We start from the raw sequence: 57671 nt of genomic DNA on the forward strand, positions 1-57671 counted from the left end.
CATGATTCCTAAGACATCACCAAATTTTTGAGAGCTTTTTTGTGTTAAAATAAGCAAAATAGCCCCCAGAAAGCATATAGGCATACCTACCCCTGTAGCAGAAGAAGACAATTTTTGACTTTTCTGTTACAAAAAACGATACGGAACTCTTTCTTTTAATAGCTTTTTGCTCGATTCCTAATTAGTTATCCGTATCTGTCCTCACAAGACTATAAGAGACAATGGTACATTGTTATAGTTCACTTGCTTTGGACTTTTCAATATGTAAGTTCTTTCTGTCGTCAGAGGTGTTCAACACTTCCCATTTTCTCTTTTGTTTGCCTATGGCAAACATTCTGCGAATGAGCTTAAACTTGACGGCATTCAATGCCTTACGCTTAGTATCAGAATCTTTTCTGCCTCCTAACTTTCGATTATAAAACATTTGCATTTCCACATCGTACTCAACAGCTCTCAATGCCGCCATAGACAGGTCAGCTTTCACTTGACCGTTACAGTGTGCGGAAGGTCGGGCACGCCATTTCACACTGGTACCAGAAGTGTGACTGCATGGAGCTACGCCAACATATCTCGCATATTGCCGAGCTGTGTCAAAAGCGGTAAAGTTTCGTGTGATGGCAATTATGTTTGTTGCATTGACAAAACCAATTCCTGGTATCGTCAACAGATTCTGAAAAGTGTCAAAGACATCTTCCTCCTTGGACATTAATTCACACTCTTCCTGATCTATCTTCTCAATGTCATGATTGAGCTTTTTAATGTAGCTCTCATACATGGCAGAATCCTCTTTCGTTTCAAACATCTGCATTCGGTTCATAAAGTTTGTCCGTTGCTCCACAAGGAACTTACGCTCATTGACAAGTTGCTTCAATTGTTGCATAGCCTTGCTTGGCAACTTGTATGGCTTGGCACATTCCGTGCCATCATAACGATAGAGGAAGTCAGCTATCTTTGCAGAGTCATTCTTGTCTCGCTTATCTATTGTCCCCATAGGATGATGTTTTACTATACGTGTACTAAGCATACAGAAAGAGTAATTCTTGGACGTGAGGAATTTTTCCAAGTCCAAGGAGTAGCAACCTGTAAATTCCATGCCAAACAGGGCTTGGGAAAGTACCACACGGCTCTTTTTGAGCCATGAGCACATATCGCCAAATCCCTTGCGAGTGTTGTTGAACACCTCATGAGGGAACATTTTGATGTTGGTGTCCTCACGAAATATAGATACATCTATGACATTTTTAGAGATGTCAATGCCTACAAATGATTTATTTTTCATATCTTTGCACCGCTTTACGAAAGGAACTCTCTATGTCAGGATAAGCCAAATCTTTTAAAAGCTGGGACGGACAGCTAATTCCCTAAAAGGCACTGAGTCTGACATTTCGGGCAGAGGAGACTATATCAAGGGAAAGGGCTTTGCCTAAGATTAAAAAGTTCACTACCTCTGTCTGGAGTTCCTTCCTTTTGAGGATTCCTCGCAAAGGTAGTGCCAAAAGCAACCAAGAGACTCTATCATGGTATAGTGATGGTCTTAAAACACTGTTAGTTCACTCCTGGTTGCTTGTTTTTCCCATTTCGATAATTGTCCGTCTCCACATACGGAGTACCTCGTTTTATAACGGCAAACATACGGAGTATCATCTTAAACTTGATTGCATTAAACACTATTCCACTGCATTTCTCCTTTCTCTTGCGTTCCCAGTAATCTCTGATGTTCGGAATGTGCTGCATGCAAACCAAACAGGCAATGGACAAATCTGCCTTTGCCTGTTTAAAACCTTTCTTAGAGACTGACGAGCCTTTTCTCACAGATGTACCAGATTCTTTCTTGAAAGGAGCGACACCAATATAGCAAGCGTATTTACGTGGGTTATCTATTGCCATGAAGTTTTCGGTCAAGACAATGGTTTCAAGTGCGACAACACGCCCAATACCAGGTATTGATGTCAGCAGGGAAAAGTTCTTGCTGATGTCCGCATCTTCTTTTATGTACATGTCAATTTCATTGTCTATGCCTTTAAGTGCATCATTGAGCGTTTTAAGTTGCCCATTCTTACGTTCCACAGACAAATCTGTGTCATACGCACATATATCATGAAGCTGCTGCTTGTAAAGGACAGACTGCTTGACTTGTCTGCTTGCGTTCCGCCAAAAGCCTCTTCAACTTAAAATATACAGGAGGAGGAAGTTTTGATGGGTTGCGAAGAATCTTTCTGTGGTTCTGCTCACAGTAAATGGCTATGCGGAAAGAATCAAGCTCGTCAGTCTTGATGCGGTCGAGCGAACGCAGTCCATCATCCAAGTCTGGCTCAAAGCGATGCATCTTGCGAGGTTCCACCATCCTATAAATATAATGTTTCTCTTCCAACCACAGTCTAAAGTCTTGGGTGTAAAGTCCTGTATATTCCATACAGAACAAGACTATATCAAACCCCTTGCTTACCTTTGCCACCCATGAACCAATTTTCTTGAAACCTGCATTGTTGTTGCTCACCTTTATATGGGCTTTCTTCCAATCAATGCTTTCTCCGTCATAATAAGCAAGGTCGAGAGTCTGCTTTGAGACATCCACGCCTATGTAAAGTTCTTTATCCATAATTTTGACATTTAATAGTTAAATGGAATCAAGAAAGTTGGCTGGATTATATAAGGACTATGACATGAGAAAGGGCATACCTTGAAAGAAAGATAGTTCACCTTAACACCCATTAACCAAATATCCTAACTTGATTCCTGGGTGCAAAGGTAAAAGACAAGATAGCCTGCCGCCAAAAGACTCTTTGAACGTCGGTAAGGTTGGTAAATATTGTTGACTGGTGCCTTAAAGAAGAGAAGAAACAGTCCGAAAATCAGACTTGCCACTCCTATGCACAGCAAAAAATCTTGGTAAAACAAGTTGGGTGACATCATATTGGTAGGTTTGGTTTATAACTTATCTTGCAGAGATCTTTTGATAATCTTTTGCTAATCTTTTGCAAAGTTACGCAAATTATCCGAAAAGCTTTGTCATAATTCAAAAAAGATGTTTCAAAAATGCAAAATTCTGATTATCAGTTATAACAAACCGTTATTTTGGGCTTTTGACTATCATTTTTTGATGTGATGGCATGGATAAAAAGGTATTTTTTTAAGATTTTACAAATCACAAAGAATTGTTTCTTTCATATTACAAGCCTTTTTTGTTAATGTTGATTATCTTTGCATTACATTAAAAGTGCTCTAATAAGGACTTGACTCATACGATGGATGTCATAAAGTTTACAAGGTTTTTTAGTTAAGTAAGTATTATGTGATTCTTTAGGTGACAGATAATAGTATAAGTATGTTTTCAAGGTATGCAGAACTCAATCGAGATGATTGGGTTCTGTTTTTTAATACTACATCTGCTTTTTATGGTCAGTGCACGTCATCTGTTAATATTCTCATCGGGTATTAAAGTCATAGATAAACTTTTTGAGGAAAAACTTGCAAAGATGTTATTTTTTTTATAACTTTGTATTTACTTTTATGATATGAGAAGCTACACCTTATTTATATAACCTCAAATAGCGCTGCAAGTACGAAGAGTTGGATGAAGAGACAAATGTTTCATAAGGTGTGTTGAAATATCCTCAATACATGAGCCACCACAAAGATATACGCACATCAGAGAACGTAGGATCTCACTATATATTGATAACCAAACAATATGCATCTCAATTCCAAGGTGGAATCTATGGTTTGAGCTAAAAGAGCATCAAATTGCTCCATAATCGAAAACCAAAAATTCCCCCAAAAGGAGTGAGTTTCTCATATTTTATTTGTACTTTTGCCATGTCATTCAGAATTTTGTTTGTTTTTATTTTGCAACACTAAGATAAGTGAAATTTCTGACATGGCAAAATCCTGAGCAACTTTTTGTTGCTCAGGTGCTTATAAAAAAATATTAAATTATCGTGTTGCGGAAATAAGGTTCAAGAAATGATGAGAAGAATATGGAATCATATAACATTGGCATTTTTGCAGCTTGCCTTATCCGCTACCATCGGCTTCACATCCTGCTCACAAGGCAAAGCTGAGAAAAACTTACGCTCTGCCTACTATTGGAGCACTACATGGCAATTGGACAGCAACAAGATGAACTTCATCCAAAAGCACCACATTAATCGTATCTACGTGAGATACTTCGATGTGGTAAAGGATGCAGACGGAGAAATCATGCCCAATGCTACCCTGTATTTCAACACTTTTGAAGAAAATAGAAACGGGAAAACACATGAATCTCTGATACCGGAAGGCATCGAAATAATACCCGTTGTTTATATCGTCAACGATTGTTTGAAAACAAACGAGAAAATGGGTAAATACCTAGCCGACAAAATCCTTCTTCGCATCCTTCAGATGAATGAAGCCAACGATGTAAAGCGAGTAAAGGAGATTCAGATAGACTGCGACTGGACGGCATCAACCCAAAAAGTTTACTTCGATTTCCTCGAAAAACTAAGAGTGAAAGCCAAAGCCAAGAATATAAAGCTGTCTGCTACCATACGGTTACACCAGCTCTCGATGACTCCACCCCCTGTGGATAGAGGCATCCTGATGATGTATAATACGGGCGATGTAAAACAGCTATGTTGCCAAAAGCCGATACTCGACGCGAAGGATGTAGTTCCTTACATCCAGCACTTGGGCAGTTATCAGTTGCCACTCTCTGCCGCCTATCCGCTCTTCAGCTGGCGCATCCTCTTCAGAGAAGGAAAGTTCATAGGCATCATGCATGCAGATGATGACTTCCCTGTTTTGCCAGGCGATAGCATCGTGGTAAGAAAGCCCGAAATGACCGACATTATGGAAGCCATCAAGAGTATCAACCACCAAAACAGCAATATCAACAAAGAAGTCATCCTCTTCGACCTCAACACAGATAACATCAAACGATTTAACTCAGAAGATTATGAAAAGATTTTTAATCATAGGAGTAATGGCTGCAGCATTTAGCACTCACTCCAATGCCTGCGTTTCCGAATATTCGGATCACAACTACTATATGTTCAGCGTATTCAATCGCGACCAGACTTCGCCGGCGTATCTTTACGACATCGCCAGCTACTGGCAGAAGTATGCCGGCAATACATCCTCCGTCAACTTATCCTTCTACAGATGGAACAAGGAGGATATTCTGAAAGTAGCCAAACACAAGAAAGATGCAGGAATGCTTTCTTACTTGGGAAGCTTGAATGCCTACCTGGATGCCTGCGAGAAGTTGAATCCCAATGCCTGGAACTACGCCTCGAAGCAAGAACGGCTACTGATTCAGCAATCGCTGACCCGGCTCAACAATGCCTCCAAAATTTATAAAGGCACCCAACTCAAGAGCCAATACGCCTTGCTCCGTATGCGTACTAATATGATGAAGGGATTCCACCAGCAGAACATCACCTATTGGAATGCCATCGCCTCCCGACTTCCGAAATCACCATGGCGGGAGGCGATGCGCAACATTTATGCCCGAGCCTTGTGGAAAACAGGGAAACATCACCAAGCACTCGAAATCTATGCCGAGCAGGGAGATATGGCAAGCATCAGAGTGCTCGCCCGAAACTATCGCAATCTTGCAGGCATCCAGAGCATTTATTTCAAGAATCCGAACTCGGCAATGCTCACCTATCTGGTGCAGGATTTCGTAAACAACTGTCAGCAGACGATAGACAGCCGCAACCAGAACCCAATAAACAAGGAATGGATTGAGGAAATTGGCGCCAAGGTTATCTATCAGAAAGAGGCCCTCAGTTTCATCACTTTCGCCAATAAGGTCATCGCCGAAAACAAGACGCAGAATCCTTGCCTGTGGCGTTCTGCCACCGCCATGCTCCATTACCTCTATGGATATCAGCAGGAAGCATGGAAAGAGATTAGTGAAGCAGTAGCCCTGGATGGCACACAGAGAATGAAAGACAATGCAAGAGCCATCCGACTTTTGGTTTCTACCCGAAATGTACAGGTGGATAGCGATTACACACAATATCTTGTCGGCGAATTCAAATGGCTCAACGAGATGGCAAAAGGAGAAAGCACAAGAACAAAGGGAGAAAACCCGAAAAATGATGATTTTACCAATCCCGACATTCACTATGTAGAGGTGAAGGAACGTGTGGCTTACCGCGCCCTGTACAATCGGTTCAAGACAATGGCAGACAAGGCAAAAAAGGAAGACCGGCAGGAAGCTGGCAGGAATTACGAAAGCATGGCCACTGCGATGTATGGCATGATGGATGCCTACATGCGAACCTTCTACAAGGATCAACAGGATGAAGAATACATCAGCCGTTATCTTTATTCATCAGAATACGCCTTTCGTCTCGACTCGCTCTCTGCGCAGCAGCTTGCCGATTACTATCGCTTCATCACATCTTCTCATCAGGATGCCTTCGAGCAATACGTATGCCAGTCGCTCTATCGCAGTGCCGATTTCTTCAAGGATATGATAGGCACCAAGTATCTTGCCGAGGGTAACTTTGGCGAAGCAGCCTGCTGGCAGAAAGATGTATCCCTGAAGTTCATCAACAACCAGGCCATCAGTTTCTACGCCGAAAAGCGAAGCTACTCCGTACCTTACTGGTTCAACCACCAGAAGGTGAATGATTCCGACATGTGGAGCATCCAGGGAAGTTATGCCCACCTAAAGGAGAACCCGAAGTGGAAATTCTGCCAGGAAATGAACCAGCTCATCGGCCAATACAATGTGGCTCGTGAAGGTGAATCCAGAGAGAAACTTGCCTACGAACTTGCCACTCGTTACTATCAGGCATCCTGCTATGGCGACTGCTGGTATCTTACCCATTATGGCAAGAGTGTAGCCGATAGTGCCCGCACAGGCGAAGCCGATTTCGCAGCTATCGCTCAAGACTATCTCAAGATAAGCAAGCAAAGCAGCAATCTCACGCTTCGCTATCATTCGCTCTATGCCCTCTCATCCATTGGTATTGACCCATGGTTTAAGATTACCTATGATGCCAACTGGAAAGAGCAGAAACTTCTACAGCCACAATCCGCTCAATATCAGGCTATGATGGAATGGAGCAAGTTCTGTCATCAGCATCCGGAAATTGTGGATCAATACACCACCCGATGCGATGTATTGAAACAATTCGAAAAAAATCTCTAATTTCTTACCATTTTCCCAGCGTTGGGAAAATGGTAACTTTTTCACTGCAATCGAGTTTGAGCTAAAAGAGCATCAAATTGCTCCATAATAGAAAAAATTCCTCCAAAAGGAGTGAGTTTCTCAGATTTTATTTGTATTTTTGCCATGTCATTCAGAGTTTCATTTTATATTTTTTGCAACACTAAGATAAGTGAAATTTCTGGCATGACAAAATTCTGAGCAACTTACTGTTGCTCAGGTGCTTATAAAAAATATTAAATTATAGTGTTGCGGAAATAAGGTATAAGAGGTGTACTCAAGTTTCGCAAGTGGTTTATGTACGGGCTAAGAGCTTCTGTCCCTTCAGGGCGTGTGGGGCGAAACTTCAGGAGGTGTACAATTAAATATGAGGAGAGAAAGTAATGTTTCATTTAAGTAAGAAAAACAAGGCTGTCATCGCAATCCTGTCGCTTCTGTTGGTTGTCATGAGCTGCGGCTGGTATGTATGGTCTTGCTACCACATGACTCAGGAAAGATGGATGCGTGCCAAGGCTACTGTTGATGTTTGCTGTCATTATGAGCTTAGAGCTGGCAATAAGATACTGCTCGACTTAGGTAATGACACCACAAAACTGGATGCCTTCTTCGTCAATCAATACGACTTGCTACCTTCCTGCAAGGGACTTTTACTTGCCGAGGACAATGCGGCTATAAGATATAAACGTTATCAGGGAATGACACCTCAGCAAGTATATCATGCACAAATAGACTCGTTGCAAACCATTTACAAGAATGCCAAATGGACACTTCATGAAATAGATTATTACACACATTCGCACAATGTACGCGACGAAGGCTATGGCATGATTGCAGATTACGCAGAACAGCAGAAAGTTCGGTTCGAAAAGGCTAAAAAACTACTGGATTCTCTGCATCATACAGTCGACACTACCTCGCTTCGAATCGTAAGACAGTTGTCTTACAAAGTTTTATACATCAGTCAGTTGTCAACTCGTCAGTTGTCAAGTCAGTCATGCCAATTGGAGAAGCACGATATGCAGAAAGGCATGAACTACTTTCGCCTGTCATCGCAAGCCCTGCCCGACTCTGCCTGTGCCATTAATCAGCGAAGTGCCTTCTATGGAATAAAGATGGACGTCGTGCCTTTCTGCCAGTCCTTTGTGAAGGTAATGCAGGCAGACTCTGCAGGTATCTATACAGGCGAGCGAGACTCTCTGTTCCATCCTCATGGTCATGGTACATGGATGGGAAATGACGGGTCGCACTATGAAGGACAATGGAAACATGGACATCGTGATGGATTCGGATTTGGCATTGAGTCTGGCAAACAACTCTGCGTAGGAGAATGGAAAAACGACCGTTATCGTGGCGAGCGTCTTGTCTATACCTATGATAGAATATACGGCATAGATATATCTAAATATCAGCATATTATAGGTAAGAAGAAATACCCCATCCAATGGAGTAAGTTGCGTATTACCCACTTGGGCAACATCAGTCGCAAAACAGTCAGTGGAAGTATAAGCTATCCCATCAGCTTCATCTATATCAAGTGTACGGAAGGAGCCTCCCTGCTCAATCCCTATTACCGTAAAGACTATCGGGCAGCAAAGGCGCATGGTTTCAGGGTTGGAAGCTATCATTTCTTCTCGCCTCGTAAGCCCGGACTGGCACAGGCCCGCAAGTTTATGAAGCATGCTCTGGTAAGAAGGGGTGATTTTCCACCCGTACTCGACCTGGAACCGACACCACGGCAGATTAAGCAGATGGGCGGACCAGACACTATGTTTGCACAAGTAAGGGCATGGCTGAGATATGTGGAACGCCAAACAGGCACAAGGCCGATACTTTATATCAGTCAGATGTTTGTGAACCGTTACTTGAAATATGCGCCCGATCTGAAGCGGAACTATCGCGTATGGATAGCCCGTTATGGCGAGTATAAGCCAGATATCAGGCTGGTTTTGTGGCAGTTATGTCCAGACGGAAGAGTAAGTGGTATCCGTGGACATGTAGATATCAATGTTTTTAATGGCTATCGTGACGCTTATCAGAAATTTCTTCAGAATGAGGTTGTTAAATAATTGTGTTAAAGTTAGTTATTAAAAATAACAACGAATGCATTTTTTTACTATATTTGCGCAAATTAGGCGAAAGTATAGAGAATGAGACAACTTAAGATACAGAAAAGCATCACCAACCGCAACAGCGAGGCTCTCGACAAGTACCTCGTTGAGATTGGTCGTGCACCTATGGTTTCCATTGAGGAAGAGATTGAACTTGCTCAGGCCATCAAGAAAGGTGGTCGTGCCGGTGAGCGTGCCAAGAATAAGTTGGTAGAAGCCAACTTGCGCTTTGTGGTATCTGTCGCCAAGCAGTATCAGCATCAAGGACTCACGCTTACCGACCTCATCGACGAGGGCAACATCGGTCTTATTAAGGCTGCAGAGCGTTTTGATGAGACTCGTGGCTTTAAGTTTATCTCTTATGCCGTATGGTGGATTCGACAGAGTATCCTTCAGGCCATTGCTGAGCAGAGCCGTATCGTCAGACTCCCCCTCAACCAGGTAGGTTCACTCAATAAGGTGAACCACGAAATCAACAAGTTTGAGCAGGAGAATCTCCGTCGTCCCAGTGTGGAGGAAATAGCTGACCGCACAGGTGTGGATGAGGAGAAGATATCACAGAGTATGGCTGCAAGTGGACATCACGTGAGTATCGATGCTCCATTTGGAGACGACGATGATAATGCCATGGTCGATGTGATGTCGAGTGGCGATGACAGTCGTACAGACAAGCAGGTAGATCACGAGAGTATGGCAATGGAACTGAAACAGGTTCTCGGTCAGGTACTCAAGGAGCGTGAGCGACAGATAGTATGTGCTTGTTTCGGTATTGGAGAGCCAGAGAAAGGTCTGGAGGAAATCGGCGACAAGATGGGGCTTACCCGTGAGCGTGTGCGCCAGATTCGCGAAAAGAGTATCTCGAAACTCAGAGAGTCTGGATATGTTAAAATCTTGATGAAATACCTTGGCTAACAGGGTGTCGTTTTATAAATATTTGCTCATAGCCTTCCTCTTGGCATCGCCTTTGGGGTGTAAGGCTAAAGTGAAAGCACCGAATGTTGCGTTTCGTGATTCGGTGCTTAACTTGGTGTTTACCTATGCCAAACGTACCGACACCACAGGATTGCATGGTTCACAATCGTATTCTTACACCAAGATGCAGATGCACACTAACAAACGCAACGCCACCTTGATGCTCGTACCTTCGATGTATGCCATCGCCCATGGCACAGGACGCCACTTTATCAGCGAATACTATACTAAGATTACGATGCAGAACGACAAGTTCACCGACCAGCGTCTGCTCCATGTCAGCACTGTTCCACATCGCCGTAACATCATGTCATATATTCTTCCTTATGTAACTCCCAATGTCTTTGGCGAGAACCTTTTTCACAACAATATCCTCTCCCCTTTCCATCGAGCCAACCGCAGGTTCTACACCTATCGGGTCACCGCTTTGCCGTTCGACAAGGCCCAGGTATACGCCTACCCCAAAATTAAGAACACGCAGATGGTGGAAACCAAGGCTGTGGTAAACAGCAAGACAGGAAAAATATATCTGGTCGACTTTGAGGGCGAGTACGATATGACCCGCTTCTTTATATCCATCGTCATGGGCAACGAAGGCTACCGCTCTCTTCTGCCCGACAGATGCAACTTGAAAGCCAATTTCAGGTTTATGGGCAACAACATCACCGGTATGCTCAGTTCTTACTATAATCTGCCCAAGGTGCTTTCTGACACACTCAACAACGCTGCTGACACCACCCTTATGTCGCAAGTGCGCCCTGTTCTCCTCAACGAACAGGAGCAACTCATCTATGAGCAATATTTCAAGGAGAAGAGCCGTCGCGACTCGCTCAGCCTGGCCGACAGAACCAAGAAAAAGCGCAACTTTGCCAAGGATGTGCTATGGGACATCGTTGGCGACAACATGGTGAACAGAATACAGCAGGACTTTGGCAAGGAAAGCCAAGGATATGTACGTCTGAGTCCTATCCTCAACCCTCTATACATGGGCTATACCAAGCGCAAGGGACTCATCTACAAGTTTGACATCAGAAGCTCTTATTCCTTCAACGACAACATACAGCTTGGTGTGCGGTTCAGGGCGGGTTATAGTTTTAAGCTGCATCAACTGTACTTCAATATTCCGGCTACCTTCAACTATAATGCCAAGCACGACGGCTATCTCGAGATGGTATACGGACAGGGCAATCGCATCAATACCAACGTGATAGCCCGCAACATACTGGACATCAAGAGGGATGACGACGAAGAGATAACAGTAAATAAGGACAATTACACCGAGTTTACCGACAGCTATTTCCGTCTCACAAACCACTGGATGTTTAGTCCCAAGTGGGGATTTGAAGCAGGAATAGTGGCCCACCATCGCAGGGCGATTCATCCAGAATTCTACGAATCGTATGGCTATCCTTCCAAATATCGCTCCGTGGCCCCTGCTTTTGGATTGATATGGCGACCATGGGGGCCTAAAGGAGTGTCTGTCACGGCCGATTATGAGCGTAGCATCAAGGGGTTCATGGGCTCAAACATACCTTATGAGCGTATTGAGGCCGATGCCAAGGGCATCTTCTACGCCAGCCGTCGAAAGTTGTACTCTGCGCGTCTTGGAGCAGGATTCTATACCATGCGAGGTTCTCACTGGTACTTTATCGACTACTCCAATTTCAATGACAACTACATTCCAGGAGGATGGAATGACGACTGGAGCGGTTCGTTCGAACTGTTGCCCTCAGAGTGGTACAACTCTTCTGAATACTACGTACGCAGCAACTTCACCTACGAAAATCCGATGATCTTTGCCGCCTGGGTGCCCTTGGTGGGCAGATTTGTAGAGGCTGAGCGCTTCTATGTCAATGCCTTATTGGTAGAAAAGCTGCATCCCTATACCGAATGGGGCTATGGATTCAGCACCCGCCTCTTTTCTATCGGAGTCTTTGCCGGTTTCAAAAATGCCCAGTTCTATGGCGTAGGCTGCAAGTTCGACTTTGAGCTTTTCCGCAACTGGTAGAAGAATCTAATACTTACAGATAGACATTCTTTAAAACAAACATTCTTACATTATAATATATATGAATTCACAACTCACCGTTTACAAGGCAAGTGCCGGCTCTGGCAAAACCTTCACGCTGGCCAGGGAATATATGACCTTAGTCATTGCCAACCCACATTCGTATCGCACCATCCTGGCAGTGACTTTCACCAATAAAGCCACTGAGGAAATGAAAACACGAATCCTCAGCCAGCTATATGGTATTGCCCATGGACTCGAGGAATCGCATGGTTATCTTGAACAGATAAAGAAAGCTTTGCCCCATCTCACGCAGGAGCAGATAGAGAAGAATGCCAGTACTGCACTCAGTCTGCTCATTCACAACTACAACTACTTTCGCGTTGAAACAATAGATACTTTCTTCCAGAGTGTGCTTCGTAACCTGGCACGTGAGCTCGACCTTACCGCCAACCTTCGCATAGGACTCAATGACTACCAGGTGGAGCAGCAGGCTGTAGACCAACTGATTGAGGATCTGGGGCAGACCGACAGGCTTCTGCACTGGATCATGGACTATATCAAGTCGAATATGGCTGATGACAAAAGTTGGAACGTGATCGGTGAAATCAAGAGTTTTGGTGAAAATATCTTCCGCGATTATTACAAGAGTGCCGCCAAGTCGCTCAATGAAGTGATGGAAAAGGAAGACTTTTTCAAAAACTTCACTGCCGAGCTCAGGAAAATGAAACAGGATGCCAAGGAACACTTTGCGCAGATAGCAGCCACCTTCTTTGACACACTCGACGAGAATGGACTTACGGTTTCGGATTTCTCGTATGGCAAAACAGGTGTCTGCAGCTATTTCATCAAATTGAGAGACGGACTTTTCGACGATGAAAAACTCGTTGGCAAACGTGTTGTGTCAGCCATGGAGGACGAGCATAACTGGATGAGTGCGGCAGATGCACAGCCAGGTTCACCTAAGTATGATCTGGTATGCAATACCCTTGCACCATTATTGCGCTATTCTGAAGAGAAGCGCCCAAAGTTGTTGCGTCTTTACAAGAGTGCAAACCTCACCCTGCGCAACCTCAACCAATTGCGCCTTTTAGGAAGTATAGAGAAGAAAGTTCGTGCACTCAACGAGGAAGCAAACCGTTTTTTGCTCAGTGACACGCAGACGCTGCTCCATTCGCTTATGCAGGACAGTGACTCACCTTTTATCTTTGAGAAGATAGGTACGCAATTGGAGCATGTTATGATAGACGAGTTTCAGGACACCAGCATCATACAATGGCAGAACTTCAAAGTATTGCTCGATGAAACCATGAGTCATCAGGATGCAGGCAACCTCATTGTGGGTGATGTAAAGCAGAGCATTTACCGCTGGCGCTCTGGTGACTGGCGACTGCTTAACAATATACAAGAGCAGTTTGGAGACAAGCGACTTGATATCAAGACCTTGGATACAAACTATCGTTCGGCAAAAAACATCATCGATTTCAATAATGCATTCTTCAAAGCTGCTGCCGAAACTGAATACCAGTCTCTCAAGGAGAATACCCCCGAGGAGGCAGAACAACTGAAGATTGCATACTCTGACGTAGCCCAGAGGGTGCCTTCGGGCAAACCTGCCAATGGCTTTGTGCAGATTAAACTCCTGAACAAGGAAGAATGGAAAGAACGCACACTGAAGGAAACTATGGCAACTATCATGCAACTGACAGAGCAGGGTGTAAAGCCCAGTCAGATTGCCATCCTCGTAAGAACCAACCGCACCATTAAGGATTTGGCAGAATTTCTGATGAACAATGGTTGCCCTTACCCTCTTGTTTCCGACGAGGCTTTCCGTCTGGATGCATCCCAGGCGGTCAATTCGCTTGTTACGGCGTTACGTGTGCTTATTCATCCCGATGATCCTATTTCCAGGGCTACCCTTCAGAAGTTCGCACTCTCCTTCCTTGGTAGCGATGAAATCGTGGAAAAGATTGAGGAGCAGCGTGATATCCTGTTACAGAAACCTATTTTCGATTTAGTGGAAAACCTCTTTGTTGAACTACAGTTAGATACCATAGAGGAGATGAAGAGTCAGAGTGCTTATATCTGCGCCTTCTACGATCAGATGGCTGCTTACCTGCAGGACAACTGTTGCGATATAGACTCTTTTATCAAGGAATGGGACAATACGCTGCACGAGAAAAGCATACATAGCGATGCGCTCAATGGCATACGCCTCGTCACGATTCACAAGAGTAAGGGTCTGGAGTTTGATTATGTTATCATTCCTTTCTGCGACTGGATGTTGGAGACATCCAAAGGTACCCTGTGGTGTACGCCAGCCGAGGCTCCTTTCAACAAAATACCATTGGTTCCTGTCGATTTCATCGCCAAACAGATGAAGGGAAGCATCTACGAGGACGATTACCACCACGAGCATCTGCAGAACATGGTAGACAACATGAACCTGCTATATGTGGCTTTCACACGTGCCAGCCGTGGACTCTTCGTTATTGCTCATCGTGACAAGGAAACATTCCGTAGTTATCTGATAGAAAGTGTGCTATCAGATGTAGAGAAGACACTCAGCAGCGGCAATGTATCTGTAACGCTTTCCAATTCGCAAGACGAGGATATTCTTTTTGAATATGGAACCCTTAAGGTTGAGGAGGCTGATGCTACAGACAAGAAAAAGGAGAAATCGGAGAATGTCTTTTGCCAGCAAGCCACCAATATCGCTGTGCAGCTGAAGGTGAATCCTGCTATGCCTCAGTTCCGGCAGAGTAACAAGAGTCGTGATTTCATAAAGGGCGACGAGGACGAGGAACAGCAGAAGTACTACATCAAGTTGGGTACCATTCTGCACAGTCTCTTCTCCTCCATCCGTACCACCGACGACATAGAGCAGGCTCTTCGTCAACTCGAATTAGACGGAATGCTCTACGACGAGAATCTCTCACGCAAGCACTTGGATTCAATGATACGCAAGCGTCTGCAGTCTCAGCAGGTGGCGCATTGGTTTTCTCCCCACTGGACACTCTTCAACGAGTGCTCTATCCTGAGTGTGGAACATGGCAAGGTGGTGGAACATCGTCCTGACCGAGTGATGAAGGATAGTGAAAAGACCATTGTGGTGGACTTCAAGTTCGGTAAACCCAAGGACGAGCATCACGTACAGGTAAGACAGTACATGCAGTTGCTGGAAGGCAAGGAGGCCAACCAAAGTGCAAATTCCGACAACGGAAACGACAGTCATCCACTGATAGAAGGCTATCTGTGGTATGTCTATCCCAACAAGATAGTCAAGGTGGAATTCTGACACCCCAAACTAAGACATAACGACTCTATTTCATCAAGATTATAAAAACGACGAATATGAAATCATTCTTGACATACGTAGCCCAAGACATCATACAGAAATATGGCAACAATCTGAGCGATATAGCCATCGTATTCCCCAACAAGCGTGCCTCGCTGTTTCTCAACGAGCAGTTGGCACGTTTGGTTTCCCATCCTTTGTGGAGCCCCACCTATATCACCATCAGCGACCTCTTTCGTCAGCACACTACGCTGAAGGTGGGTGACCCCATCAAGTTGGTATGCGATCTTCATAAGTCTTTCGTCGAGTGTACTGGCATCGAAGAGACACTCGACCACTTTTACGGCTGGGGGCAGCTGCTAATAGCAGACTTCGATGATGTGGACAAGAACATGGCTTCTGCCAGGCAGCTCTTTGCCAACCTCAGTGACATCCATGAACTCGATGACGTGTCTTACCTCACCGAAGAGCAGAAGGAAATCATTAAGAAATTCTTCAGCAATTTCTCTGATGACCACAACACCGAACTCAAAAAGCGCTTCCTACAGTTGTGGAGTCATTTCTACGACATCTATACCAATTTCAATCAGCGCCTTGAGGCACAGAACCTTGCCTACGAGGGTGCCTTGTATCGGCGTGTGGTGGAAGACGAGTCGCTTGAGTTCCGGCACAAGAAATATCTCTTTGTGGGCTTCAATATGATGCAGTGTGTGGAGCAGAAGCTGTGCTCACGATTGCAGAGAGAGGGCAAGGCTGCCTTCTATTGGGACTTCGACAAATACTATATGAAGGATGGCAACGAGGCCGGATATTACATCCGGCAGTTGATGAGTGCTTTTGGTAACGAGTTGGATTATTTATCTGATACAGAGCTGTATGACTCTTTTGATTCGACCAAAGATATTACCTATATTAGCGCTCCTACCGATAACATACAGGCTCGCTACATACATAGCTGGCTGATGCAGAACGAGCGATATAAGCAAGGGCGCAGCACTGCCATCGTGCTTGCAGACGAGAGTCTGTTGCCTACTGTCATCCACTCCTTACCTGAGGAGGTGGAGAGTGTCAACATCACATTAGGCTATCCCTTGCAGCAGACTCCATTCTACAGTCTGATACAAACGCTAACCGAACTGCAGACCTTGGGCTATGACAAGGATAGAGATTGCTATCGTCTCCGTTATGTCAACTATGTGCTTCGCCATCCTTACGCCCAGTACATCTCGTCTGCTTATGCCGAACTCATGGGCGAACTTCATGACAAGAAGATATTCTTCCCTTCCCGCAAATGGCTTTGCCAAAAAGAGGACGAGGGACTTGAAATCCTGTTTCAGGAAATGTCATCGGGCGAGAACTTCAACCTTTCGCTCGTACAGTATCTCTTGGACGTGCTGAAGAACATAGGTACACAAGCACGTACGCTTGACGACCCACTCTTTCAGGAATCACTCTTTCGCACCTATACGCTTGTCAACCGTCTCCACGAACTCATCCAGTCGGGTGACCTAATCGTAGATATCATTACCTTACAGCACCTCCTGCTGCAACTCATGCAGACCACCACTATTCCTTTTCATGGTGAGCCCGCCGAAGGTATTCAGATTATGGGAGTTCTCGAAACACGCAATCTTGATTTCGATCATATCATCGTGCTATCTGCCAGCGAAGGAAATCTTCCCAAGGGCGTCAACGACTCTTCGTTCATTCCTTATTCGTTGCGCAAGGCTTACGGACTTACCACGGTAGACAACAAAGTGGCTATCTTCTCCTACTATTTCCATCGCATGCTGCAACGTTCTGCTGACATCACCCTTACATACAACAACTCTACTGAGGATGGACATACTGGCGAAATGAGCCGCTTCATGCTACAGCTGTTGGTAGAAAGCAAGCACCAGGTGAAAACCGCTGCTCTGTCATCAGGTCAAGTACCACTTCCTCCAGACCGAAAGAAAATAGAAAAAACGGAGGAAATGATTAGTCAACTCATTGATGGAAAGATAATTTCTCCAACATGCCTGAACACTTACTTGAGATGTCAGAAACGTTTCTACTACCGGTATGTGGCTGGACTGAAAGAACCAGAAGAGTTGGATGATGAGATAGACAACCGTTACTTTGGTTTGATTTTCCATCGTGCTGCCGAACTGTTCTATCTTCAGTTTGCCCGTCCCGAAGATTTGCAAACCAATGCTAATGGTGAGAAGCAGCTCATTCATCCCCTCATCATCAGCAAGGAGAAGATAGACTATGCGCTCAAACACGAAAACAGCCTGTATAGTTTAGTAGATCAGGCTTTTGCAGAACAGTTGTTCCGCTTGAAGCCCGGATCTAAAATGCCCGAATACAATGGTCTTCAGCTCATCAACCGCGAGGTTATCACAAGCTATCTTAAACAACTCCTCCGCATAGACCAAAAGCTGGCCCCCTATACACTATTAGGACTTGAGAAACAAGTGAATAAAACCTTTGAGTTCAATACTCCTATAGGTAATAAAGCCATCACATTAGGCGGTTTCATCGACCGTCTTGATGCTGTGGCTGCCAATGGTAATCCTGGTCTTGACAATATAGCCGAGCGCATTCGCGTAATCGACTATAAGACAGGACGTATGCCATCACGGTTCCCTGCTGATGTGGCTACCATATTCGATCCTTCCAAGCTCTCGCTGCACACTGATTATTATCTGCAGGCATTGCTTTATTCTATCATTGTAGGCAATGACGGCCGATATAACAAGACAAAAGAGCCTGTTAGTCCGGGATTGCTTTTCATCCAGCAAGCGGGAAGCAAGGATTATGACCCGACGCTAAAGTTTGGCCGTAATCCTATCTTTGACGTGGCCGAATATCAGGACGAGTTCATGCAGCATATAGAAGCTCTCATCAGCGAGATATGCGATCCCTCTCTTCCACTTGTGGCAACAGAAGACAAGCAGCGTTGTGAGCACTGTCCCTTTACAGCCTTGTGTAAGTAAAGCCTGTTGAGCTCAGCCTTAATAATAATAAGGTGTAAAGAGAGAAGTAGGTCATTTTTATTGATTTTAGAAAACTCTTACCATCTATATTTGGTCAAGTCTAAAAAAGAATGTACCTTTGCACAATATTATAAATTAAGGTAAGCTGCATTTAGACAAAACTTTTAAAAGTTATAACAATGGAAACAGTAAACAAAAATATTCGTATTGCGGTAGCTGGTACAGGCTACGTTGGTCTGAGCATAGCCACGCTGCTGAGCCAGCACCATCAGGTGACGGCTGTTGACGTAGTGCCAGAAAAGGTGGACCTTATCAACAATCGTCAGTCACCCATACAAGACGATTACATTGAGAAGTATTTGGCAGAGAAGGATTTGCATCTCAAGGCGACAACCAATGGAGAAGAAGCATACAAGAATGCCGATTTCATCGTTATAGCCACCCCTACCAACTATGATCCTGTAAAAAACTACTTCGACACGACACACGTTGAGGAAGTTATCGAGTTGGTGATGCGTGTCAATCCTGATGCCATCATGGTCATCAAGAGCACCATTCCCGTAGGTTACACGGAGAATGTACGAAAGAAGTATCATTGCGACAACATTATCTTCGCTCCCGAGTTTCTACGTGAGAGCAAGGCGCTGTACGACAACCTTTACCCCAGCCGCATCATCGTAGGCCGTCCTGAGGGCGACGAGCGACTCGACCAAGCAGCACATACCTTTGCCTCACTCCTGCAGGAAGGAGCTATCAAACAGGATATTGACACCCTGTTTATGGGACTTACCGAGGCCGAGGCTGTCAAGCTCTTTGCCAACACATATCTGGCACTGCGTGTGAGTTTCTTCAACGAATTGGACACTTATGCCGAGATGAAGGGGCTTGACACGAAGTCGATCATCGATGGTGTGGGACTCGACCCTCGCATCGGTTCTTTCTACAACAACCCGTCGTTTGGCTACGGTGGTTACTGTCTGCCTAAGGACACCAAACAGTTGCTGGCCAACTATGCCGATGTTCCTGAGAACCTTATTCAAGCCATTGTTGAGAGCAACCGCACCCGTAAGGACTTTATCGCCGACCGAGTGCTCAGAATGGCTGGATATTATTTCTATAAGGACAACAGCAGCTATGATCCTCAGAAAGAACACCCTTGCACTATCGGAGTGTATCGACTCACGATGAAGAGCAACAGTGACAATTTCCGCCAGAGCAGTATCCAGGGAGTCATGAAGCGCATCAAAGCTAAAGGTGCACAGGTGATAGTCTATGAGCCAACCCTCGAGGATGGCAGTACCTTCTTCGGCAGCCGTGTTGTCAACGACTTGCAGGAGTTCAAGAAACAGAGTCAGGCCATCATCGCCAACCGTTACGACCCAGTCTTGAATGATGTGAATGAGAAAGTCTATACACGCGACATTTTCAGAAGAGACTAACGAGGAAAGAAGAAAAATTCCTGGAGAATATTCAATATTTTCACTTCATAATAAAGAAAAAACTATAAAAATAATATATTCAAAACTATGGCAAAATTAATTATCAATTCTTACGAGGAATTTGCATCTCACTTAGGTGAGAGATTAGGTGAATCAGAGTGGTTGCAGGTAGACCAGGAACGTATCAACAAGTTTGCTGATGCTACACTCGACCCACAGTGGATACATGTAGACGTGGAGCGTGCAAAAGTAGAGAGTCCTTACCACAGCACTATCGCTCATGGCTACCTCACCCTTTCTTTGTTACCCTACATGTGGCAGCAGATTGTAGAAGTACACAACATCAAGATGTTGGTCAACTATGGCATGGACGAGATGCGTTTCGGTCAGCCTGTCATCACCGGCTCACGTGTTCGCCTTGTGACAACCCTTCATGACATTCAGAACCTTCGTGGTATCTGCAAGGCAAGCATCAAGTTCGATATCGAGATAGAAGGTCAGCGCAAGCCTGCCCTTTCCGGTATTGCCACCTTCTTGTATTACTTCAACTAATTAAGTTGCTAAGCATCATTTCCAAAAACAGAAACGACAATGGGAGCAGGAAAATGGATTGGCGGTGTACTCGGATTCATCACAGGTGGTCCGTTGGGAGCCTTGGCAGGCTATGCCTTAGGCTCTCTCTTCGAACATGGACTTAACGAGGTAAACCGCCAGGATACAGGACAGCAGGAAAGAAACAGCAGCGAGGGACAACGCAACTCGTTCATGTTCTCGTTACTTGTTCTTGCCTCTTACATCATCAAGGCCGACGGCAAGGTGATGCATTCCGAGATGGAGCTCGTGCGTCGCTTCTTACGCCAGAACTTCGGTTTGGGAGCCATGACACAGGGCGAGCAGATTCTTCTGAAACTTTTTGAGGAGCAGAAGCGTGTAGGTGTGTTGCAATATCGCAGTGTGATTCAGGACAGCTGTCAGCAGATTCGCAACAGTATGATGTACGAACAGCGCCTTCAGTTGCTCAATTTCCTGGTCATGATAGCCCAGGCCGACGGTCAGGTGCCAGCTGAGGAACTCACAGCGCTGAAAGAGGTTACCTATCACTTAGGACTTAGTGCTGACGAACTTGACCAGATGCTCAACCTCCGCAGTGGAGCTTCTTCGGCTTCAAGTCTCGACGATGCTTATCGTGTACTCGGCATATCGCCATCGGCTACCAATGATGAGGTGAAGAGTGCCTATCGCAAGATGGCTCTCAAGCATCACCCCGACAAGGTGGCTGCCCTTGGCGAGGATGTCCGCAGGGCTGCCGAGAAAAAGTTCCAAGAGATCAATGATGCCAAGGAACGTATCTTCAAGACTCGTGGATTATAAAGTTGAGTGTTTTTACTCAACTTATGCTGTGTTCAGCTTCTTTACTGCATCGCCCTCGGTTATCCTGACGAAGCACCAGCGGCAAAACCAAGACGTGACGACATGATTAAGTTTATGGAGTAAGGACATATAGGCCTTTGGCCGATAAACCACAATACAATAGATCATTAACTCAACTTTCACAAATGTGGAAGTTGAGTTATTTTTTTTGTAGACATAGAACGAAATGAAGGAAGGAATAAGAAAAAAAGACGAAATAAGCCAGTTTCTCACGCGAAATGGTTGTAGAAAGTACGAAAAGAGAATGTAGTGAGAAAAAACACAGCTAAATATTTGCTTATTCAATAAAAATGCGCTAATTTTGCAAATGATGCGAAGATGACAATGAGTATGATTGAAGCATCACCTTTATTAACTATTTATTATTCAAACAATTCAAAAAAATCATGAGCAATCTTTTCGACATTAAAGATTATGTTGTGGTCATCACAGGTGGAACAGGCGTATTGGGAAAAACTATCGCCAAGTATTTGGCACTCGAGGGAGCCAAAGTTGCCATCCTGGGACGTAAAGAAGAAGTAGGCAACGCTATTGTGGAAGACATCAAACAAGCAGGCGGTGAGGCTTCTTTCTTCAAGACCGATGTGATGAACAAGGAGATCGTAGAGCAGAACTGCAAGGATATCCTCGCTAAATATGGTAAGGTGGACACCCTGCTCAATGCTGCCGGTGGAAACATGAAGGGCGCAACGATTGGCCCCGACCAGACTTTCTTTGACTTGGAGACAGAGCAGTTTCAGACGGTGCTGAATCTGAACCTCACAGGTACTGTTATACCTACACAGGTATTCCTGAAGCCAATGGTAGAGGCAGGAAAGGGAAGCATCATCAACTTCTCTTCAATGGCAGCCTTCCGCCCAATGACCCGTGTCTGCGGTTATGCAGCAGCCAAGGCAGGCATCTCCAACTTTACAGCATATATGGCTCACGAGACAGCCAAGAAGTTTGGTGAGGGTATCCGTGTAAATGCCATTGCTCCAGGTTTCTTCATCACCGAGCAGAACCGTGCGCTCCTTACCAATCCCGACGGAACCTACACAGAGCGCGGAAAGGATGTTATCCGCCAGACTCCGTTCGGACGTATGGGTAAACCAGAAGAACTCTGCGGTACTATCCAGTATCTGATGAGCGATGCTGCATCATTCGTAACAGGTACTGTGGCTGTAGTGGATGGTGGTTTTAATATTTTCGCCATGTAACAACGCAAACCTTTACGCAACATTTTTGCAACATAAATGTATAACGTAAAGGATATTTTTATACCTTTGCAGCAGAAATAATTAGAAACAATATAAACAACAAAACAAATCATGAAAGAGCTTAAATCTTTGAACAAGCGTACTGCTCCAAAGAGCGTTATGCCAGAGAAAATTATCCAGTTTGGTGAGGGCAACTTCCTTCGCGCATTTGTTGACTGGATTGTATGGAATATGAACAAGAAGACCGACTTCAACGGTTCTGTTGTTGTCGTTCAGCCTTTGGCTGGCGGTATGGTTGACTGGCTGAACGGTCAGGACTGCCTCTACCATGTAAACCTTCAGGGTAAGGAGAATGGTCAGGCCATCAATACTCTTGAGCGTATCGACGTGATTAGCCGTGCACTCAATCCATATTCTCAGAACCAGGCCTTTATGGCTTTGGCAGAGCAGCCAGAGATGCGTTTCATCATCTCTAACACAACTGAGGCAGGTATCGCATTCGATGATTCTTGCAAGTTTACTGATGCTCCTGCTGCTTCTTATCCAGGTAAGTTGGTACAGTTGCTGTTCCATCGCTACAAGTTCTTCGAGGGCGACCCAACTAAGGGTATGATTCTGATGCCTTGTGAGTTGATCTTCCTCAACGGCCACCACCTGAAGGAGTGCATCTATCAGTACATTGAGCTTTGGAAGGGTGACATGGGCGCTGACTACGAAGGCTTCAAGGAGTGGTTCACCAACCACTGCTACGTATGCGCTACTCTCGTAGACCGCATCGTTCCAGGTTTCCCACGTGATACCATCAAGGAAATTCAGCAGAAGATTTGCTACAAGGACAACCTCGTAGTTAAGGCTGAGAGCTTCCACCTCTGGGTAATCGAGAAGGCTGAGAATATGACTGTAGAGCAGATGCAGGAAGAATTCCCTGCTCACAAGGCTGGTCTGCACGTTCTCATCACCGACAACGAGAAGCCATACCACGAGCGTAAGGTAACACTGCTCAACGGTCCTCACACTGTATTGAGCCCTGTCACTTACCTGAGTGGTGTAAACATCGTACGCGATGCTTGCGAGCACCCTGTATTGGGCAAGTACATCCACAAAGTACAGTTCGATGAGTTGATGCAGACTCTTAACTTGCCAATGGACGAGTTGCAGAAGTTTGCTTCTGACGTATTGGAGCGCTTCGAGAACCCATTTGTTGACCACCAGGTAACAAGTATCATGCTCAACTCATTCCCTAAGTATGAGACTCGCGACCTCCCAGGCGTGAAGATCTACTTGGAGCGTAAGGGTGAGTTGCCACAGGGCTTGGTATTCGGTTTGGCTGCTATCATCACTTATTACAAGGGTGGCAAGCGTGCTGACGGTGCAGAGATCAAGCCACAGGACGACCAGAAGATTATCGACAAGCTGACAGAGCTCTGGGCTACTGGCGATACTCAGAAGGTGGCTGAGGGTGTTCTTGCTTTCGACTACATCTGGAAGGAAGACCTCAACAAGACTGTTCCTGGCTTGACAGAGTTGGTTAAGAAGGATCTCGACCTCATCCAGGAGAAGGGTATGCTCGAGGCTGTTAAGACCATTCTGTAATCGGAAACTAAGACTGAAACATAATGTAAAGAGGATTCCTCCTTCGGGAGAATCCTCTTTTTTGTTATTCAAACTTTATTCAAATATGAAGAAAAACTATCTGTATCTCATCAAGAGTTTCATGGCATGCGCCCTACTCTGCTCTGCCGCTTATGCACAGGCACAGACGAAGACAAAGAATCTGAGCAAGCCACAAACACAGGTCAAGGGTTACTATACCCAGTATTATGGCAATCAACCCGAGCTCATCAAGAAGGCGCAACAGTGGGCTGAGTCGGGCGAATGGCGCAATGGTTTCGTGCAGGCCAAGCCCCACAGCAGCGTGAACCTCGTAGACTTCTATCTGCAATATCAAAAGAACCCTGCACAGTGGAAAGCCCTCTTCGAGTATCTGAGTCATACCGACCTGCTCGCCATCAGCAAGGGCAAGCACAAAATACCCGGCACACAGTTGGTGGTAAGTGTAGAGGATTCGCAGAACGGTCCACTGGCAAAACGAAGGAGCGAGAGTCACAACCACCACATCGATTTCCAGTATGTGGTAAAGGGAACGGAGCGTTTTGGCATCATCGACCATTACACCAGTGTACTCAACAGCAAATACCGACCAGACGTGATACACTATGATTACCAGGTAGAGAAAGCAAGATTCTATGACAGTAATCCCGATGAATTCTTTATTTTCTTCCCTCGCGACTGGCATATAGCCAAAGTGGAAAACGACACTAACGAACAACAAATCAGAGTGATAGTCATCAAGGTGGATTATATGGATTAAAGATTTAGGGTGCAAAGTTTACGTTTTTTTTGCTATTATGAATATTTATTAGTAACTTTGCACCCAAATTTTTGAAAAATATAACACAATAATGAAGGCTTTCAACATTCAGACAAAGTTGTTTTCTTGTTTGAAGACTTACGACAAGAAAACATTCATGTCCGATCTCATGGCAGGTATCATTGTGGGCATCGTAGCCCTTCCTTTGGCCATTGCGTTCGGTATTGCATCGGGAGTAACACCAGAAAAGGGTATCATCACAGCCATTGTGGCTGGTCTCGTCATCTCACTCTTCGGAGGAAGCAAGGTGCAGATAGGCGGACCTACAGGTGCGTTTATCATCATCATCTACGGCATTATACAGAAGTATGGCTTCGAGGGACTCACCATCGCTACCCTGATGGCAGGCTTCTTCCTCGTACTTTTCGGACTGCTTCGATTGGGTACCATCATCAAGTACATTCCATATCCCATCGTGGTAGGATTCACCAGCGGTATCGCCGTCACTATCTTCACCACCCAGATCAAAGACCTCTTCGGACTGACACTTCCTTCCAACCCTTCCGACTTTATTGAGAAATGGGGAGTCTATCTGCAGAACTTCAATACCATCGACCCTTGGTGCGCTCTGATAGGTGTGGCGAGTGTGGTCGTTATTGCCGTCACTCCACGCTTCAGCAAGAAGATTCCAGGCTCATTGATAGCTATTATCCTGATGACCATCGTTGCCCTGCTGCTGAAAAACTTTGCCGGTGTCCTCTCTATCGAGACCATTGGCGACCGCTTCTCTATCAGCAATGAGTTGCCAGCCGCTCAGGTACCCGACATGAATTGGGAAACCATCAAAAGCTTGGTATCACCAGCCATCACCATTGCCATCCTGGGAGCCATCGAGTCTTTGCTCTCAGCTACTGTAGCAGATGGTGTTATCGGCGACCACCACGATTCCAATACCGAGTTGGTGGCTCAGGGACTGGCGAACATTGCCTCTCCCCTCTTTGGCGGTATTCCTGCCACAGGAGCCATAGCCCGCACCATGACCAATATTAATAATGGTGGTAAGACCCCTGTTGCTGGCATCATCCATGCCGTGGTATTGTTGCTTATCTTCCTGTTCCTCATGCCTTTGGCCAAGTACATTCCTATGGCTTGTCTGGCAGGTGTGCTGGTGGTCGTTTCTTACGGTATGTGTGGATGGCGCTCGTTCCTTGAACTTATGAAGAATCCTAAGAGCGACGTTACCGTCCTGCTCATCACCTTCTTCCTCACCATCATCTTCGACCTCACCATCGCAATCGAGGTGGGACTCATCATCGCCTGTCTGCTCTTCATGAAACGTATGTCGGAGACTACTGATGTCAAGGCCATCACCGAGGAGATCGACCTCAACCAGGACGCAGAGTTCTCTACAGGAAACCTGGATCACCTCATCATTCCACAGGGTGTGGAGGTGTATGAGATCAATGGTCCTTATTTCTTTGGAGCCGGCAATAAGTTTGAGGAAATCATGGCCTCATTTGGCGACCGTCCTAAAGTGCGCATCATCCGAATGCGTAAGGTGCCCTTCGTTGACTCTACAGGTATCCACAACCTTACCAACCTTTGCGAGATGAGTAAGAAGGAAGGCATCCAGATTGTGCTTTCGGGAGTAAGAGAGAAAGTGAACGGACAATTAGAGCATGCAGGATTCTATCACCTCATTGGAGAAGAGAACATCTGCAGTCATATCAACCTGGCTTTGAAGAGAGCCAACGAAATCATAGAAAAGTAAATCGTTATGGAGAATAACAACAAGAAACCTATAGAGTTGGTTTTTAAGGAAGACCTGCATCAGTATCTCCTCTCAGTGGGGCGAATAGATGAGCGTCTGCCTGAAGCTCCCGACATTGAGGCACTTTGGGCAAAGATAGGCGAGAGTTATCTGCCCGATGCCATGCGTGAGTTTGGCAAGTATCCCACTGTAGCCTTGGGTTGGATTATGTTTGTTGGCATGGCCATCGCCAAATACTGGGATGAGGACTGGGAGCTATACGGCAAGGTGGAGAATCTGTATATCTATCTGCGCGACCGCATAGATTTCGACCACATGGATGACTACATCTGTGAAAAGGTTCTGCTGTTGGACGAGAATGCCCACAAAGGCTTATCGAACATAGTGGCAGAGTGTGCCGCACGAACTTACAACACACTTATCCATCAAGGTCTGGAGCCAGGTACTGAGGATGCCTTCAGGGGTTTCATCGCTGCCCTGCACCAGATGTACCTCATGGGCGCAGCCATTCAGCTGAACGCCATGGGTTATCACATGACAAGATTATAGAACTCAACTTTCACAAATGGGAAAGAAAAAAGAAGAAGGGAATGAGCATTAATACTCATTTCCTTCTTCTTTGATGACACTGGGACCGTCGATCAGTTCAGGCGCAGGCTTGTTGCGGTTGACGTCACGGTAAGCCTTGCGCAAATCGCCCAGTCCTATGTCGATGCTCTTGTTGACAGGACGGTCTTTATCCACCAGACTATGAGAGAAAAGCCACTCATAGGTTTTCTTGAGATAAAAGATACGGGCAGGTGCTCCATGATTGGCACCAGGTAGCCAGTCGTACAGCAACCGGCTGTCGTTGCCACTCTTTTTAAGTTTCTCCACCACCACCTTCGACTGCTTCACGGGCACGGCTCTGTCGGCAGTACCATGAATAATCCAGAAAGGCAACTTGCCCAGTCCACTCACATCCTTGAGCGAGGTACCTCCGCAGAGTGCCATTCCTGCAGCAATGCGGTCGGGATAGGTGCCGCAGACATCCATAGTGCCATAACCGCCGAGACTCATGCCCAGCACATACACACGGGTAGAGTCGCAGGCGTAATGTTTCCTTACCCAGTCGAAGACATCCATCACCTTCTTCGGGCTCCAGGCTCCACCGGGGTTCTGAGGCACAATGGTGAGGGCATCAATATCCCTGCCTTTCACGATGGCATCGAGAGGACCATAACGGCGAACACGCGAGAGGTCTCTTCCGCAAAGGCTTGCTCCATGCAGGAAGATGATGACAGGAGTCTGCTCTTGAGAATAAAAATAATCTACTGGTGTATAAACCCAGAAGTTGTAGCCTCCGGGGATAGAATCTTTAACGGCTCTGAGGAAATCGTAAGCCGATACCTTCAGAGCCGTCAGAGACAGAACGATTGCAAAAAGTATTTTCTTCATATTTTTGGATATTCGTTATCAGTAAACTTACGAATGCCAAAATTACAAATTATCTTTCTGAATCGCAAATTATTTCAATTACTTTGAAACACATTAATAGGTGTTCACATACTTCTCACTCATTCTGTGATTCATTATTTTTTTCGCTTGAAGCTTATCTGCGCAGGAACTTCTGTGCGACTGTGCTTCCATCCTTGCCCTTGATGAGCACGATGTACATGCCCTTGACAAGGGCTGAGGTGTTGACAAACTGAGAGTCTGTTGAGCCTGCCACCTTCTTACCGTCAGCGCTGAATACATTGAGTGAGGCAATGTCACCATAGACGATCAGACCATTGGTGGTCTGGTACATCTGATAGGTCTTTGTGGCGCTCTCCTTCTCTACTTGCTCAATGCCCGTAACGATTGGGTTGCCATCTTCGTCCACCTCCTGGTAAACGCCCAGTGTCAGGTCGGTAAGGTACATATCGCCACCACCATTATTGGTCAATGTCACAACAATAGGCTTCTTCTCTATCTTGCCCACCTTGGCTTTCACGTCAACCAGAGCAACACCTTCTGATAAGGAAACAGATGCTGTTCCTGAGTTGGAGTTATCTACATAATGCCAGTCGATAACGAGTGTACGACCACCCGTGCAATATACATTAGACTTCATCTCGGCAAGAGAAGGCAGGGTGAACTCTACGTTGGTTGTCTTTGGAATCCTGTAAGCACCATAAGTAGCAGAGTACTTCTTGCCTCTCGTCGTAGACTCATCTACGTAGGTCACCGAACTCTTGCCATCAGATGACTTACCATAGTATCTTGGATTCACGCCTTCTGCCGTTCCGCCTGTGATATACTTCTTCACCTCATCGACAATTACCTCATCCTGGAAGAGATAGTTGTTGACTACGGTTGTGGTCACCCAGTTCTTTCCATCGCTTGGCTCAGGTATGGCATCTTCCACCGTACCGTCGTTCACAGGCATTTTGAGAGTATAGGCATTGTCATCGCCACCATATTCGTATGGACCATAGTCAGGCGCCTTGCCCACGTAAGGGATGTTGAGGGTGACAGACCAGTTCTTTGGGGCATTACCCGCATATTCGTATGCAGCCTTATGAGCATCCACCGTCTTGAAATCCGTAATAGGAGTGGCCGTATCTATCAGCTTGCTGCCTGCCTTCAGTCTACCGAACTTCAAAGGCAACTCTCCGTTAGCCTGACGGGCACTGATGCCAGTCTCGTAGCTCAGATCCTCGTACTCGGAAGAATAATTATTGATAGTTTTGGCATAGGAAGTACCTGTATTGCTTGCCTTCTCACCCAAAGGATTGGTGTTATCGAGTGTGGTCCAGGTACAGTATTCGATGTCTGGCGCCTTAGTGAAAGCAGAGTTACGTTCCATCTTTTGTGAGCCATAGGCAAAGCCCACGCAGTTACGCAGCACCCAGTTGCCATATTCAGGTTCTTCCATGTTGTAACCATAGTTGATGCCGTTGCCATACGAGAGGTCATTGATGAGATAAGAACCCTCGCGATGATGGTTCTGGTCAAATCCTTTCTTGGCGTGGAATGCGGCAATACAGTTTTTGAAAACATGAGCGCCTGTTGAGGTACCGCCCTGCTTGCATCCTCCCATCTTGAAGCCGTTGGCATTACCATCAGCGAAACCATTCTTCAAGCACCAGCAGTTGTCGACGACGATAGGGAAAACCGTATAATAGAGGTCCCATCCGTCATCGGAGTTATGCCAGGCACGGCATCCATGAAACTCATTGCCAGGACCGGGATACAACTTGATAGCGAATCCGTCGGCATTACCGCCTTTGGTCCAAGGGTCGTAATTGTCGTATGCATCACAATTCACTATGATATTGAATCGTCCATATTTAAACTCGGTGTTACGAGTGTTGTTTCCCTTGGAATCCTTACCAAATCCCTGTTGCAGACCCGTATCTTCATTGCCATAGAAGCGGCAAAGCTCCACTACGCAATAACTACCCTCGAGTTTCATACCATTGTCAGCAGAATGGCAGATGTCGAGACCACGATAATGCCAGTAGTTGGCACCTATCTTGTGCATGATACCTCGGTTGTTAGCAGCCTCTGTTGCAGTACTACGTGGCTGTCCAGCGAAGTCGAATACAGGGCGCTCTGTGTCACCAGGATAGGCAAACACACAGATACGCTTGTCTGCAGTACCTGTCTCAGTCACATTGATGGTTTGTGAGAGTTTGTAGGTTCCACCACTCACGTAGAGAATGTCGCCAGCCTTCAGTGCAGCAAAAGCCTTTACCGGGTCACCAAAAGGTTTGTCGATAGTCATACCATTACCTGAACCATTAGGTGCCAAGTAATAATCTTTAGCCATAGCTCCGTGCGAAGCTAAAAGGCACAACGCTACAAGCGCTACCTTTGTCTTTGTTTTAGTTTTCATTTTCACAGTTTTGTTTTTAGTGTTTGTTGTAGTTTATATTTGTTTTTTTAATTAGTTGTGTGTGAATCAATTTTTGGTTTGTTTTTAGTGTCTTGAGTTTTTGTTGCTACAAAAGTAATATTATCATCCGAAAAAGCCATGATTTTCTTTGACAATTAAACATGTTTAACCTTAGGGGCGGTAATACCCCCCCAGTTTCACATGTGGTTCAAGTACGGGCTTTTTCTCAAGTCGCATTGTGGGGTAAGGGGTTATTGTAGGCAGAAGTGGGTATTTCAGCCTCAATTTATATGATAATTCAGTAATGAGAGGACGTGTACACGCAAGAAGGACGTTGAAGGGCTTTAGTTGCGGATTTGAGGAGCTTTATTTGTAACTTAGCGTTTTTATGCTAAGTTACAAATAAAAAATAGTATGCTAAAGTCTTTATATAAAATAATTATCCCCAATCCTCCTTGATAATTGGGTATTATTGTGATAGGCGACTCTCAATTTATTAATCTTTATTCTTGAGCTTCATTTATTGTTCTTTGCTGATCGTTAATCCACTTGGTTATTGTCTCCAGCACTTCAGGTGCAATGGTTTCTTCTATTTGCTGATATTCCACAATGCTGCCAGTTGAGCAATGCTGGAACAGATGGTTTACACCATCAATCTTCTTTATAGTGTGCTTGCAGTTGGAGAGTCCAGTTTCAAGTATAGTTGTATTGGCTGTGCAGTCCACTTGAGTGTCTTTTGTGCCGTTGAGTGCCAACACTGGGCATTTAATATTGGACAACTGCTTGCTGGCATCTACATTTATAAAATGGCGTATGTATGGCGAGTTTGCTTGTTCTAATGATCTCTTTAGGACAGGTTTTAGGTTGTCTGGCACTCCATCGATGGTTATCTCACTTGTCTTCTTGCCATTGGCAATCTCGTCGAGAATATTTGATATGTTATTGCAGTAGGAATCCACCATCTCCTTAGGCAGGCCTAAGGATGACATTGCCTGGCGGTTCTGCATCACGAGAGTTTCTTTACCTGATATAGCCATGCCAGCGAGCGACACAATGAAGTCGGCTTTGCCTTCAGCGGCAAGCATCATGGCTATTGTGCCTCCCTCGCTATGTCCGAGTATTCCAACCTTATTGAAGCGCTTGCGCAATAATGGTAAGGCAGATGCGGCATCTTGGAGGAAGTCGGCTGTTGTGAATTGACCGAAATCAATATTCTTATCATTCCATCCACGATCGTCATAACGTAAGGAAGCAATGCCTTGACGGGCTAATGCATCTGCAATTACGGCAAAGGGTTTATGGTAAAACCATTCTTCGTCGCGGTTCTGCTGTCCGCTACCAGTAACCATCAGCACTACGGGAGTCTGCTTAGAATAGTTTTGTGGTAGGGTGAGAGTACCGTTGAAAGTATATCCTGCATTTGTGAAGCTTATGTTCTCTTCCTTATATGGAAATGGAGCAACCGGAGTTTGCGGACGTTTAACTACAAGTTTGCCGGGCTTTAGTGTAAGAGGGATGTGGAAACCATTTTGGGTGTATGTACCTATAATTTCGTCATTCTCCATCTTTCCCTCAAATGTGGCTCCAATCATGGCAATCGAAACTTTTATTGTACCATCGTTCTTAATGGTCTTCTCAGCTGGTGTTCCTTTAGCACCTTGCAAAGGCGAATCCATGGTGCAGCCTTCGTTAGAGAAGTTGAATACTAATGGGAGCTTTGTTCCCATGACGTTTAGTTCGCCGTTCCATGCCCCTTCCTGTGCATTGGCTGCAAGTGAGGCAAGCGCAATAAACACTGTTGTGATGTTTCTTGTAGCTTTCATAATTGTATTTATTAATTGTATGTTTTAATGGATTTTACTTTTTCAGTGCCCTCCCTGGGCTAAGAACTTCTGCCCTTTCAGACCGTACTTGAACCACAAGCGAAACTTGAGTAATGTTATTCGAAAATTTCCGATTATTCCTCTTGCTTCTTCACCCAAACCTTGTGAGAGCCTCTTCCTTTTGCAGTGATAGGAGAAGAAGGGTCATCTGTCAACGTTTTCAATTCCATGGAGGCGGCAGTCCGGCTTAGATGATTGATGGCTGCATAATCGGTGAGGGTGATGAAACCGTTTTCATGGATCTCTTCCAAGGCACGACTGACACGCTCTTCTTTGGAGTACAGCTCGCGTTTGATAACTTTTACACCACTCATATCACGTTCCAGATCGGAGTTGACAAGTAGTCTTACTTCCTTTATCAACTCGGGCGAGGTCTTGAAATTGATATTCTTTACTCCCACTGTACGATACGCCATCTTGTCATCGTCATGCTGCATCTCGGTAGGTTTTTCGTCTTCGAACCCCAGGGACAACGAAAAGGTTCCCAATCCATCCAGGTTGACATTGTACCCCATAGCCAACATACGGGCCAATATGTTACACATATCCGTTAAAGCAGCCTCTATCGCGCTCGTTGGTAATGCGTTGTTATACCACTTCATCTTCTTTATAAACTCTTCTGTAGACAGGGTCCGATAGGTCACCATTTTAGGATAAACCTTGCGTGTGCCGGTCTTATCCATGTCTGCCATTTCTACTAATTTGTACTTTGCCATAGTTATATTAAGTTTTTTATTATTAGGAAATGATTGTCTGTCACCCAAGATATTGTTGCCAAACACCTCATAAATCTCCGTTCAAAGGCTTTGAACGGACATTCAAAGGCTCTGAACGGACATTCAAAGGCTCTGAACGGACATTCAAAGGCTTTGAACAGAGATTTATCAAGGGCAAAGATACAATTTAAAAGGGCTTAATGCAAATTTTTAATGCTATTTCAGCAAAAAATCTTTTAATTCAAGATTTTTATTTCCTATATGGCTAAAAAAATAAGGGAAGTTAGACTGGTAAGAGGTTCATTGCTTATTGTTTTGTTTCCAAACAATAAAGCATTTGTCTCTTAACCCATCTAACTTCCCTTAACTTCTTTATTTTACTCTAATTTTCCGTGCGACCAAAGGAAGCGATAGCTTCGCCTGATCGCTATAACTTACGTGTCTTAGAACTTATATCCCAAGGTCATGAGCAACTGATGACGGTTGTTGGAAACCTTGGTTGCTGAGACCTCATTGCTGATGGCTGGAGTGAAACCCTCTTTAGTGCCAAAGTTCTTGCTGCTCATAAAGGGATAGAAGTCACCGTCCTGAGCGCTGTACTGGTAAGCCAGGTCGAGGAACATCTTCTTGTAGTTGAAGCCAAGACCCAGAGTGAAGCGGTTGATCGCCTTCCAGTTGGTGTAATCGGTAGAAGTTGCCATGTTGACACCTGTATTACCATCAGCATCATAAGAGCACATCAAAGTCTGGTCGCGCATACCGTCTTCCTTATACAAAGCCGACACATAGTTGTAGCCCACGCGTACAGCCAGCATCGGAATTGGCTTGTACTCCATACCCAACTTCAGGGTGCTCACACCATTCAGGGTTTCCTTGGTATGGTCGTTCATAGGCTTGTCGCTGCTGCTCGACTCGTAGTAGTCCCATCCGTCATAATAACCACCGTCTTTGATACGATTGTCCATGTGATTGTACCAGGCATATTCGTAGGTAGCACCGAGAGCGAAGTAGTTGCCGATGGTGTGACCCAAGCTCAGACCTGCTTTCCAGGGAGTATTGAGACGATAGTCGTAACCCACGTATGACGAGTTATGTCCGGCAGCATACTGCCCCTGATCGTTGACAATATTATTGTCAATAAGAAACAGATCGGCAGTACCCTTCATAGTCAGGTCATAGAATACAGGCGAGTTGACATAGACACCGATGCGGAAAGGAGAACTCTCCACAGGACGGAAGATGACACCCGCCTTTACATCAAATCCAGTTCCGTCAATCTTCAGACTCTCGCACGACTCACCAAAGGCTTCCTTTTCAGCTACAAAATTCTCAGTATAGTAAGAGTCGCTGTGGTAATTGACATCATGCAATCCCAAGGTGACACCCCACCATACGCGGTTTTTGATGCTTCCGCTGATGTTGAAGTCGTAGACACCGATGTAGCCATGCTGATACTGTCCGAAAAGGAAGGAACGACCATCATAGAAATTCTGCAAGTTGTTCTCGTCCTTGCCCATCATCTTATGATAATTCTCGTCCACACCGTTCCAGATCAGGTCACCCGCATTGCGGAGGTAGCCATCATATCGTGTGTCGATATAGTTGCTGTAGTCAGTCTTGTTGGCTGCCAACTTAGACTGTGAGGCACCGTTGAGCATACTGGTTGCCGTGAGAATCTGCATGAAGTCGGTACTCTTATGGAAGTTGAATGCCAGGTTGACGTAAGTCTGGTTGCGGTGGGCCATAGACCATACAAAACCAATCTGGTCGAAGCTCACCTTCGAGTTCTTTCCATCGATGTAGGCATTGGTGCCATCAAAAGTGAAGTTCTTGTCGGCCGACGACTGCGCCAGCACACCGGCAGAAAGAGCAGCCTGACTCTTGCGGAACATACCTATACCTGCAGGGTTGGTGCTGATAGTAGAAAGGTCAGCACCTAAAGCCTCCATGGCTCCACCCATGCCCACATAACGGGCAGTACCCGTGAGAGCAGTCTCAGCCAGTTTGGCATCCTGATAAGTTTCCTGTGCCATAGCCGGAATTGTCATGAGTCCCAACAAAGCCGGCAAAATGATCTTTACACGTTTCATATTCTTGAAATATTAAAAAGTTTCTATCTTCTTCCACTACCATAACTGCGCGAACCGCCTCCGCCACCGCTGAAGCCTCCGCCACGGCTGCCTCCAAAGCTTCCGCCATGACTCTGGTTGCCAAAGTTGCTGTAGTTGAAGCTGCGGTTGTTGTTATAATTGTAGTTTCGGTTGCTGTTGGTATTTGTGCTCTCGCGACGGCCAAAGCGATTGTATTGCCCAGGATAATTATTCCTGTAAGAGCTATTTACGTTAGAGCCTGATGCTGAATGGCTAAAGCTACGATAGCCGTTGCTTGGGCGCACGTAAGCCACAGCCGGACCTCCCCAATACCAAGGATAATAACCACCCCATCCATACCAGGGACCACCATACCAGCCTGCATAACCATAATACCAGGGGTCGAACCAGGGATCAAACCAGGGATCGTACCATCCTGCATAATAGCCATAACGCCATGGATTGTGCCAGCGCCAGTAAGAACTGCGCCAGTAGTATGGTCCGCAGCCGTAATAACTATAGAACCAAGGATCGTAAAATCCGTCCCAACGGCTCAGGTCTCGGGTACAGTCGAAATCATCACCCATGCCACGCATGTACTTCTCGGCAAAAGCCTCGTCATCGTAGATGGAATCGGGAGCCACGCCCTTGCCCACTCTGAACGATATGATGTCGTTGCCCAAAGAGTCGGCTCCGATGTTCTGATAATGGCTCAACAGTTTACCGCCACGGTTGTATTCATCCACATTTCGGTCGCTTCCCGACCAGTAGAGGGCATATATGCTGTCTTGACGTGCACGCTGGGCAGCCAACAGCTTTGCCTTCTGCACACGTTCCTCGGCTGCCTTCTTGGCTTCTTGCTTCGGGTTGAAGTAGAGGTCATCATCTTGTGCCATCATTGTCAATGGCAGGGCAGCCATAAAGACTGAAAGGACTAACCATTTTTTCATATTCTTTTTCTCCTATTTATTATTGTTGTTATTCTTATATCTGTTATCTATGTCTATAGATACAATGAATCAAGTGCAAAAATATTGCTTATTTACATGCAAAAATACAGAAAAACCCTAAATAATGGTAGGTTTTTCCCTATTTTTTATATTTTTGCAGTAAAATTTAAAACGAAATTCAATGAAATACTTAGTAGCGACATTCAAAATCGAGGTAGAAGCCGACCTGATGCAGGTGTGCAGAGACCTCTTGGCAGACAGCTCGGCTGAAGCGGGATTCGAGTCTTTCGAGGAAACGGAGCAAGGACTGGAGGCCTATGTGCAGAAAGATTTCTTCGACAAGGAGGCCCTCGACAACAGTATTGCCGATTTTCCCATAGAGAGTGCCCGCATCACTTATGAAGTGAAGGAGGCTGAGGACAAAGACTGGAACCAGGAATGGGAGGAACAGGGGTTTGAACCCATTTGCATCGACGACCAGATTCTCATCTACGACGCCAAACATCCCGACCTGCACCCTACTACCTCGCCCGACCATATAGAAATAGGTATAGAGGCGAAGCTTGCCTTTGGTACGGGCAATCATGAGACCACCCGTATGATCGTCTCTACCCTTCTTGGTATGAACTTAGCGAAGAAGCGCGTTCTCGACTGTGGTTGCGGTACGGGTATTCTCGGTATTGCCTGCGCCAAGATGGGTGCAAGCGAGATTGTGGGTTATGATATTGATGAATGGAGTGTGAACAATGCGCAGCATAATGCCCAACTGAACGGCGTTGACAATATGGAGGTACTCTTCGGCAATGCTTCGGTCATCAACCACATCAGCGGAATGTTCGATCTGGTGATGGCAAACATCAACCGCAACATCTTGTTGGCTGACATGAAGTCGTTCAGAAGCGTGCTCAACGAAGGCGGCTATCTGATACTGAGCGGATTCTATAACGAAGACATCCCCGTGCTGATAGAGAAAGCAGAGGAACTGGGACTGAGAGAGGTAAGCAGAAGAGACGACGAAGGCTGGGCGTGCCTTATTCTGACCACTCCATAAACTTGCGCTCGTTGTTGTTGGCTCCGATGCACAGCTGGCGCAAATCATAATAGCTGCCATTGTAGATATTGAAGTCGACATAACCCTTAATACCTGGCAACTTACCGGCATCGGTATGTTGCCAGAACTTCCATTTACCCTTGTATTGTACCTTGTCTACATAGTAGTGGGCTATCCAATAAGGATAGTCGTCGAAAACAGGAGCACCAAGGTACTGCTCCTTAAATTTATAATAGGTGTAAATGATGGGCTTGACATGATAACGGTCTTCCACGATGTGAAGCCAAGTCAGCACATCGCGCTGGAATTCCTCCACACTCTTATCGGCAGGCTTATGCTCTATGTCGAGAACAGGAGGAAGGTCGCCTTCTGTAAGATGCACTTTATCGAGGAAGAAATAAGCCTGTTCGCGCGCCGACGACTTGTTGCTCCAGAAGTGGTAAACGCCTCTAATAAAGCCATAATCGCGTGCCTGATTAAAGTTTTCTCTGAAATTCTCGTCAAGACGAGAGGAACCCTCAGTACTCTTGATAATGATAAAGCGCAGGGGACAACCTTTGATCATGGCGTCCTTGAGTTGTTCCCAGTCAATAGTGCCTTGATAATGCGAGATGTCGATGCCTCGTATTTCGTATCCGTCAGGATACTCGGCATCGCCATAAAGCGCACGCCAGCGGAACCCCGTAGGTCCCACAAAGAAATAATAGAACGCACCCACGTAGAGAAGCACAACAGCAATACCTCCTATCCACCATGCCCAGCGAGGGTATCGGCCAAAGAAGCCATGGCGGGTACGAGAAGTGCGACGGCGCCTGACGGGCTGTCGACTTGTTTTGCGTTTTTGTGGTTTACGTTGGGTTTGTACCATTTGGTTTTATGTGCTTTTATGAAGAAAAGCAAAGAGTGAAAAGCAAAGAACCGCATGGATTTAAAATAAAAGCATTTGAATTCTTCACTCTTCACTCTCCTTATCTTATAGGGTAACTTTATTTACCTTCCTGTTCCAGCTTCAGAGTCTTTGTGGTCTGATCACAAACCTCAGCAGGACCCCAGTACTGGATAGGACCAGGATAAATGTAAGAAGTTTCTCTTGCCCAAACATCACGCTTGGCAGCGAAAGCCTTGAATGGAGCACCATCAAGCTCGACGAGAGCCTTGCGGATAACTGGCTTCATCTCGCCATTACGCTTCTCCATGTTCATCATCATGGTGATTGGCACACCTCCTGCCTTCCATTCGTCGGTATTGGCTGTTGTGTTCTTTACGATGGCCATGTAACCAGTCTTGCCGTTGGCAATAAGCTGTGCAGCGCTGGTTCCAAGTGCGTAGCAGTAGTCTGCGTCAAAGTTGGATGGAGCAGCGCAACGACCTTCGTAACCGAAGAAGTGATGCTGAGCGGCAAACTTACCTACGTACTTGCCTTCCTTCTTCCATTCGTCCAACTTGGCAGCAACCATCTCAGAGAGCAACTTCTCTGTCTCGATGAGAGAAACCTGAACGTTTCCGTGTGGGTCGCGGTCGAGAGAAAGCTGACGGGCAACACCCTCAGGAAGAGTAGCGAATGTCTCGGCATTCTCCTTAGAGAGGTGAGCCAGAATGTACTCACGCTGAGCATCCTTGTCCAAATCCTTATAGTCAGCACCATGAGCAGCCAAGAGGTCGTTCAGTTCCTCAATAAGACGACCGATAGCAGGGATAAATTCTATCAATCCTTCAGGAATCAGCACAACACCGAAGTTGTTACCGTCAGCAGCACGGTCGGCTACTACCTGAGCGATATTCTCTACAATCTGGTTCAATGTCATATCCTTGGCCTCTACCTCCTCTGAAACAAGGCAGATGTTAGGCTGTGTCTGAAGCGCGCACTCCAAAGCAATGTGAGAAGCCGAACGACCCATCAACTTGACGAAGTGCCAGTATTTACGTGCAGAATTGCAATCGCGCTCAATGTTACCAATCAACTCAGAATAAGTCTTGCAGGCTGTATCGAAACCAAAAGAAGTCTCAATCTGATCGTTCTTCAAGTCACCGTCGATAGTCTTAGGACAACCGATTACCTGTACACCACACTTCTTGGCAGCATAGTACTCAGCCAATACGCAGGCATTGGTATTAGAGTCGTCACCGCCGATGATAACAACAGCCTGGATGTCCAACTCGCGGATAATCTCCAAACCCTTGTCAAACTGGTCGGTCTTCTCCAACTTGGTACGGCCAGAACCAATCATATCGAAACCACCAGTATTGCGGTAGTCGTTGATGAAGTCGGCTGTAATCTCCATATAGTTATGGTCAACCAAGCCACCAGGACCCATGAGGAAACCATAAAGACGGTTGGCTGGGTTCAACTTCTTCAATGCATCAAAAAGACCACAAATGACATTGTGACCGCCAGGAGCCTGACCGCCACTGAGGATAACACCCACGTTCATCTTGGTGTCGTGAGCCTCGTCACCAGGTACGAACTCTACGAGAGGCATACCATAAGTGTTAGGGAAGAGCTTCTTGATTTCTTCCTGATTGTCTACACTCTGAGTAGGAGCACCTTCTTTCACTTTTACGTTGCCCTGTAATCCTTTAGGGAGTTTAGGAAGGTAGGCTGCTCGTGCTAATTGCAATTCACTTTTTTCCATGTCTTTTAGAATTTATAATTTTTTATTTACTGAAACTTCAAAACATCTGCAAAAGTAATTTATTTTTTCCACATAAAGAAACAAATAAAGCTAAAAATGAGTTAAAGAGAACTTTTTTTTCATTCTTGTGCACGAATTACGAATAAAATTACTATCTTTGAGCATTGAAATCATATTGTCATTCATTTAAAGATAAAAACTATGGCTAATAAAAGAGATTTAAAACGTACAATCAATTACATCACCAGCGATATGTTCGCCGAGTGTGTAGCAGCTTCATTGTATAGCAGCAAACCTGCAGACGAAGACGTCGACGGCATTCTGACTGCTATTGTCATGATTCGCACAGACTTTATCTGCCGCGTGTCACATCCAGAGCCAGGCATGGAGCAGAAAAAGTACTATAAGAAGCTCATTGAAGACTTCAACAAGCAGGCCTGCGAAATTATTGACCAAATCAACAATCTGGATTAATTATTGGAAGGAATTCTGATTCTTACATTATTATATATAATATAAGTTTTCTAACCAAGACTTCGAAACACACTGTAATGATTCAACAATTATCCAAATGGATACTCTATAAGCGCTTGGGATGGACCAAGGAGATTACCATAGCTCATCCCGAGAAGTATATTATCTGTCTTGCTCCACATACCAGCAACTGGGACCTCCTCATCGGACAACTCTACGCTCATGCCGAAGGAATCAAGAGCAACTTCCTGATGAAGAAGGAATGGTTCTTCTGGCCATTGGGACCCATCTTCCGCAAGATGGGAGGAATACCGGTATGGCGAAGCAAGCACACCAGCATGACCGACAACCTGGCTGAGGAAGCCCGCAAGCGAGACCACTTCTGTCTCTGCATCACACCCGAGGGAACCCGTTCGCTCAACCCCGACTGGAAGAAGGGATTCTACTTCATTGCCCTCAAGGCAGGAATTCCTATCCTGCTCTATGGCGCAGACTATCAGAAACGGCTCATTACATGCACCAAGCAGATTATACCATCTGGCGACCTGGATGCCGACATGCGAGAAATCAAGTTGTACTTCAAAGACTTCAAGGGAAAGAAGCCCGAGAAGTTTACGATAGGCAACATATAAAAACTCTGATGAAAGAAAAACTCTACATGATACGACTGTTGACTTGCAGTTTAGCTGCATGCTCATTCCTTTCCTTGCCCGTCGCAGCTCAGTCTGTGACGGGCAAGGTATACCTTGACGGCAACACAAGAGCATGGGAAGATATCAACTACGAGGGAGACCCATGGGTCTTCAACATGTCTCGCCCCTACTTTGTAACGCGTGGACTGCAGAACAGACACCTCTCGGTATGGGCGTCGCACGGAAGATATTATGATGGAGACCAGAGAAGATGGAAATGGCAACGCCCCAACCTCTTCGGCACTACCGAGGACCTCTTCACGCAAACCATCGTGGTGCCCTACCTCATACCCATGCTGCAGAATGCCGGAGCCATTGTCTTCACTCCACGTGAGCGTGACTGGCAGAAGCATGAAGTGATCGTCGACAACGATGATGCCTTCAAACGCCCGTATTATGTTGAGACCGTCAACGGTAAAAAATGGAAAGACTGTGATTCCATAGGTTTCGCTGCCAGAAGAAGATATTATGAAGACAATCAGAATCCCTTTACCGACGGAACTGTAAGGAAGGCAAAAGCCACCAAGAAGAAGAACCATAGCGAGATAAGCTATCAGCCCGACCTGCCCGAAGCAGGCAAGTATGCTGTCTACGTAAGCTACCAAAGTCTGCCCAAGAGTGTGACCGATGCGAAATACATCGTCTACCACAAGGGAGAGGCAACCGAGTTTTCCGTCAACCAGCGCATGGGCGGAGGAACATGGGTCTACTTGGGCACATTCGACTTTGACAAGGGCTGCAATACTCTCAATCGTGTGGTTGTAACCAATCAAGCTTCCAAACGAGGAGTGGTGACCAGTGATGCCGTACGTTTTGGCGGCGGCATGGGCAACATCCTGAGGGGCAACAACTCGAGCGGTATGCCCCGCTGCCTCGAAGGAGCACGATACTATGCACAGTGGGCAGGTGCTCCCTATCATGTATACGGAGGAAGAAAAGGAGCCAATGACTACGCCGACGACATCAACACACGCTCACTGATGACCAACTGGTTGGGAGGCGGAAGTCCCTTTATGCCTGCCCTTCAGGGCAAGAAGGTTCCTATAGAACTCTCGCTTGCCGTACACAGCGACGCGGGTTACAACAAGGACGGAAAGACAACCTGGGGCTCCCTGGCCATCTGCACCACCAACTTCAACGACGGCATGCTGAACAGCGGCATCTCGCGCATGACATCCAAGGACTTTGCCAAGGCTTTGCTCAAGAATCTGGTCAGCGACCTTAGACAGCAGTATGGTGAATTCTCAGAGCGTTATCTCTGGGACCGCAACTACTCCGAAACCCGTTTGCCCGAAGTTCCTGCCGCCATCATCGAGACCCTGTCGCACCAGAGTTTCCCCGACATGAAGATTGGTCAGGACCCGATGGGCAAATTCACCATAGCACGCTCGCTCTATAAGACCATCTTGAGATATGTATGCACCAACCACGGTCTGCCCTATGTAGTCCACCCCCTTGCACCCAACAATTTCTCGGTAGAGATTGATGCCCAAGGAACAGCCCACCTGTCATGGAGTCCACAGACCGACCGCAGCGAGCCTACTGCCCAGCCTACATCGTATATTCTGTATACAGCTATGGGCAAAGGAGGCTTTGACAACGGACAGATCATTAAGGGAGCCTCTTGCAGCATGAACTTGAAGCCGGGCGAACTCTATACTTTCAAGGTGGCGGCTCTCAACAGCGGTGGGGAGAGTTTCCCAACCGAGAAACTTTGTGCGCGATACGAGCCAGCAGCCACCAAGACGGTCTTGATCGTCAACAACTTCCATCGACTGGCAGCGCCTCAGGTGATCGACAACGACTCCCTGCAAGGATTCGACATGGAACAAGACCCTGGCGTAAGCTATGGATTGACGGCAGGATGGAGTGGTAAGCAACTTGTCTTCGACCGACAGAGGATGGGCAACGAGAGCAGTTCCGGCTTGGGCTATTCTGGCAACGAACTGGCAGGAAACTTCATTGCCGGCAACGATTTCAGTTATGTGGAAGAACATGCTCGCAGTATAGCTGCCAGCCAAAAATACAATGTGGCAAGCTGTTCGAGTGAATGTGTCGCAGCAGGAAAGGTGAAGATGAATGCCTACCCCGTAGTCGACCTCATCAATGGCTTGGAACGCTACGACGGTTACACACCCACCTATTACAAATCGTTCACCCCTACCCTGCAGCAACGGCTCAAGGCTTATACGCAGGGAGGCGGAGCCTTGCTGGTAAGCGGTTCCTATATAGGCAGCGACATGACCACACCCGATGAGAGGAACTTCCTGAGCGATGTGCTGAAAGTAAGTTATCCAACCAATGACAGCATCACACAGACTACCGACAGCGTATCGGGCTTAGGTCTACGTTTCGCTTATTACAACACGCTCAATGACAGGCATTATGCTGCCACACATCCCGATGTACTCTTGCCGACAACGACAGTTGTTACCGCTCCCTTCAGCGCCATGGTTTACACATCAGGCAGTAGCGCTGCAGTAGCATACAGGGGAAATGACTATCGCTCATTCACCATGGGGTTTCCCCTCGAATGTATCAACGAGGAAAAGACTCGCACAAGCATCCTCTTGGGAATACTCCGTTTTCTGACAGAGTAGGAACAGAGGCGCTAAGTTTGCGCTTGTGTAAGCTAAAGATAAAAGTTCAATAAAGATAAAAACAACAACATAAAAACAGAAAGACTATGTACAAAATTCAAGCAAACCAGTCAGGCACACGCTCTATAGAAGTGAGCGACCTGCACCTTGAGACCATCGACAAATACCAGTTGCTCCGCAACCTCGTAGACAGCAACGGCATCATCGACGAGGGAGTATTGGAGAAACTCAAACTCAACGTACGTGCCCTGCTCGAAGCGGACAACTGCCAGGACAAGGCATTGCTCGACTTGTGTCTCGACGTCATCTACAACAGTAACATGAAGGCACTCGGCCTTCACAACCTCGTCCTGCTCTATGTGGACTGGCTCGACAAACGTGCCGCCAACGAGGCAGAAGACACAAACGCAATAACAGACTAAAACGTAAGAATGGAATACAGACTGACAGATTTTCTGCCTACCACAAAGAAGGAATGCGAACTGCGAGGATGGGATCAGCTCGATGTCATCCTCTTCTCGGGTGATGCCTACGTGGATCATCCATCCTTCGGTCCTGCCGTCATAGCACGCACGCTCGAAGCTCATGGATACAAAGTAGCCATCGTACCTCAACCCGACTGGCATGGAGACTTTAGAGATTTCAAGAAACTGGGACGTCCCCGTCTCTTCTTTGGAGTTTCGCCAGGCGCAATGGACTCGATGGTAAACCGCTACACAGCCAATCGGCGTATGCGCAGCGAGGATGCTTTCAGTCCAGACTCACGTCACGACATGCGCCCCGACTATCCTTCTATCGTCTACACACAGATCCTCAAGAAACTCTATCCCGATGTTCCTGTATCATTGGGCGGCATTGAAGCCTCCATGCGCCGCATCAGTCATTATGACTACTGGCAGGATAAGCTGAAGAAATGTATTCTTTGTGATTCGGGTGCCGACATCATCCTCTATGGTATGGGTGAGAAGTCTATCATCGCCTTGGCCGAAGCACTCGACAGCGGTCGCACAATCAAGGAGATAAGAGACATTCCGCAGACAGTCTTTCTCTGTCGCGAGGACGAGATCCCCGGCGGTATCAAGGAAGATGACATCATGCTGCACAGCCATGAGGAATGCCTGCAGAACAAGAAAGGACAAGCAGAGAATGTACGTCATCTGGAAGAAGAATCGAACAAGGTTCATGCCCAGCGCATGATCCAGCCCGTGGATGGCAAGGTGGTGGTGGTCAATCCTCCTTTCCCTACCATGACAACGGAGGAACTCGACGCCTCCTTCGACCTTCCCTATACCCGATTGCCTCACCCTAAATACAAAGGTAAGACCATACCTGCCTACGAGATGATCAAGTTCTCGGTCAATCTTCACCGTGGCTGTTTCGGTGGCTGTTCCTTCTGCACCATCTCTGCACATCAGGGCAAGTTTGTAGTTTGCCGCAGCAAGGAAAGCATCCTCAAGGAGGTGAAAAAGATTATCCAGATGCCCGACTTCAAGGGTTATCTGAGCGACCTCGGCGGACCATCAGCCAACATGTATGGAATGCATGGCAATAACCTCAAGGCATGTGAGAAGTGCAAACGACCTTCCTGTGTGAATCCACAGATTTGTCCCAACCTCAACACCGACCACAGCAAACTGCTCGACATCTATCATGCCGTGGATGCTCTGCCCGGCATCAAGAAGAGTTTTATCGGCAGTGGTGTGCGCTACGACCTGTTGTTGCACAAGAGCAAGGACGAGAAGATCAATGCCGCAGCCCGTCAGTACACCCGCGAACTCATTACCAAGCATGTGAGTGGTCGACTCAAAGTGGCACCAGAGCACACCAGCCCAGAAGTACTGAAGTTCATGCGCAAGCCGTCATTCGACCTGTTCTATGAGTTCAAGCGCATCTTCGATCGCATCAATAAGGAGGAAGGACTCAACCAGCAGATCATCCCTTACTTCATCAGTTCGCATCCCGGCTGTCATGAGGAGGATATGGCTGAGTTGGCTGTCATCACCAAAGGACTCGATTTCCATCTGGAGCAGGTGCAGGACTTCACTCCTACACCCATGACCATCTCTACCGAGACTTGGTATACTGGCTATGATCCCTACACGCTCGAACCGGTGTTCAGCGCTAAGACTCCAAAGGAAAAACTTGCCCAGCGCATGTTCTTCTTCTGGTACAAGCCGGAGGAGCGTCGAGCTATTGAGTCAGAATTGAAGCGCATTGGCCGTTCCGACCTGATAGCCAAGCTCTACGACAAACCATTGAGAGGTGGAAAAGGCAGAATGCATCAAGCTCATTACGACGACAAGGCCATTGGCTCTACTTACGACAATCCAGGAGTAGGACGTGGAGCCAAAGGCAAACGTGGCAGCAACCGACAGGAGAATCAGCGTGGAGCCTACAGACAAGACTCACAACGAGGCGGCTATCGTCAGAATGTACAGAGAGGAAAAAATGAATATGCTCCAAAGGGTTATGGCAACGTGGGTTGTTACGACGAAGAGAAATATCTTAATGATGGCAAACCGCTGAACGGAAAGTCTGCCAACATCCGTGATGTTGTGGCAGCTGCCAGGGCCGAATTGCACGAAGCCAAAGCCAAGGGTGCCGGCTTCTTCAAAAACAAAAAGAAGAAAAGCTTCAATCCCAACTTCGACAGCAACAACCGAAACAAAAGAGGAAAGAAATAAAGGAGTTTCATAAAACACCCGTGCGCAAGTATTCCAATAATTACAAATGATATTTGTTGGAATACTTGCGCTTGGCTTTTACTGGTGCACCATGAAAACCGCCACCGATACTTCCGCCACTAAAGCCTCGGCTGCCGCCAGCCACACCACAATAGTCAGCCCAACGCGCACGGATACGGTCTACATAGTCGGCAGTTTCCGAACCACGCATATATCCATATTTCACTACTGGGTCGCTGTAATAAGCAGGCTGAGACAATCGCAATACAAACTCGCGTACATCACCCCAGTTGTATGCATTCCTGCCATGTTTACGAGCCAAAGACATGGCATCACGCACATGATGGAATCCACCATTATAGGCAGCTAAGGCGAAAAGTACACGCTGCGATGGGTCTCCGACATCAGCGAAATGCCCCTGCAGTTCAGCCATGTATCTTGCAGCAGCAGCCACATTAGCCTCAGGTTCATGCACCTGACTCATGGGCAAACCTAAGTGAGCGGCTGTAGAAGGCATAATCTGCATCAGTCCGCAGGCGCCAGCCCACGACTTTGCATTCGGGTCGAAGCAACTCTCCTGATAACACTGGGCAGCCATCAGTCGCCAGTCCATACGGGCAGCTCCGGCATACATCTGGAATAATCTGTCGTATTTAGATATCACACCTTTAGAACGATTGAGGAAAGGAGAGTAAACATGACGGCTGATGCTGCGTGAAGAAAGCAAGAAACTCTCCTCCTGTTTCACCTCTGCTATCATCTTAGGCTTGAACCAACTGTTGAGGGTATCGGCAAGACTCTTGTTGCCAGCAGCTACCGACCATTGTTCATCATCCGTTTTCACACCACAGAAGAGCAATCCGCCCTTCGCCTTCACACGAGCCAAAGGTACGGCTATCAGGTCGCCTTCGCCTTTCTGCAACTTACTCACCATTTCAGCCGTGTCCTTACATTCCTCCACACGTAACGACACACCAATCTGTTGCGCGAACTTCTCGCATAACAGATATTGCAATCCCATTCCATGCCCATGATAATCATAATAGGTGGTAGGTCCATTCACGGTCAGCATGATGAGTTCACCACCCGACACGATATCATCGAGCGACAAACCCTTGCCTTGAGACTGAGGAGCAGGCTCATCAGAAACCTCTACTTCCCCCACGGGCGTACCCCATGGAGTAAGCTCTGGTTGTTCCTTTTTTGAGGAGCATCCCAAGAGCATAAAACCTGCAACAAATACAAATAAATATTCTTTCTTCATGTTTAATGCTACAAAAGTACAAATATTCTTGCATATTCGGGCAAAAATCTGTACTTTTGCATTGATTTTTAATAAAAATGAAGAAATATGTTACGAATAGCAGTGCAGTCAAAGGGTCGTCTCTTCGATGACACCATGAATCTTCTCTCGGAAGCAGACATTAAAGTAAGTGCCTCGAAGCGTACGCTCTTGGTACAGTCAACCAATTTCCCTATCGAGGTGCTCTACCTTCGCGATGATGATATCCCTCAGAGCGTGGCATCAGGAGTAGCCGATATCGGTATCGTTGGCGAGAACGAATTTGTAGAACGTGGCGAGAACGCTCAGATTATCGACCGTCTGGGTTTCAGCAAGTGTCGCCTGAGCCTTGCCATTCCTAAGAAGATCGACTATACCGGTCTGAAATGGTTCGACGGCAAGAAGATAGCCACCTCCTACCCCAACATCCTTCGCAACTTCATGAAGAAGAACGGCATCAACGCCGACATTCATGTCATCACAGGTTCTGTAGAAATCAGTCCCGGTATCGGTTTGGCAGATGGTATCTTCGATATTGTCAGCTCAGGCTCTACCCTTATCAGCAACAATCTGGCTGAGGTAGAGGTCGTGATGAAGAGCGAGGCTCTCCTCATCGGCAACTGGAACATGGACGAGCAGAAACATCAGATTCTCAACGAGATGCTGTTCCGCTTTGAGGCAGTACGTTCAGCCCAGGACAAGAAATACGTGATGATGAATGCCCCTAAGGATAAAATTGATGCCATCACTGAGGTGTTGCCAGGTATCAAGAGTCCTACCATCATCCCTCTTGCCGACGAGAATTGGTGCTCTATCCATACCGTTCTCGACGAGAAGCGTTTCTGGGAAATTATCGGTAAGCTGAAGGAATTGGGAGCACAGGGCATCCTGGTAACTCCTATCGAGAAAATGATTTTGTAACAACCACTTGCAAACATCTTTGCATAAATAGTAAACCGAACTTTCGCATATCAGGAAGTTAAAGGAGTTAAGGAAGTTAAGGAGTTAAGACGTATGTCTTGCTGCTTAAAAAACTACGCCAAAAAGACTGTTGTCTTAACTCCTCAGCGACCGTAGGGAGCGATAACTCCTTTAACTCCTTTAACTCCTGAGCTTGCGAAACTTGAATATATAAAACTTAAATTGGAATGAAGGTAATAAAGTATCCTGCAAAGGAAGAATGGAAGGAACTCGTTAAGCGTCCGCACCTCGATGTATCGCAGCTCAATGCGACTGTTGAGGGAGTTTTGGAAGACGTAAGAAATCATGGCGATGAAGCCGTGAAGCGCTATGAAGAGAAATTCGACCATGCCCATCTCGACAGTTTGTCTGTATCCGAGGCTGAGATGGACGAAGCAGAACACATGGTGTCGGCTGAGCTTAAACATGCACTGGAGCTCGCCCATCATAACATTGCCCGATTCCATGAAAGTCAGAAGTTTGAAGGAAGCAAGGTGGAAACCTGCCCTGGTGTGGAGTGCTGGCAGAAAAGTGTCGCCATACAGAAGGTGGGTCTCTATATACCTGGAGGTACAGCTCCTCTTTTCTCTACTGTACTGATGCTTGCCACACCAGCCAAGATAGCTGGTTGCGAGGAGATAGTTCTCTGTACCCCTCCTAACGCAGAAGGTAAGGTAAACCCAGCCATCCTCATGGCTGCTAAGATAGCCGGAGTCAGCAAGATTTTCAAGGCTGGTGGTGTTCAGGCTATCGGTGCCATGGCTTATGGTACAGAGAGTGTGCCAAAGGTGTATAAAATCTTTGGTCCTGGCAACCAGTTTGTGATGGCAGCCAAGCAGCATGTCTCACTACACGATGTGGCGATAGACATGCCAGCAGGTCCATCTGAGGTTTGTGTCATTGCCGATGAAAGCAGCAACCCTGTCTTTGTCGCTGCCGACCTGTTGTCGCAGGCGGAACATGGTTTCGACTCTCAGGTGTTCTTCATTACCACCTCCGAAGAGATGATTTCTAAGGTGGTAAAAGAGGTTGAACAACAGTTGGAGCGTTTACCACGTAAGGAGATGGCACACACATCGTTAGACAACTCGAAGTTCATCCTCGTCAAAGACAAGCAGGAGGCCATTGACCTGAGCAATGCCTATGCTCCCGAGCATCTCATCATAGCCACAAGCGACTACGATCAGTTGGCAGAGAAGGTGGTGAATGCAGGAAGTGTATTCTTAGGCAACTATGCCTGTGAGAGTGCCGGCGATTATGCCAGCGGTACCAATCACACCTTGCCGACTCATGGCTATGCCTTGGCATATAATGGTGTAAATCTCGACAGCTACAATCGCAAGATCACATTCCAGCATCTCAGCAAGGAAGGCATCCGAAGCATCGGCAAGGCTGTAGTCACAATGGCAGAGAACGAACAGCTCGAAGCCCACGCCAACGCCATGCGACTGAGAGTGGAAAGCCTTGGTGAAAGGTAAAAAGGTAAAAAAGTAAAAAGGTAAAAAAGTAAAAAAGTAAAAAGTAAAAAGTAAAAAGGTAAAGAAGCGTTTCATATGCTTTTTTACCTTCAATTTTCTGATAAAATCATAATGAAAGAACTGAAACAACTTTGCCGAGAGAACATATGGAACTTGGCACCCTATAGTTGCGCCCGCAATGAGTTTAGTGGTCGCACAGCCCGCGTCTTTCTCGACGCTAATGAGAATCCATACAACGACCCATACAACCGCTATCCAGACCCCTTGCAGCTCGAATTGAAGAAACAGCTCAGCAAGGTAAAGGGAGTGGCAGAAGACAAGATCTTCTTGGGCAATGGTTCAGATGAGGCCATCGATTTGGTTTACAGAGTGTTCTGTCGACCAGGCAAGGACAATGTAGTGGCCATAGCTCCCACTTATGGTATGTATGAAGTATGTGCCGACATCAATGACGTGGAATACCGCCCAGTATTGCTCAACGAACAGTTCCAGACCACAGCCGACCATCTCTTGGCAGCCAGTGACGAGAATACCAAGGTCATCTGGATATGCAGTCCCAACAATCCAACCGGCAATCTCATCTCACCCGACACCATTGATGGTGTATTGTCACGCTTCGACGGCATCGTAGTAGTCGACGAAGCCTATGGCGACTTTGCCAAGACCCGCCCCTACCGCCTGCAGTTGGCAAAATATCCCAACCTCATCGTGCTCAACACCATGAGTAAGGCATGGGGTTGTGCAGCCATCCGTCTGGGCATGGCATTTGCCAGCAAGCAGATAGTAGATATATTCAATAAGGTAAAATACCCTTACAACATCAACCTCCTCACCCAGCAGCAGGCACTCGAGGTTCTGAAAGATCCCTATCAGGTAGACGACTGGGTGAAGACCATTCTGCAGGAACGTGGCAAGGTGATGGCAGCCTTCACCGACCTGCCTATCTGCGAGAAGGTTTACCCCACAGAGGCCAACTTCTTCCTCGCAAAGATGACAGATGCTACAGCCATCTATAACTATTTGGTCAATCAGGGCATCATTGTGCGCAATCGCAACAATGTGCAACTTTGTGGCAACTGCCTGCGTATCACTGTAGGTAAAAAGAGCGAAAATATCGACCTTTTGGCTGCACTCCGCCAGTATTGAGAAAAAAAGCCATGCTCCTTTACAACAAATTACACGATTTAGAGTTATTATATAATAAGAATAGAATATTAATAGCATAATTATCAAAAAAATAGCATACGATAAACAATGAAGAAATATATCATATTTGCGCTCATGCTCTTGTCTGCAGGTTCAGTAATGGCCCAGTCAGGCATGACGGATGATCAGGTGATGAGTTTTGTAGCCAAGGAGCATAGTGCAGGCACCTCTAATTCGCAGATTGTCACCAAGCTGATGCAGCGTGGTGTCGACATTTCTCAGATTCGCCGAGTTCGTGAGAAGTATGAGAAGATGCAGAAGCAAGGTTCTTTGGCCAGTGCTACCGACCGCACAGGAAATACAAGTCGTCTGCGCAGCAATAATGGCAAGACACGTTCCGACTATGGAAAACAGTCCGACAAAGAGGCTGCCAACTACTCCAACTATCGTGTGCAAGCCCAGCGCGACTATTCTTACAGACACACTTACGACAGCAATGACGAGGAATATGGCGACATGCAAAACGAGCTAAACGGCATTGTGCCCGATTCCACTCAGATGCTCAAACAGTTGTTGGCTCAGCAGGCTAAAGATAAACATCGCGTTTTCGGCCGTGACATCTTCAATAACAAGGAGTTAAGCTTCGAGCCTAACATGAACATCGCTACCCCACAGAACTATCGTCTGGGGCCAGGCGATGCAGTTATCATTGATATTTACGGAGCATCTCAGCGCACCATTCAGAGCACAGTTTCTCCCGATGGCGAAGTAACCATCGAGGGTTATGGCCCTGTCAATGTCAGTGGACTGACTGTAGCACAAGCCAATGCCCGCTTACGCAACACACTCGGAAGCCGTTATCGCAGCAGCCGTGTGAAACTGACTGTAGGACAGACCAAGACCATCATGGTCAATGTGATGGGCGAAGTAAAGGCGCCGGGAACCTATACCCTATCAGCCTTTGCCACCGTGTTCCATGCCCTGTATATGGCAGGAGGCACCAACGACCTCGGAACCCTGCGCAACATCAAGGTTTATCGTCACAACCGACTTGTTACCGTAGTAGATATCTACGACTATATTCTCAACGGCAAACTGACAGGCAATGTTCGTTTGGCTGATAATGATGTCATCGTGGTAGGCCCATACGACTGCTTGGTCAACATCAGCGGAAAGGTAAAGCGCCCTATGTTCTACGAGATGAAGAAGAACGAGAGCCTTAACTCCGTACTCAAGTATGCCGGTGGTTTTACAGGAGATGCCTATACCAAGGCCGTTCGCGTGAATCGTAAGACAGGCAGAGAGTATTCAGTATTCAACGTAGAAGAATTCGATTACGCCAACTTCCGTATAGCTGATGGCGACTCTGTTAGCGTAGACTCTATCCTGCCACGTTATGCCAATACCGTAGAAATCAAGGGAGCTGTGTTCCGTCCCGGCATGTACAACTTGGGCGAACAGATCAACAGCGTTCGCACTCTCGTAGAACATGCAGAGGGACTTACTGAGGAAGCATTTACAGCCCGTGCCGTAATGCATCGCATGAAGACCGACCGCTCTTTGGAGGTAATCAGCGTCGATATTGCAGGCATCATGAGTGGTAAGGTGGCCGACATCCCATTGAAGGAGAATGATGTGCTCTTCATCCCTACCCGTCAGGACAAGATGATAGAGCGCACCATCACCATCCGAGGCGAAGTAAACTATCCTGGCACATACAAGTATGCCGACAATGAGACCATTGAGGACTTCGTTCTTCAGGCAGGCGGACTCACCGACAAGGCATCTGTAGTGAAAGTCAACGTAAGCCGTCGAGTCAACAATCCGAAGGCATTGCGTCCTGACAGCATCATTGCCAAGAGTTTCGAACTCACCCTGAAGGACGGTTTCGTTATCGACGGCACACCAGGCTTTACCCTGATGCCATTCGATGAGGTTTATATCCGCAAAAATCCAAGTTATACAGAACAGCAAAATGTAAGTATCGAAGGAGAGGTTGTGTTCCAAGGAGCCTACACCATGACCAAGCGTCCTTCACGTCTGAGCGACCTGTATCACATGGCAGGCGGCGCTACCGACCATGCCTACATCAAGGGAGCCCGTCTTCTTCGTCGCACCAACCAGACAGAACGTGACCTGATGTACGCTATCTATAAAAAGGAACGCGAGAACCAGCAGAAGAACCTCCTTCAGTTGGCAGCCAGCAGCAATAACGGCTCCGCCATACAGCAGTCAGCCGAAAGTGCCAAGAATGCAGAACTTGAGAAGTTCAATATTCCAGACGAATACCCAGTAGGAATCGACTTAGCAGAAGCACTCAAGAATCCTGGCTCTGACGAAGACTTGGTTTTGCGTGAAGGCGACCGCCTCATCGTACCACAGTACGACGGAACCGTTAAGATTAATGGTGCCGTCATGTTTGCCAACACTGTGGCATACGTCAAGGGCAAGCGAGCAAGCTATTACATCGACGAAGCCGGTGGCTTCGCCTCAGATGCAGTCAAGAGCAAGGCATACGTCATCTACATGAATGGTAAGGTGGCAAAGGTAAGTCAAGGAGCCCGCATCCAACCTGGTTGCGAAATCGTTGTCCCATCCAAGTTGAAGCGCAAGATGAGTGTTGCTGAGACCATGAGCCTTGGTTCCAGCATGTCGAGCATCGCCGCCATGATAGCTACCATCGCCAATATGACGAAGTAAAAGCATGACGAGGAGGAAACTAATATGAAATATCCTATAGGAATACAAAATTTCGAAGACTTACGACGTAACGGTTACGCCTACGTTGACAAGACACAGTTTGTATATAAGCTCGCAGATGAGGGCAAATATTACTTTCTGAGTCGTCCGAGACGATTCGGAAAGAGTCTCTTCTTGTCTACCCTGGAAGCATATTTCCAAGGTAAGAAGGAACTCTTCGAAGGCCTTGCCATTTATGACTTAGAGACAGAATGGAAACAATACCCCATATTCCATATAGACCAGAACACAGCCAACTTCAGGGAAGAAGGCAGTTTGTATACCGTGCTCAACGACTACCTCTCAGCATGGGAGGACAAATATGGAACCCGTGAATCAGAAGTCACACTCCCCCTTCGCTTCAAGGGAGTGATAGCAAGGGCAGCAGAGAAAGAAGGCAGGAATGTAGTTATCCTTGTCGACGAATATGACAAACCTATTCTTCAGACACTGCAAAACGAGAAGCTTCAAGAGGACCATCGTAATCAGTTGAAAGCATTCTACTCTGCACTGAAGACCCAGGATCGCTACATCAAGTTCGCATTCCTCACAGGAGTAACCAAGTTTGGCAAGATCAGCGTGTTCAGCGACCTTAACAACCTGATGGATCTATCGATGGATCACCGCTATGTCAATATATGCGGAACTACAGAAGAAGAGCTGAAGTCATATTACAAGGAAGGCATTTCTGAATTGGCATCAGCAAATGGAGACAGCGAAAGCGAAACCATAGATAAGTTAAGAATGCGCTATGGAGGCTATCACTTCGAAAAGAATTCAGAAGGAATATACAATCCTTTCAGCGTATTGAACACCTTAGCAAAACATCGCTACAAAAACTACTGGTTTGAGACCGGCACACCAACATTCCTCATTGAACTTCTTAAGGAGCATGGATATCGCCTCCCCGACCTCAATAAGGAGCAAGTATCGGCTTTTGTGATGAGCGGAATGGATTCCGCTCCAACCAATCTCACCCCCTTCATCTACCAGACTGGTTACCTCACCATCAAAGGTTATGACGAACGATTTAAGAAATACCAGTTAGGCTTCCCCAACAAAGAAGTTGAAGAAGGTTTCCTTAACTTGCTCCTACCCCTCTATAATTCTGCAGGAGACCGCTCCTCTTTTATGGTTGACAGTTAGAAGCCTGAAGAGTAGAAAGTTGGATTGTGGATAATTAGAATAGAATACATATTTTATAATTATGTATATAACTCAACTCAGTATTAGTATAATCATCAAATATAAAAAATAGGAAAAAATGGAAAAAAAAGACGGTTACATAAATGTGTCAGAAATACTAAAGACTGTGCTTAGCAAAAAGAAATTGTTTCTCATATCTCTTCCTATTGCTATCGTAGTATCTTCGCTAATTATAATTTGTGTTCCACGTTCCTATACATCAAGTGCAATGCTTGTGCCAGAAGTAGAAAATCCAATGGATATGGGAAGTGTTGGTTCTTTGGCCTCAAGTTTTGGTATTGACCTTAATCACATAGGTGGAACAGATGCTATCTCTCCGCTTCTTTATCCAGAGTTACTTAATGACAACGGCTTTATTGCCAGCCTTCTCAAGATACAAGTGAAAACACAAGATGGTACATTAAAATGCTCTTATTATGAATATCTTAAGAAGCATCAGGAAATTGCATGGTGGACAAAGGCCATGGGAGTAGTGAAGCGTATCTTCAACCCCCAAAAAGTTAGTATGCAAAGAGGAAACAATAAGGGAGAATTAAATAATCCTTATTATTTATCCAAAGAAGAAGATGATATTTTAGGAGCTGTAAGAAGTTTAATCGGACTGACAGTTGACAAAAAGACTGGAGTGATAACGATACAAACAGAAGCACAAGATCCATTAATATGCAAAAACCTCGCTGATTCTGTCTCTTCAAAACTTCAGGTATTCATCACCAACTATCGTACTCAAAAAGCGCGTCACGATGTTGAATATTACAAGTCGCTGACAGCTAAGACTAAAGCTGATTACGAAAAAGCTCGCCGTTTATATGGTGGCTATTCTGATTCTAATATGGATCTTGTTCTTGAGAGCGTTCGCTCAAAGCAAGCTGATCTTGAAAACGATATGCAGCTAAAATTTAATGCTTACACGGCAATGGTTACTCAGCTGCAAGCATCAGAAGCAAAACTTCGTGAACGCACCCCTGCTTTCACAACCTTGCAAGGTGCTAGCGTGCCTGTTAAGCCCGCTAAACCCCGTCGTATGATTTTCGTTCTTGCCATAACAATACTTGTATTTGTTGGCGATTTGACTTATGTTTTAAAAGGCTATATTTTAGGTAAGAATTAATGTTATTGTCGAAAGAAAAAATTATTATAGCATATTATTATATTGCACTCATTGCATTTGCCGTGAGTGCATGTGCTGTAATGTTTGATCAGGAATCCAGTGGAGGTATAGCATACACCAACTTTATAATAGCTTTTGCCTTTATAGTGTGGGGCGTTTTTGTATTGCGTCCCTTTACGAAAGGCTATCTTATAGAGATACCATCAAAGACTATCTTATCGTTAAATGTTTACATGCTATGGGTGCTAGTAGTAACAATCATTAATCCAGTTGGTATTGAAGGTATATCGTCATATATGAACAGCCTGTTTTGGTCAGCATTCCCTATTCTCATTCTTAACGCAACCTACTATTTTGTCTTGCATAAAGGCGATAGTAAATGGTTGAAAAAAATATTTCTTGTCATCACCGCTTTGTTTCTGTTAACTTATTACAGTTTTTACGATGTTGACAATATCCTTATGAATGTGCATTTAGGATCATCCTATTACTCATTATACATGCTGCCTTTAGTTTTGGTTTACCCCTCGAAGATAGGAAAAATATGTTGGACTATCATCATCTGTATAGCGGTATTTTCTTCTGTAAAACGTGGAGGCGTACTTGCACTTGCACTTGCTATGTTAACATATATAATAACCACCCAATTGGTGTCTAAGAGAGGTAAGTTCACGAAAATTATTATCGGTTTCTGTATATTCACAGCATTTATTGCCGTCTTTGCTTATATTGGAACCATGGGTGACAACAATATCTTTGAACGTTTTGAATCAATACAAGAAGATAATGGAAGTGGGCGAACGGACGTATGGAACGAGGCATGGCGACTTATAAACAATCAGGGTATTGTTACTTATTTTGTCGGAAATGGATTCAACACCGTGGTTCGCAATTCGCGTTATGTACTTTCTGCTCATAACGACTATTTAGAAGCTTGGTTCGATTTTGGATTGGTAGGCATGTTACTCTATATAATCTCATTGCTTCTTCTATTTAAAGATATATTAAAATGTCTCAAGACAAAGAAAGAGTATGCCCCCGCAATGTCTATTCTTGGTGTTTTAATAGTTGTGCTCACCATGATTTCGCATATTGCTATCTATTATTGGTTTAACGTCATTGTGCTTTGCATAGCTTATTTTGAAGGACGTTACAACAGAGAAAAGAAAGAACTTGTAGAAAAAGGAAATAACAATGAGTGAGAGTAAAGTAAGCAAACTCATAATATCAAACGTTTTTTGGGCACTGGCAGGCAAGCTCACCGGACTGGCAAGTGCGTTATTGGTTGGCATCTTTGTTGCCAGATACCTTGGTCCAACCTTATATGGCGTAATGAACTATGCCGTTAGTTTCGTCACCCTATTTCTTGTG

General features: G+C 46.0%; 40 protein-coding genes and 3 pseudogenes (1 of these 43 running past the window's edge). 30 read left to right on the forward strand and 13 right to left on the reverse strand.

The window, feature by feature from the left end:
• Nucleotides 1-232 precede the first annotated feature (232 nt).
• From P3T48_RS05130 to P3T48_RS05145, 4 genes and pseudogenes are all read right to left on the reverse strand, one after another.
• Complete coding sequence (locus P3T48_RS05130; RefSeq protein WP_117678396.1) at nt 233-1279, reverse strand: IS110 family RNA-guided transposase; 1047 nt, start codon at nt 1277-1279, stop codon at nt 233-235.
• 266 nt (nt 1280-1545) lie between these two features.
• Complete coding sequence (locus tag P3T48_RS05135; RefSeq protein WP_276505881.1) at nt 1546-2067, reverse strand: transposase; 522 nt, start codon at nt 2065-2067, stop codon at nt 1546-1548.
• Nucleotides 2068-2095: 28 nt separating this feature from the next.
• The gene (locus P3T48_RS05140) at nt 2096-2599 is read right to left on the reverse strand and encodes an IS110 family transposase (RefSeq protein WP_276505882.1); all 504 of its coding nucleotides are present in this window, start codon (nt 2597-2599) and stop codon (nt 2096-2098) included.
• A gap of 951 nt (nt 2600-3550) precedes the next feature.
• A pseudogene (locus P3T48_RS05145) lies at nt 3551-3818 on the reverse strand (IS1380 family transposase); the annotation flags it as partial.
• Between the two features lie 145 nt (nt 3819-3963).
• On the opposite strand from P3T48_RS05145, the gene P3T48_RS05150 reads away from it, so the two are divergent.
• The 16 genes and pseudogenes from P3T48_RS05150 to P3T48_RS05225 all read left to right on the forward strand — a co-directional run bounded on the left by P3T48_RS05150 (nt 3964) and on the right by P3T48_RS05225 (nt 27292).
• Entirely contained in the window at nt 3964-4980 is a 1017-nt protein-coding gene (locus tag P3T48_RS05150; RefSeq protein WP_276505883.1) for a hypothetical protein, read from the forward strand.
• Entirely contained in the window at nt 4937-7147 is a 2211-nt protein-coding gene (locus P3T48_RS05155; RefSeq protein ID WP_276505884.1) for a hypothetical protein, read from the forward strand. The genes P3T48_RS05150 and P3T48_RS05155 overlap by 44 nt, the downstream gene beginning before the upstream one ends.
• A 401-nt stretch (nt 7148-7548) precedes the next feature.
• Nucleotides 7549-9231, forward strand: a complete 1683-nt coding sequence (locus P3T48_RS05160; protein WP_276505885.1) for a GH25 family lysozyme — start codon at nt 7549-7551, stop codon at nt 9229-9231.
• Nucleotides 9232-9312: 81 nt separating this feature from the next.
• Nucleotides 9313-10185 (forward strand): sigma-70 family RNA polymerase sigma factor, encoded by an 873-nt coding sequence (locus tag P3T48_RS05165; protein WP_022252292.1) that lies wholly within the window; start codon nt 9313-9315, stop codon nt 10183-10185.
• Nucleotides 10186-10189: 4 nt separating this feature from the next.
• Complete coding sequence (locus P3T48_RS05170; protein WP_276505886.1) at nt 10190-12253, forward strand: DUF5686 family C-terminal domain-containing protein; 2064 nt, start codon at nt 10190-10192, stop codon at nt 12251-12253.
• Between the two features lie 61 nt (nt 12254-12314).
• A complete protein-coding gene (locus tag P3T48_RS05175) occupies nt 12315-15551 on the forward strand; it encodes a UvrD-helicase domain-containing protein (RefSeq protein WP_276505887.1) in 3237 nt (1078 codons plus the stop codon).
• A 56-nt stretch (nt 15552-15607) separates the two neighbouring features.
• The gene (locus P3T48_RS05180) at nt 15608-18532 is read left to right on the forward strand and encodes a PD-(D/E)XK nuclease family protein (RefSeq protein WP_276505888.1); all 2925 of its coding nucleotides are present in this window, start codon (nt 15608-15610) and stop codon (nt 18530-18532) included.
• 179 nt (nt 18533-18711) lie between these two features.
• Nucleotides 18712-19971: a nucleotide sugar dehydrogenase gene (locus tag P3T48_RS05185; protein ID WP_276505889.1), complete on the forward strand. Its 1260-nt coding sequence runs from the start codon at nt 18712-18714 to the stop codon at nt 19969-19971.
• Between the two features lie 87 nt (nt 19972-20058).
• Complete coding sequence (locus P3T48_RS05190) at nt 20059-20523, forward strand: MaoC family dehydratase (RefSeq protein WP_022252297.1); 465 nt, start codon at nt 20059-20061, stop codon at nt 20521-20523.
• Nucleotides 20524-20562: 39 nt separating this feature from the next.
• Nucleotides 20563-21342: a TerB family tellurite resistance protein gene (locus tag P3T48_RS05195; RefSeq protein WP_276505890.1), complete on the forward strand. Its 780-nt coding sequence runs from the start codon at nt 20563-20565 to the stop codon at nt 21340-21342.
• Nucleotides 21343-21375: 33 nt separating this feature from the next.
• Nucleotides 21376-21465: pseudogene (locus tag P3T48_RS05200) on the forward strand (nitroreductase family protein); the annotation flags it as partial.
• Between the two features lie 323 nt (nt 21466-21788).
• Complete coding sequence (locus tag P3T48_RS05205; RefSeq protein WP_022252299.1) at nt 21789-22601, forward strand: SDR family oxidoreductase; 813 nt, start codon at nt 21789-21791, stop codon at nt 22599-22601.
• Between the two features lie 111 nt (nt 22602-22712).
• Complete coding sequence (locus P3T48_RS05210) at nt 22713-24194, forward strand: tagaturonate reductase (RefSeq protein ID WP_217756992.1); 1482 nt, start codon at nt 22713-22715, stop codon at nt 24192-24194.
• Nucleotides 24195-24279: 85 nt separating this feature from the next.
• On the forward strand, nt 24280-24972 hold the full coding sequence (locus tag P3T48_RS05215) for a NanQ anomerase/TabA/YiaL family protein (RefSeq protein ID WP_276505891.1): 693 nt from the start codon (nt 24280-24282) through the stop codon (nt 24970-24972).
• Nucleotides 24973-25063: 91 nt separating this feature from the next.
• On the forward strand, nt 25064-26743 hold the full coding sequence (locus P3T48_RS05220; protein ID WP_022252302.1) for a SulP family inorganic anion transporter: 1680 nt from the start codon (nt 25064-25066) through the stop codon (nt 26741-26743).
• 6 nt (nt 26744-26749) lie between these two features.
• Complete coding sequence (locus P3T48_RS05225; protein WP_276505892.1) at nt 26750-27292, forward strand: hypothetical protein; 543 nt, start codon at nt 26750-26752, stop codon at nt 27290-27292.
• 48 nt (nt 27293-27340) lie between these two features.
• Here P3T48_RS05225 and P3T48_RS05230 read toward each other — a convergent pair whose 3' ends face one another.
• The 6 genes from P3T48_RS05230 to P3T48_RS05255 form a co-directional block, all read right to left on the reverse strand.
• Complete coding sequence (locus tag P3T48_RS05230; RefSeq protein ID WP_276505893.1) at nt 27341-28180, reverse strand: carboxylesterase family protein; 840 nt, start codon at nt 28178-28180, stop codon at nt 27341-27343.
• 154 nt (nt 28181-28334) lie between these two features.
• A complete protein-coding gene (locus P3T48_RS05235; RefSeq protein WP_276505894.1) occupies nt 28335-30605 on the reverse strand; it encodes a right-handed parallel beta-helix repeat-containing protein in 2271 nt (756 codons plus the stop codon).
• Between the two features lie 503 nt (nt 30606-31108).
• Nucleotides 31109-32428, reverse strand: a complete 1320-nt coding sequence (locus P3T48_RS05240) for an alpha/beta hydrolase family protein (protein ID WP_276505895.1) — start codon at nt 32426-32428, stop codon at nt 31109-31111.
• Nucleotides 32429-32562: 134 nt separating this feature from the next.
• Nucleotides 32563-33204: an HU family DNA-binding protein gene (locus P3T48_RS05245; RefSeq protein ID WP_022252307.1), complete on the reverse strand. Its 642-nt coding sequence runs from the start codon at nt 33202-33204 to the stop codon at nt 32563-32565.
• A 443-nt stretch (nt 33205-33647) separates the two neighbouring features.
• On the reverse strand, nt 33648-35294 hold the full coding sequence (locus P3T48_RS05250; RefSeq protein WP_276505896.1) for a hemin receptor: 1647 nt from the start codon (nt 35292-35294) through the stop codon (nt 33648-33650).
• 23 nt (nt 35295-35317) lie between these two features.
• Nucleotides 35318-36244 carry a hypothetical protein gene (locus tag P3T48_RS05255; RefSeq protein ID WP_022252309.1) on the reverse strand — a complete coding sequence of 309 codons (927 nt, stop codon included), beginning with the start codon at nt 36242-36244 and terminating at the stop codon, nt 35318-35320.
• Nucleotides 36245-36425: 181 nt separating this feature from the next.
• Here P3T48_RS05255 and prmA point away from each other — a divergent pair, with 181 nt between their 5' ends.
• Nucleotides 36426-37295, forward strand: coding sequence for a 50S ribosomal protein L11 methyltransferase (prmA, locus tag P3T48_RS05260; RefSeq protein WP_022252310.1), 870 nt, complete (start codon nt 36426-36428; stop codon nt 37293-37295).
• On the opposite strand, the gene P3T48_RS05265 is transcribed toward prmA, so the two are convergent.
• Both P3T48_RS05265 and P3T48_RS05270 read right to left on the reverse strand, forming a co-directional pair.
• Nucleotides 37276-38163, reverse strand: coding sequence for a glycoside hydrolase family 25 protein (locus tag P3T48_RS05265; RefSeq protein ID WP_022252311.1), 888 nt, complete (start codon nt 38161-38163; stop codon nt 37276-37278). The two genes, prmA and P3T48_RS05265, sit on opposite strands and share 20 nt — an antisense overlap.
• Nucleotides 38164-38281: 118 nt before the next feature.
• A complete protein-coding gene (locus tag P3T48_RS05270) occupies nt 38282-39928 on the reverse strand; it encodes a diphosphate--fructose-6-phosphate 1-phosphotransferase (RefSeq protein ID WP_276505897.1) in 1647 nt (548 codons plus the stop codon).
• Nucleotides 39929-40129: 201 nt separating this feature from the next.
• On the opposite strand from P3T48_RS05270, the gene P3T48_RS05275 reads away from it, so the two are divergent.
• The 5 genes from P3T48_RS05275 to P3T48_RS05295 all read left to right on the forward strand — a co-directional run bounded on the left by P3T48_RS05275 (nt 40130) and on the right by P3T48_RS05295 (nt 46378).
• A complete protein-coding gene (locus P3T48_RS05275) occupies nt 40130-40402 on the forward strand; it encodes a hypothetical protein (protein WP_022252313.1) in 273 nt (90 codons plus the stop codon).
• 77 nt (nt 40403-40479) lie between these two features.
• Nucleotides 40480-41034, forward strand: coding sequence for a 1-acyl-sn-glycerol-3-phosphate acyltransferase (locus P3T48_RS05280; protein WP_022252314.1), 555 nt, complete (start codon nt 40480-40482; stop codon nt 41032-41034).
• An 8-nt stretch (nt 41035-41042) separates the two neighbouring features.
• Nucleotides 41043-43694 carry a golvesin C-terminal-like domain-containing protein gene (locus P3T48_RS05285; RefSeq protein WP_276505898.1) on the forward strand — a complete coding sequence of 884 codons (2652 nt, stop codon included), beginning with the start codon at nt 41043-41045 and terminating at the stop codon, nt 43692-43694.
• 86 nt (nt 43695-43780) lie between these two features.
• The gene (locus P3T48_RS05290; RefSeq protein WP_022252316.1) at nt 43781-44116 is read left to right on the forward strand and encodes a DUF8442 family protein; all 336 of its coding nucleotides are present in this window, start codon (nt 43781-43783) and stop codon (nt 44114-44116) included.
• Nucleotides 44117-44125: 9 nt separating this feature from the next.
• On the forward strand, nt 44126-46378 hold the full coding sequence (locus tag P3T48_RS05295) for a YgiQ family radical SAM protein (RefSeq protein WP_276505899.1): 2253 nt from the start codon (nt 44126-44128) through the stop codon (nt 46376-46378).
• A gap of 40 nt (nt 46379-46418) precedes the next feature.
• Here P3T48_RS05295 and P3T48_RS05300 read toward each other — a convergent pair whose 3' ends face one another.
• Entirely contained in the window at nt 46419-47642 is a 1224-nt protein-coding gene (locus P3T48_RS05300) for an MltF family protein (RefSeq protein WP_276505900.1), read from the reverse strand.
• An 87-nt stretch (nt 47643-47729) separates the two neighbouring features.
• Here P3T48_RS05300 and hisG point away from each other — a divergent pair, with 87 nt between their 5' ends.
• From hisG to P3T48_RS05340, 8 genes and pseudogenes are all read left to right on the forward strand, one after another.
• Nucleotides 47730-48581 carry an ATP phosphoribosyltransferase gene (hisG, locus tag P3T48_RS05305; RefSeq protein ID WP_022252319.1) on the forward strand — a complete coding sequence of 284 codons (852 nt, stop codon included), beginning with the start codon at nt 47730-47732 and terminating at the stop codon, nt 48579-48581.
• A 227-nt stretch (nt 48582-48808) separates the two neighbouring features.
• A complete protein-coding gene (gene hisD, locus P3T48_RS05310; RefSeq protein WP_276505901.1) occupies nt 48809-50098 on the forward strand; it encodes a histidinol dehydrogenase in 1290 nt (429 codons plus the stop codon).
• Between the two features lie 111 nt (nt 50099-50209).
• Nucleotides 50210-51244, forward strand: a complete 1035-nt coding sequence (gene hisC, locus P3T48_RS05315) for a histidinol-phosphate transaminase (protein ID WP_276505902.1) — start codon at nt 50210-50212, stop codon at nt 51242-51244.
• Nucleotides 51245-51352: 108 nt separating this feature from the next.
• Nucleotides 51353-53944: an SLBB domain-containing protein gene (locus tag P3T48_RS05320; RefSeq protein WP_276505903.1), complete on the forward strand. Its 2592-nt coding sequence runs from the start codon at nt 51353-51355 to the stop codon at nt 53942-53944.
• A gap of 24 nt (nt 53945-53968) precedes the next feature.
• Nucleotides 53969-55114 (forward strand): annotated as a pseudogene (locus P3T48_RS05325) (ATP-binding protein); the annotation flags it as partial.
• A 133-nt stretch (nt 55115-55247) separates the two neighbouring features.
• Nucleotides 55248-56300, forward strand: coding sequence for a GumC domain-containing protein (locus P3T48_RS05330; protein ID WP_276505904.1), 1053 nt, complete (start codon nt 55248-55250; stop codon nt 56298-56300).
• A gap of 5 nt (nt 56301-56305) precedes the next feature.
• Entirely contained in the window at nt 56306-57502 is a 1197-nt protein-coding gene (locus P3T48_RS05335) for an O-antigen ligase family protein (RefSeq protein ID WP_276505905.1), read from the forward strand.
• On the forward strand, nt 57495-57671 hold the start of the coding sequence (locus P3T48_RS05340) for a flippase (RefSeq protein ID WP_276505906.1). 1137 nt of this gene lie beyond the right edge of the window; only the first 177 of its 1314 coding nucleotides appear in the window; its start codon is at nt 57495-57497; its stop codon lies off the right edge, out of view. The genes P3T48_RS05335 and P3T48_RS05340 overlap by 8 nt, the downstream gene beginning before the upstream one ends.

Source organism: Segatella intestinalis (assembly GCF_029348455.1).
GTDB lineage: Bacteria > Bacteroidota > Bacteroidia > Bacteroidales > Bacteroidaceae > Prevotella.

Coding starts and splice junctions, on each gene's coding strand:
- P3T48_RS05130 (WP_117678396.1), bottom strand. CDS start 1,279: ATGAAAAATAAATCATTTGTAGGCATTGACATCTCTAAAAATGTCATA.
- P3T48_RS05140 (WP_276505882.1), bottom strand. CDS start 2,599: ATGGATAAAGAACTTTACATAGGCGTGGATGTCTCAAAGCAGACTCTC.
- P3T48_RS05150 (WP_276505883.1), top strand. CDS start 3,964: ATGATGAGAAGAATATGGAATCATATAACATTGGCATTTTTGCAGCTT.
- P3T48_RS05155 (WP_276505884.1), top strand. CDS start 4,937: ATGAAAAGATTTTTAATCATAGGAGTAATGGCTGCAGCATTTAGCACT.
- P3T48_RS05160 (WP_276505885.1), top strand. CDS start 7,549: ATGTTTCATTTAAGTAAGAAAAACAAGGCTGTCATCGCAATCCTGTCG.
- P3T48_RS05165 (WP_022252292.1), top strand. CDS start 9,313: ATGAGACAACTTAAGATACAGAAAAGCATCACCAACCGCAACAGCGAG.
- P3T48_RS05175 (WP_276505887.1), top strand. CDS start 12,315: ATGAATTCACAACTCACCGTTTACAAGGCAAGTGCCGGCTCTGGCAAA.
- P3T48_RS05180 (WP_276505888.1), top strand. CDS start 15,608: ATGAAATCATTCTTGACATACGTAGCCCAAGACATCATACAGAAATAT.
- P3T48_RS05185 (WP_276505889.1), top strand. CDS start 18,712: ATGGAAACAGTAAACAAAAATATTCGTATTGCGGTAGCTGGTACAGGC.
- P3T48_RS05190 (WP_022252297.1), top strand. CDS start 20,059: ATGGCAAAATTAATTATCAATTCTTACGAGGAATTTGCATCTCACTTA.
- P3T48_RS05195 (WP_276505890.1), top strand. CDS start 20,563: ATGGGAGCAGGAAAATGGATTGGCGGTGTACTCGGATTCATCACAGGT.
- P3T48_RS05205 (WP_022252299.1), top strand. CDS start 21,789: ATGAGCAATCTTTTCGACATTAAAGATTATGTTGTGGTCATCACAGGT.
- P3T48_RS05210 (WP_217756992.1), top strand. CDS start 22,713: ATGAAAGAGCTTAAATCTTTGAACAAGCGTACTGCTCCAAAGAGCGTT.
- P3T48_RS05215 (WP_276505891.1), top strand. CDS start 24,280: ATGAAGAAAAACTATCTGTATCTCATCAAGAGTTTCATGGCATGCGCC.
- P3T48_RS05220 (WP_022252302.1), top strand. CDS start 25,064: ATGAAGGCTTTCAACATTCAGACAAAGTTGTTTTCTTGTTTGAAGACT.
- P3T48_RS05225 (WP_276505892.1), top strand. CDS start 26,750: ATGGAGAATAACAACAAGAAACCTATAGAGTTGGTTTTTAAGGAAGAC.
- P3T48_RS05230 (WP_276505893.1), bottom strand. CDS start 28,180: ATGAAGAAAATACTTTTTGCAATCGTTCTGTCTCTGACGGCTCTGAAG.
- P3T48_RS05235 (WP_276505894.1), bottom strand. CDS start 30,605: ATGAAAACTAAAACAAAGACAAAGGTAGCGCTTGTAGCGTTGTGCCTT.
- P3T48_RS05240 (WP_276505895.1), bottom strand. CDS start 32,428: ATGAAAGCTACAAGAAACATCACAACAGTGTTTATTGCGCTTGCCTCA.
- P3T48_RS05245 (WP_022252307.1), bottom strand. CDS start 33,204: ATGGCAAAGTACAAATTAGTAGAAATGGCAGACATGGATAAGACCGGC.
- P3T48_RS05250 (WP_276505896.1), bottom strand. CDS start 35,294: ATGAAACGTGTAAAGATCATTTTGCCGGCTTTGTTGGGACTCATGACA.
- P3T48_RS05255 (WP_022252309.1), bottom strand. CDS start 36,244: ATGAAAAAATGGTTAGTCCTTTCAGTCTTTATGGCTGCCCTGCCATTG.
- prmA (WP_022252310.1), top strand. CDS start 36,426: ATGAAATACTTAGTAGCGACATTCAAAATCGAGGTAGAAGCCGACCTG.
- P3T48_RS05265 (WP_022252311.1), bottom strand. CDS start 38,163: ATGGTACAAACCCAACGTAAACCACAAAAACGCAAAACAAGTCGACAG.
- P3T48_RS05270 (WP_276505897.1), bottom strand. CDS start 39,928: ATGGAAAAAAGTGAATTGCAATTAGCACGAGCAGCCTACCTTCCTAAA.
- P3T48_RS05275 (WP_022252313.1), top strand. CDS start 40,130: ATGGCTAATAAAAGAGATTTAAAACGTACAATCAATTACATCACCAGC.
- P3T48_RS05280 (WP_022252314.1), top strand. CDS start 40,480: ATGATTCAACAATTATCCAAATGGATACTCTATAAGCGCTTGGGATGG.
- P3T48_RS05285 (WP_276505898.1), top strand. CDS start 41,043: ATGAAAGAAAAACTCTACATGATACGACTGTTGACTTGCAGTTTAGCT.
- P3T48_RS05290 (WP_022252316.1), top strand. CDS start 43,781: ATGTACAAAATTCAAGCAAACCAGTCAGGCACACGCTCTATAGAAGTG.
- P3T48_RS05295 (WP_276505899.1), top strand. CDS start 44,126: ATGGAATACAGACTGACAGATTTTCTGCCTACCACAAAGAAGGAATGC.
- P3T48_RS05300 (WP_276505900.1), bottom strand. CDS start 47,642: ATGAAGAAAGAATATTTATTTGTATTTGTTGCAGGTTTTATGCTCTTG.
- hisG (WP_022252319.1), top strand. CDS start 47,730: ATGTTACGAATAGCAGTGCAGTCAAAGGGTCGTCTCTTCGATGACACC.
- hisD (WP_276505901.1), top strand. CDS start 48,809: ATGAAGGTAATAAAGTATCCTGCAAAGGAAGAATGGAAGGAACTCGTT.
- hisC (WP_276505902.1), top strand. CDS start 50,210: ATGAAAGAACTGAAACAACTTTGCCGAGAGAACATATGGAACTTGGCA.
- P3T48_RS05320 (WP_276505903.1), top strand. CDS start 51,353: ATGAAGAAATATATCATATTTGCGCTCATGCTCTTGTCTGCAGGTTCA.
- P3T48_RS05330 (WP_276505904.1), top strand. CDS start 55,248: ATGGAAAAAAAAGACGGTTACATAAATGTGTCAGAAATACTAAAGACT.